Raw genomic sequence first — 57,671 nt, 5'->3', positions numbered from 1 at the left:
ATCAGCCAAGTTTGAAGTACCAAGATTATTCCCTGACTCAAATTGTCTATGACCGCGAAGAGCGCAGCCAGATGGCAGTGACGCAAGGCAAATTTACGGAAGATGAGTTCATTAAACCGTATCAGGCTATTCTTGATGAGTGGGTGGCAAACTATGTTGTGACAAGTGAAACTGTGCAAAAAGAAGCGGTAAAAAGACGCGCGGCTTAATAGATCTTTATCAACCGACATATAAAAAACTAAAAGACCAAAATATAAAAGAGTAACCAATATGGAATTATTATTACCAACCTCAACCGCGGGCAGCTTACCGAAACCTTCTTGGTTGGCAGAACCTGAGAAAATTTGGTCTCCTTGGGCACTTGAAGGGGAGCAATTGAGTGAAGCCAAACGTGACGCGCTACGTTTAACCTTGCAAGAACAAAGACATGCAGGAATTGATATTGTCAGCGATGGTGAGCAGACCCGCCAGCATTTTGTGACTACCTTTATTGAACATCTTGACGGTGTAGATTTTGAGAATCGTAAAACCGTCAAAATTCGTGATCGCTATGAGGCGAGTGTGCCATCAGTCGTGGGTGCGGTGAGCCGTCAAAAGCCAGTATTTGTGGACGATGCTAAGTTCTTACGTCAGCAAACCGATCAGCCAATTAAATGGGCTTTGCCCGGTCCGATGACGATGATTGATACGCTGTATGACGGTCATTATAAGAGCCGTGAGAAATTAGCTTGGGAATTTGCCAAAATTCTCAATTTCGAGGCCAAAGAGTTAGAGGCAGCTGGGGTGGATATTATCCAATTCGATGAGCCTGCGTTTAACGTGTTCTTTGATGACGTCAATGACTGGGGTATTGCCACTTTAGAACGTGCTATTGAAGGTCTAAAGTGTGAAACGGCGGTGCATATTTGCTACGGCTATGGTATCAAAGCCAATAATGATTGGAAAAAAACACTGGGTTCCGAGTGGCGTCAATACGAGCAAACGTTTCCTAAATTGCAGCAGTCGAATATCGATATTGTCTCATTAGAGTGTCAAAACTCACATGTGCCGATGGATTTAATTGAATTGATTCGCGGCAAAAAAGTGATGATCGGTGCCATTGATGTGGCAACCAATACTATTGAAACCCCAGAAGAGGTGGCAGATACACTACGTAAAGCTCTGCAATTCGTCGATGCTGATAAGCTCTATCCTTCGACCAACTGCGGCATGGCACCTTTGTCGCGTTTCGTTGCGCAAGGTAAGCTGCAAGCGTTAAGTGCAGGCGCGGCAATCGTACGAAAAGAGCTGACAACTTAGCTTATTTTTGATTCTTCAAATATTAGCTTTTGTATGTTGAATGAGAACTTAGTTTTGTAGGCTGGATTTTTAATCCAGCATTGCAAAGTTGTAATATATAGAAGCCGAATGAACTCTTAGCCTATAACCGCTTGTTTAATCTTGTGAGTGCCTTCATTTATCAAGGCACTTAAAGCGTTAAAATTTAGGATTCCAGCAATGGTTGAGAATATGATTGAAGTCACCGATTTTAGAAATGCCATGTCGTTGCTCACGGCGGCGGTCAATGTAATCACTACCAATGGTGCCTCTGGTGCTCATGGATTTACCGCATCTGCGGTATGTAGTGTCACTGATACCCCACCAACTTTGTTGGTGTGTATGAATCAGGCAGCGCGCTCACATGCTCATTTTATTGACAATAAAATATTGAGTGTTAATGTGTTAGGCGCGCAGCATGAGGCCATATCCAATGCTTTTGCCTCCAAATTGAGCGCAGAAGAACGATTTAAATATGGTTCTTGGACCCAGCTAGCAACAGGTGCACCTATTTTACAAGATGCGCTAGTCAGTTTCGACTGCGTCATTGAGGATATCCAACAAGTGGGTACCCATAGTGTTTTTATGTGTCGGGTGGTCGCTATTGGACACGCCGAACCACAAGTCGAGGTCAATGAAAGCTTGGTTTACTTTAACCGCTCTTACCATTACGTTGGTCAAGTACAAGTCGCTTAAGCTGGCTATCTAACTGTCGCCCGATTAAAATAACTATTAGCCTAACCATCAAACTCATTATTTAACTAAGAAGTAACGATCCTGTGGAATTAATCACTTTTTTAATCATTGGCGCTCTAGCAGGATTTGCGGCAGGGCTGTTTGGCGTGGGCGGTGGCACCATTATCGTACCGCTATTATTTATTGTCTTTACGCAAATGAACTACAGTCCTGACAATATCATGCATCTGGCCTTAGGGACGTCTCTTGCGACCATTATCGTCACCTCTATCAGCTCGCTCATGGCGCATAATAAAAAGGGCGCAGTCATGTGGCCTGTCTTTAAAAATCTGGCGCCAGGCTTAGCGATTGGTTGCTTTTTGGGCGCGGGAATAGCAGGACAGATATCTGGGCTATATCTTCAGCTCATTGTTGGGGTGTTTCTGCTTTGGGTCGCTTATAAGATGTTTTTCGGTGTTAAGAAGAAGGTCGCTAGTCAGACTAACCATATTGACGGCCTCAACTACGCTCAGACTGAATTACCGTCAAAACCTAAGCAACTCGTGGCAGGCGGCGTCATCGGTATCGCTTCTGCCATTTTCGGTATTGGCGGCGGTAGCTTAACGGTGCCTTATCTCACTCGATATAATGTGGTTATGCAAAAAGCAGTGGGCACGTCAGCAGCGTGCGGTCTGCCGATTGCCATTGCTGGTGCGCTAGGGTATATGGTATTTGGGACGCAGGCGCAAATAAACGTACCCAATACGATTGGCTTTGTGCACATTTATGCGTTCTTAGGTATTAGTATCATGAGCTTTTTCACCGCCAAAGTAGGCGCAAAAGTCGCGCATATCTTATCGCCAGAGATTTTGAAAAAGTGTTTTTCGGTATTGTTGTTTGTAGTCGGGATTTATTTTCTTTATAAGGGTTTGGTTTAGGAAGCAACTAGGCGTTTTAAATTGCTATTTGAAAAATAGCTTAGATAACTATACTATATAGACTATAATCTATGTTGCGGTTGTAATATGTGGATTGTCATCACAACAGAGCTGTTTAACGAATGGCTGGAACAGCAAGAAGACGCCATGCAAGAAAAAGTGCTAGCAGCTTTAGTGGTTCTAGAGCAACAAGGACCGAGTCTAGGTCGTCCTTTAGTTGATACTGTGTATGACTCAAAATTTACTAATATGAAAGAACTACGGGTTCAGTATCGAGGCAAACCACTCCGAGCTTTTTTTGCATTTGATCCATTACGTCAGGCTATCGTACTTTGTATAGGTCATAAAGGCGGTAAAAAGCGATTTTATAAAGAGATGCTTGCGCTTGCAGACGAGCAGTATGAGCTTCATCTCGCAACATTAGGAGAATCATCTAATGACTAAAACTCTGCAAGAATTATTAGCTAAGCGCTCTCCAGAAAGCCAAGCTCGCATTCAAGAAATGGCTGATAGTCTACTTTTAGAGAGTCAGCTTTACCGTATTCGTGAAGAATTGAATATTTCGCAAAAAGAGCTTGCCGAAACCCTTGGCATTAAACAACCGTCGCTCTCAGCAATAGAAAATCGGGGTAGTGATCTGAAGATTTCGACAATGAAAAAATACGTTGAAGGAATGGGTGGTAAGCTGCGTATCGATGTTGAGCTGCCGACAGGAAAGCATATAGGGTTTAAGGTTTAAATTGCTTAGGTAGTAACTCTTAATTTTAAAGGATGATTATATTTTTAACTCATCATTGGTATATTCTTGTTTTATTGCGCCCGTAAAACATAAACGTCTAGTAAAAAGAAAGTAGTTAGCGACAATGCTAATGAACGCTTGTTTTCAAAGTCTAAGTAACTCGGGTATACCTCAAAAGCCCTCATTCAGAAATTCATTATATTTAGAGGAGAATCTATGCAAATCATTCTTCAATTTTTCATCTAAAGTATCATATAAGTCATTTTTCAAAACGTTATAAGCACTTACAAAAGCACTTTTATTTTTTTGAGTATATTCTTGCATCATATCTACGAAAGAAAATGAATTAAGTATGTTGAATAGAATATATATATTGTTAGGGTCATATTCCAAAGCCTTTTGGAAGTAAATCAATGGAGAGTAGTTTTGTTGATCTTCTGCAAGATATGGAGCAATATCTACAGTTACTCCTTTCAAAGTCAAAGCCTCAGCTATCTCATCGTCTGTTGAAAGACTATCAAAAATCACTTCGTTTAAAATATTTATAGCTAGCTCTGGCTCATTTTTTTTGCAAAAATTTTCTGCTTGAGCAAGTTTCTTTTGTATAATAGACATTAATTTATTTGCCCTTTTATTTTAAGTTATATCGTCAACAGCTCGACTCCTGTATAACGAACTGACCAAGAATATAATGTGTACAGTAAATATTCTATAACTATCAAATGAATTATAGCGCTAACAATAATAGACTATAACCAAAGTTTCAAGTCCTCACTAGAGACTTGAAACCTCAGCACTCTCCACCCAATCAAACGCCTCTAATACATTCATCCATTGCTCATCCAACCCTGCTTCTAAAAGTAAGGGTTTACCAGTAACCGGATGACTAAGCGCTAAACTCTGCGCATGCAGTAGCATACGCTCGCAGCTATATTGACTCCGAAAAAATCGATTATGCCGTCCGTCGCCGTGACTGGTATCACCTACTATATGATGAAAGATGTGTCTCATGTGCCGACGCAGCTGATGCTTACGTCCCGTCTCAGGGGTTAAGCGCACGAGGCTATAGCGAGTGGTATCATGCTTTTTTGATACCGCAAAGGTTAGCTCAATTTGTGCCAAAGATTGCCAATGGGTGACTGCTTCTTGCGCGGGTTTGTCCAAGTCCGCAAACTTATCGGCAATAGCGTCAGGCTTAAAGCTTAACGCATAGTCAACCACTCCTTGCTCGGGCATAAACCCGCGCACTACGGCTAAATATTGCTTAGTAACCTTGTGCTCAGTAAAAGCCTCGGTCAGGCTGCGTGCAACGTTTGGGCTTTTGGCAAAGAGCAACACGCCTGATGTTGGTTTGTCTAACCTATGCACGGGAAAGACGTGGCAACCTACCGCATCACGAGTGAGCTGCATAGCAAAGCGTGTCTCGCCTTTATCCAGCCAACTGCGATGCACGAGTAGACCCGCTTCTTTATTTATCGCTACAATAAATTCATCTTCGTAGATGATTTCTATTTGATCGGTGGTGTCATTTTCTATATTCATGCTTTCAGTGCTTATAATCTTAGCAGAGGTTGCCATAATAGTTTGCCTACTTCATATCAAATACTAAGCAAGTGGTCGTGGCATGAGCATAAAGTTTGCCATCAGGTCCGACAATTCGGCCTTCAGCGGTCGCTGTCTGCCGACCAACGTGGATAGTATTGGCTTCAGCACGTACTAACGGGATATCTTTAGTCAAGGCACGAATCATATTTACCTTGATCTCAAGTGTGGTATAGCCTTTGCCAGCAGGTAAGGTTGAGTGAATAGCGCAGGCAACAGCAGAATCAAGAATGGTACAGAACCAACCGCCATGTACGCTGCCTAGTGGATTGTAATGTTGTTGACTAGGTCGACCTTGAAAGATGGCACTACCATCCTTTATCTGAATAGGAATAAAATCAAGCGTCTCTCCTATTGGTGGTGAAGGTAAGTGACCAGCAAACATAGCATTAAAAAATGCTTTACCATTGATACTGACCATTTTATCAGGTGTTATTACTCCTGCAGAACCTAACGTAGCCCGTACTTGCAACTCGTCAGCTTCCCAAGTGGCTGTCACATCGGTAGCGTCTATTTTTATATCATCCATTTTACTATCCTTTTTTATCATGTTTATATTTATATCAGTGGTTATTACGGATTCAAAAACTTGCTCACATACTATTTAATCTAAACTATCTTGTAGGAATAGATGCGATTTCCTATACAAGCATCATCCTGTACGCTTTTTTACTAATACTATAGCGATATTAAATAAGTATTTATTGCTCTGCTATATTTGCTGTCTTTCTGATAGGTTCTTATAAATATAACTGGCTTAGTTTTCTAATATAAATGGTTTTATAATAATGGTCTGTTTTGAGTAGTCTAAATTTATTCAAGCCGAATCTGGAGTAAGCTATTAAAATGAGAATTTTTGATTCACACTTTCATATTATCGATTTTGATTTTCCAGTCATTGAGAATCAGGGATACTTACCATCAAATTATGTTGTAGAAGACTATCAAAATGAAACTGTTAATTTAAATATTTTGGGTGGAGCAATTGTATCGGGGTCTTTTCAAGGATTTGATCAAGGGTATCTATTAAAAGCACTTAGCAAAATGGGCTCAACCTATTGCGGCGTAACACAATTACCATTTACGGTTACAGATGAGGAGATTATAAAACTTAATGAAAATGGAGTAAAAGCATTACGCTTTAATATCAAACGAGGAGGGTCAGAGGGTTTATCAAAATTAGCTTACTTTGCTAGAAGAGTTCATGAGCTAGTTGGATGGCACAGTGAGCTTTATATAGATGCAAAAGAACTAGCCAAAATTTCATCAACTATTGGAAGCTTACCTGCTATATCCGTTGATCATCTCGGGTTATCTGAAGAAGGGCTGCCACATTTATTAAAACTGGTTGATAAAGGCGTTCGAGTCAAGGCTACTGGCTTTGGTCGTGTAGAATTGAACGTAGAAAACGCTTTGAAAGCAATTAATGACGCTAATCCTAATGCGCTTATGTTCGGAACAGATTTACCCTCTACAAGAGCAAAAAGACCTTTTGATGTTTTAGACATCAAACTAATACAGCAACTATTTGATGAACAAGCTACTAATAAAATTCTCTACAAAAACGCCCATCAATGGTATTTCGGATGATTTTTTTAATGGTTACTCATAATAGACATTAAATTAAATAAACTTAGAAAGCTATTATTTTAGTCGTTTTAGATATTCTCATCATCTTAATAGAGCAATATACTGGGATAGTCTCAGATTATTAAACCCTTTCTATTTTTCCTATCCAAAAAAATCCTCCGCCATCTCATTAATATAGGATAGCGAAGGATTCAAGATAATAAGTACTTACTTAATAATAATTACTCATCTAAAAATTAAAAACCTACTCAACCGTAACACTCTTAGCCAAGTTACGCGGCTGATCGACGTCCGTACCGCGCATAACCGCTACGTGATATGACAACAATTGGATGGGCACACTATAAATGATTGGCGCTAGTATCTCGCAGACATCCGGTACATAGACCACATGTAAGCGATCCTCCGCTACCATTTGGCTGGCTTCACTAGCAAACACAAACAGCTCACCGTGACGCGCGTGCACCTCTTGCATATTGGCTTTGAGCTTATCAAACATACTATCTTTTGGTGCTAGCACTACGATAGGCATGTCTTTATCAACTAATGCTAGAGGACCGTGCTTAAGCTCACCTGCCGCATAGCCTTCGGCATGAATGTATGAGATCTCTTTAAGCTTAAGCGCGCCTTCTAAAGCAATCGGAAACTGTAGTCCACGACCTAAGAACAGACAGCTTTTCTTATCTTCAAAGCTTTCACTCATCGCTTGGATAGGCCCATCTAGCTTGAGGCTAGCATGCAGCTGACCTTGTAGTTTATGCAGATCTTCTAGTAAAGACGTCAACTGCCCATCTTCCATACGCTGCTGCACCGCGCCGACTTTTAGTAGGAGTAGCATAAGTGCGGCTAGCTGAGTAGTGAAAGCTTTGGTAGAGGCCACTCCGATCTCAGGGCCGGCCAGGGTTGGTAAAAAGATATCGGTTTCGCGTACCAATGAAGAGGTCGGTACGTTACATAGCGCTAAGCTGACCAGACCTGCTGGTTCATGCTTTTGGATCTCACGCAGCGCCGATAAAGTATCAGCAGTTTCGCCAGATTGTGAAATACAAATCACTAGCGAGTCATCAACGACTACTGGATTGCGGTAGCGAAACTCACTGGCAATCTCGACCGAGCAAGGCAAGCGCGTTAGGTTTTCAAACCAGTATTTGGCAACCATACCAGCATGATAACTGGTACCACAAGCCAAAATTTGGACGTGGCGCACACCAGATAACTGAGTCTCATGACGCTGCAAGAAGTCATCACGTAGCTTGTACGATTTAGAGCTTTTATCGTTATCGACTGCCATCTCGATAGTGCGCGCGACCGCATCTGGCTGCTCGTAGATCTCTTTGAGCATATAGTGCTTAAATTCGCCCTTGTCAGCGTTGTGCTGTTTGGCATCAATCTCATTAATCTTGCGATTAACCTCTTTACCGTCAGCATAAACCTGAATATCGTCGCGAGTAATTTTAGCGATATCGCCTTCTTCTAAATACATAAAACGGTTAGTCACAGGCAATAGCGCCAACTGATCGGAGGCGATAAAGTTCTCGCCGATACCGACACCGATGACGAGCGGCGAGCCTAGACGGACAGCGATTAGCTCGTCTGGACTATCCACATGGACGATACCAAGAGCAAAAGCGCCATGCAATAATGGTGTGACTTTACGCACGGCTTGCATCAAGTCAGAAGTTTGTTTATAAGCGTCATTAATCAAATGAGCGACAACCTCAGTATCGGTTTGCGAGGTAAACTCATAACCTTTATCAAGCAAATCTTCTTTAAGCTCAGCATAGTTCTCAACGATACCGTTATGGACGACGGCAATTTTACCTGAGACGTGCGGATGCGCATTACGCTGTGCCGGTTCGCCATGGGTTGCCCAGCGCGTATGTGCAATACCGATATGACCATAAAAGTTCTGCGGATCATTGGCGACCGCATCTACCAAAGCTTGCACTTTACCCACTTGACGCTCGCGATGCAGCTCATTATTACGGATAACGGTTAGGCCAGCAGAGTCATAGCCTCGGTATTCCAAACGTTTTAAGCCTTCGATCAAGATATTAGAGATATTGCGCTCAGCGACGGCGCCTACGATTCCGCACATAGCTATTCCTTAAATTATGTATAATTATCTAGGATAAAAATAAGAGGGTTAATGATAAATAGGGTTAAAGCAATACTGCAAAGATTACAATATTGCTTAGGTGTTCTTGTTTACGGGTATTCTTGTTCACAATTAACTATTTTGATTTTTTGGTAGGGCGCTCAAAGTCAGGTTTTTGTACTTGACGGGCGCGGCCCAAAGCTAGCGCTTTATTTTCAACATTCTCAGTAATTACTGAGCCTGCCGCGACCACTGCGCTTTCACCAATAGTAACTGGCGCTACTAAACTAGAGTTTGAGCCAATAAAGGCTTTGTCTTTAATAATGGTTTGCGACTTATTGACCCCATCATAATTGCAAGTGATAGTGCCTGCGCCAATATTAGCATCCGTACCGACAGTAGCGTCGCCAACGTAGCTTAAATGATTGACCTTGCTGCCTTGACCGATAACTGATTTTTTAATCTCTACAAAATTGCCTACTTTACTGTTGTCAGACAATACTGTGTCAGGACGCAGATTGGCAAAAGGACCAATGTCAACGCCTGAACCCACTTCGGTACGATCAATTACGCAATAAGGTTTGATATGGCAAGCATTACCAATGTTTGCATTTTTAATGACGCAGCCGGCTTCGATATAAACGTTATCACCTAAAGTGCAATCGCCCTCAAATACCACACCGACATCGACAAAGACATCTTGTCCCGCGCTTAGCGTGCCACGGATATCTACGCGCGCTGGATCAGCAAACTGTATTCCCGCCTCTTGCAGATCAGCGACAAGTTTGCCCTGCCATGTTCGCTCAAGACTAGCTAATTGCTGGCGGTTATTGACGCCTTCAATCTCAAAGGTGTGTTCAGGTTCGATCGCGGCAATAGCGATGCCATCAGCGACGGCCATTTTGACGATATCGGTCAAATAGTATTCACTTTGAGCATTGTCATTTGACAACTTAGGCAGGTATTTATGTAGTAGTGCATTATCAACGCAATAAATACCGCTGTTGATCTCTTTGATTTTCTGTTCGGTAGCGCTGGCATCTTTTTGCTCAACGATCGCTTCAATATTGCCCGAGGCATCGCGCTTAATACGGCCAAGGCCAAATGGATTATCTACCGTTAGTGTCAGCATCGACATGCCATCGGTGTTAGCTGCTTGTAGATCAGTCAAGGTCTGGCAACTTACTAGCGGCACATCACCGTACAAAATAAGACTTTGTCCCTCTTTTGGTAGCTCATCGAGGGTAACTTTAACCGCATGACCGGTTCCTAACTGTTCAGTCTGCGCGACCCAAGTAATGGGCAGATGCGCGTACCGAGTATCCATCGCTGACTGCACTTGGTCGCCGCCAAAACCGTACACCACAATGGTTTTAGCTACCGTTAAGTCATTACAAGTATCTAATACGTGTCCAAGTAAAGGTTTACCTGCTAATGTTTGTAGAACTTTGGGCTTAGCAGACTGCATACGTGTGCCTTTTCCGGCAGCCAGGATAATCACAGAAAGGGAGTTTGTCATAATTACTCTATAATAGATTCAATAAGATATCGCTCGATTATAACGCAAATGTCGAGAAAAAAACATATCCATTTAAACGAATGTTTTTAGTGTGGGTATCATTTATATATTATTGGGTTAGTAAGACATAGCTTAGTATTCTAAACTTGTACGTTTTACGTTTATAGTAATCTAATACTACAAACGATCTAGTATTTATAGCAGCATACCCATCATCACTATGATCCAGACCGCCGCTGCCATAAACCCTGCAATGATATCGTCGAGCATAATACCCAGGCCACCTGCGACTTTTTTATCCGCCCAGCCAATAGGTGGTGGTTTGATGATATCGAAAAACCTAAACAGTATAAAGGCGATGATTAGAGCAATAATAGACAGACTTTGTGAGATATCTTGCCAAAAGTTTGCTACCGTCACCCCCATGTAAGAAAAAGGCAGTAGGGTAATCCAAATACCCGCCCATTCATCCCAGACAATGTGCGGATCATCATGGACTTGCATCAATTCAGAGGTGCGGCCGCATATCCATATGCCTACAATACAGGACAATAGGGTAATGATTAAAAAAGGTACAAAGCCCAAGCTCATCAGCGGTATGGCGACAATAATTCCGCCAACTGTACCCCAAGTACCGGGTGCACGGCGAGGTAGGCCGCTACCCAAACCAATACCCAACCAGTAAACGATACCATCGAGGGTACTGGCATCGCTTGGAAGCGGCGGACAGTTATTAGCTTTACTGATATCTGGTTTATGATTGTGTTCGGCGTCGTCAGTCATAGGTTAACCTGCAAAATGTTGGTAACCGGTCAATGGAGGTAGGCTAGTAAAGGGGTGAGGTTGAGCGTCAGTCACGGCCTGTTCTTTGTAAAACAATTGCGGGCGCAAAGCTACCGTTGTATTTTGATCGTCAGCAAACGCAATGACTTCGCCAATACAGGTCACCTGGGTATTGCTATTGTTATTAACGGGCGGCTCTATATCGGCAGGTAAAGTAAAGGCCAACTCGTAATCATCGCCGCCAGTCAGTTGGCATAATAAACGCTCAGCCAAACTAACAGTTAATAAAGGCGAGCTAGTAGGTAATTGCTCAAGATTGAGACGCATACTTACGCCGCTTTGCTGGCAGATATGCCCTAGGTCTTGATAGAGACCGTCCGATATATCGATCATCGCTGTAGCGCCCATTTTCGCCAGCGCTGGGCCTAGCTCAATACGCGGCGTCGGCATGTGCAGCCGATGCGCAAGCTCTTGCCCGACTTCATGTTCAGGATGCTTTAAAGTGTAAGCGGCGTCCCCTAAGGTTCCTGAGACATAGATCTTGTCGCCTACTTGCGCGCCAGAGCGGTAAACGGCTGGCGTGTCTGCAGCTAGCAAGCCTTGGGCGCTGACGCTTAATACCAAGTTTTCGCTACGCGTAGTATCTCCGCCAATTAAAGTCATTCCAAACACTTTGCAAGCATGGAATAAACCTTGTGCAAATGTAGTGAGCCAAGCCTCAGTAGCTAAACGCTCAGGTAGTGCTAGTGCCAATAAAATACTGTGCGGCGCAGCTCCCATAGCCGCGATATCTGAGACGTTGACCGCTACCGCTTTATAGCCAATCTGAAAAGCCAGCTTTTCTACCTCATCCCAATCAGCGCCAAAGTGTCGCCCTTGTACTAGGGTGTCGATACAGCTGACTAAGCGTGCCCCTGTTGGTACAGCCATAACAGCGGCATCATCGCCAATAGCTTTTTCTATACCAGCAGCTTCCATGTCTTTATATGGCAGTTGCTCAGTTTGTATTTTTGAGAATACTTTCTCAATCAGCTCAAACTCGTTCATGACTCATCTTTAGCTTCAGAGCTGTTATCTTTATTGCCGTGGTCTTTAGATTCTTCAGAAACCTTATCTTTAGAACCAAGCAAATTAGAGTTTTCTAAACCGATATCTGCATCATCAGTAGTGTCTAGAAATTCGTCTTCTTCTACCGCCTCTACTGCGCTATTTTCTTTTGAAGGTAATTCCACCGCGGTATTTGGTACGCTAATAGGATTATCTTCACTATCAATATTGGCGATATCATCAGCCATTTTTACCTCTTTTTGATCGGTAGCAGTGCCAGCGTTGGTTTGACCAACATGAGTTTGATTGGAACGACTGCGCTTGATACCGGTTTTGTTAGCGCTAATACGGGGTTTGGTCGACGCGGTTGACTCGCTATCGATATCAGCTGCCGTAGCGTCCTCATTTCGCTGAGTTTGTTCAGTATCAGCTAGCTTGGCGGCGGCTTTTTGGGAGCTGCGCAAATTAGCTTTGCTGTCCGCTTGCACTTCAATAGCGCGTAGATCAATAGCCATTCTATCGAGGACCGCGTTGATCAGTTTGTGCGCGTCAGTTGCTCCAAAATGATTGTTTAGCTTCATGGCTTCATCAAGGACGACTTTATAGGGAATCTCAAGGCGGTTTTGCAGCTCATAAGCGCCGATTAATAAGATAGCGTGCTCGACGGTATCGAGCTTATCGATATCACGATCCAGATGCTGACTGATCAGCGCATCTAGCGCATCAATCTGCTCGGGGATATCGCGCATCATTTCATGATAGTAGCCAATATGTACCGTATGCATGGCGTTGGTAGCTCGCGTCCGTGCAGCGATATCGTGCGGCGCGTTGTCTTTCCAGCTGCGCTTGTCGGTCTGCTCAAAACGGCGATCAGTCACTAGCCACTCATATAACCCTTGCATGGCAAAGCGCCGCGCTTTACGGACGGCAGTGTGACTGGTTTTATAAGTAGACTCGCTCATGTCGAAATGTTGATTATCCGACTTGCCACTCGCGGCATCGGTAGCGTCGGTCTGTGCAGTTTGCGCAGCACTAATGGCGCGTTTGAGTTGGTCAGTCATAGGGAGTAATACCTAAATTTTAAAATAATATTAAGATCAAAAATAAGCTTAACCTATCAAAGCAGCGGTTACGCTAATTTTGAAAATGCTATAAATACAAAGTGTTAAATAGTAGTCGGCAGGCAAGCTATAGGTGACCGCCGGATTTTAGTGCTTAGATTCTAGTGCTTAGGCGCTATCGCTATTCATACAAAACCATAGCGCCCAATTAGGTAATTAAATAATATCGCATCAAATAAAGCAAAGAAGCAGGTTAAAGAGTGAGTCTAAGTCCCAAGTGCTATTAGTCATCATCGCTATCATCGATGTCTAACTGCGATAAGACAGCTAGCATCTCAAGCACTACCATAGCGGCCTCTGAGCCTTTATTACCAGCTTTGGTGCCCGCACGTTCAATCGCCTGCTCAATGCTATCGGTAGTTAATACGCCGTTAGCGACTGGGATATTGTAGTCGGTGGCAACACTGCTCAAACCTTTGGCAGACTCGCTCGCTACAAAATCAAAGTGCGGCGTACTACCACGGATAATAGCGCCTAGCGCAATAATGGCATCGAAGCGATCAGACTCAGCGGCGCGCTGGGCAACCAATGGCAATTCAAACGCACCGGGTACACGGACGACGGTGATATTGCTGCCCAATACGCCATGACGCAGGAGCGCATCGATGGCGCCATCAACTAATGATTCGACCACAAAACCGTTGAAACGACCAACGACGATACCAATACGAGCGTCTTGGTTTTGATGCAGATTGCCATCGATATGGGTCACGTCATTGCGCTGCTGTTGTAGATTTGACATAAAAATATCCTTTAGTTGTATGAGTTTAAGTGATTGGCGCTATGATAGCATTTTTTGCCGCTAGGGTTATGTATTACAAGCGCATCTGTATGCCTTGTGCTGCCATATATTCTTTGGCCTGCTGCACGGTATACTCGCCAAAGTGAAAAATACTGGCTGCCAGCACCGCATCGACGCCGCCATGGGTCACACCGTCTGCTAAATGTTGTAAATTACCCACGCCGCCTGAGGCAATGACAGGTACATTGACTTGACTGGTAATCTGCTGCATAAGCGCTAAATCATAGCCTTGTTTGGTGCCATCACCATCCATGGAGGTCACCAGCAGCTCGCCTGCGCCCAGCTCCGCCATTTTAATTGCCCAAGCAACGGCATCAATGCCGGTAGGTTTACGCCCGCCATGGGTGAAAATCTCCCAACGTGGCACCTTTATGCCGTCAATATCAATGTCTGCCACGCGCTTGGCATCGATCGCCACCACGATGCATTGATTACCAAATTTCTGCGCGGCCTCCCCAACGAATTCAGGGGTAAAAACGGCGGCTGAATTAATCGCCACTTTATCTGCTCCTGCATTGAGTAGGTTACGAATATCGGCGACTTTGCGTACGCCGCCGCCAACGGTTAACGGCACAAATACCGTCTCTGCCATACGCTCGACCGTATGATAAGTGGTATCGCGCGCGTCACTGGTAGCGGTAATGTCCAAAAAAGTAATCTCATCTGCGCCTTGCTCATTATAGCGTTTGGCAACTTCGACAGGGTCACCTGCGTCCCTAATATCGACGAATTGCACGCCTTTGACCACGCGGCCATTATCGACATCCAAGCAAGGAATGATACGCTTTGCTAACATAGGGTCTTTCGCCTTATAATCAATTCAATCATAGGCGCTAGTCTAGCAAAATCAATGCTATATCAGGCAGATTTTTGCAATATTAATGTCCTCTTGACCGAAGTTTTCTCCTACAATAGGCGATTAACCGAAAAACCCTTTTACCACCTTTTATTTATTCGTTAGAAGTGAGATGTCATGTCTGTTTATACCCAGTTGAGCCAAGACCAGTTTACTGCCTTTTGCCAAAGCTTTGGCGTCTCTTTTGCGCGCGCCGTGCCCATCACCCAAGGCATTAAAAACTCCAACTGGTTTATTCAGACAACAGCCGATGCCGAGGGTGACTACTCTTATGTGTTTACTTTATATGAAGAGCGTCCACCTGCTGATATTGAAAAAATGGCGATTATTCTCAATCAATTAGAAGGTAAATTGCCTGTCGCCGCGCCGCTGGCTATCATTGATCCCGATGATTCAGATACCAAAACGGATAAACGCTACGTGATTCATTATGAAGATAAAGGTATCACTTTAGTGCCGTGTCTGGCAGGCGCGCATCCCAAACAAACCACGCAAGCGATGTGCTACGAGATTGGCGCAGCCCTAGCTATGCTGCACGAAACTTTGCAAGCATTGCAGCCTGCTCAGAATTATGGCGTGCCTTTATATCCTTGGAGCGAGGTGCGCGACCGTGAAATACAGTTTATGCCAAGCGATGAAGCCAAACTGATGCGCGATATTTGGCAGTCCTATGATGATCTGCCACTTAATGATTTACCAAAGGGTTTATGCCATTTAGATATGTTTGCTGACAATACCTTGTGGGATCTAGAAAAAGGCCGCGAGGCGCTCACAGGACTCTTGGACTTTACTGAGGTCAGCGTTGAGCATTACGTGATGGATATCGCCATCACTATCAATGATTTTTGTACGACGTGGGGCGATGCTGAACAAGGCGAGAGTGTTAGTTTTGATCGGCAGAAAATGGCCGCGTTCTTGCAAGGGTATGAGTCTAAAAAAGCACTTAATGCTGACGAAAAAGATGCTTTGCCCGTCATGCTTGCCAAGGCCGCAGTAATATTTTGGCTATTGCGTCTTAACGTTATCCATTATAACCGTACTGAAGGCCGTACTGGCGATAATATTATGGTCAAAAACCCTGACCTGATGAAACGCCTTGCTGCTTATCACTGGTCCCATGTAGAAAAAGCACGAGATACGGTGTTTGTGCTGGGACATACTCGTTATAAAGACGACAACAGAGACAATGAGGTAGAAGGTTTTAAATTAATCGGCGTATTTAACAGTGAAGAGCAAGCACAAGCAGCACTTGACCAATTAAAAAGCCAGCTAGGATTTAAAGACTATCCGAATGGTTTCTATATTGATGCTTATCCGCTAGGTCAAATCAACTGGTCATCAGGGTTTGGCAACGATTAAGAAATCAGGAACTACGAATCGCAAACGTATGCTAATAGTAATATAGATAACCTGTTGATTGGTAAAGAATATACACTATCAATGAGTATCACTTTATCATTAAGGCGTATTGACATTGACTCTACTTGTTATTAAAACCTTGGTGACTCTCTCGTTTTTGAATTCTGCTGCAAACCGGACAGTCGCTAATCGTGTATTACCTGATACTTTTACCTCCAAGGAGGATTCTATGAGCAACCAAGTCGATAATTGGCATAAACTGGCTCGCTATGACACCAACATGCAAGGCGAGCTCAATGCTAATTTACTGCGCAATAACGGTATTATGGTGTCCTTGCAACCGCTTAGCGCGATACCGGGGATGAATTCAGGGATCGTGTTATGGGTCGAAAAAGGTGATTTGGCGCAGGCTGAGCGTATCTTAAATAGCGTAAATGCTGATATCGATGGTGAGGCACTGCTCAATAGTATGAGCGATGCCGAGCTTGGTATCGTAGCTGATACGCCGATAAACCGTACAACATCAGACAATAAAGGCGGTAATGTTTAAATGTGTCAACTCTTAGGAATGAACTGTAATACCCCAACCGATATTGGCTTTAGCTTTGCAGGCTTTCGCAAACGCGGCGGCATGACCGATAGTCACGAAGACGGCTTTGGGATTGCCTTTTTTGAGCGTAGTACTTGCACTACTAATAGTGCGGGTGACAGTACCACTAACAATGATTCGACTGGTCTGCGTCTATTCCACGACAATCATCCTAGTCATTTGTCACCAGTCGCTGATTTGGTCAATAATTATCCGATCAAAGCGATGAATGTCATCGCCCATATCCGTAAAGCCACGCAAGGTCAAAACTGTCTTGCTAACGCCCATCCCTTTGTACGTGAAGTCTGGGGCGAGCAGTGGGTATTTGCCCACAACGGTCAGATGAATAGCGAGTTTATTAAACGCTGTCAGCGCCTGCAAGATAATGGTAACGCCTCGCATTGCCAGCCGGTAGGAAATACCGATTCAGAAGTGGCGTTTTGTTACCTTATTAATCGGCTAAAAAGTACCTTCAAATCGCGTCCCGATGATAAGACACTATTTAACTTTTTAACCACGCAGTGCCGTTATTTATCTGCCAATGGTCTGTTTAATTGTCTTATGTCTAATGGTCGTTGGCAGTTGGCTTACGCAGGTAGCCTGCTGTTTTATCTGACGCGTCAAGCGCCATTTGGCGAGGCTAAGCTGGCGGACGATGATTTGATAATTGATTTTAGTGATGTAACCACTGATACCGATAAAGTCACTATCTTGGTGACCGTGCCTTTGACTGAAAATGAGAAATGGCAACAGCTGGCAGTCAATGAATGCCTGATCTTCTCTGAGGGCGAGGTTATCTTTAAAGACAGCCCGAGCCAGCGCAAGTTTTTGACCATTGAGGAAGGGATTGCTATTGCAAGATCGGTTGGGGCGAGTGTTTAGGGATAAGTCCCACAACACCGCTTAAACTTCTCTCCAGACCCGCAAATACACGGCTGCTTTTGCGTCACGCTCATCTTCACTGTTGGGTCTAAAAAGTACCAGCGTTCAGAGTTAGCCTTATCTTTTACTTTCACAAAAGTAGACAACTCATGATGCGCTGGCAAACCTTCGACTGTATGCTTAGAGTCATTAAAAAAAGCCTTAAATTCAACCTGCGCGTGACGCTTGCCCAACTTTGGCGTGTGCTTAACAATTTCTAAACCTGCCCAATCCGTCTCTCTTGCCCAAGTCTCAATCGCTTGAATATTAAGCAAGTTTTGCTGCGCGGGCAGGGTGGTTTTGACGATGTAATCAGGCAAAACCTGCACAAAAGCACTATAGCGAGTACGCATTAATCGCTCCGCATTTTCGGCCTTTATACCGTCCGCTTTATCAATATCATTGTGATAAGGTTGGCAGCAGTCGCTATAAGATAGTGACGTTTGGGTAGCAGCTGAAGGGTTGATTTGACACGGGCAGAGTTGGGTTGAGGTGTGCATAATTTGTTCTAACTCTCATCTATTTTAGTACAACATATTTTCTAGCATGGTTGGCAGCATACCAACTTTAAGCTGCGCCCAAGGCGTAGGACTGCTTATCTGCTGCCAAAAAGGCTCAAAAGGCGGCGCAAAATACACGAGTAGCGCCAGCAACACATATAACGATAAATACCACCATTTATCCTTATGCTGATAAAACTTCATCGCCGTACCTGAAGAGCGTTTCATTTTCATATTTGATAAATTCACACTATACAGCTCATCGAGCAGCAAATGCACCATTGCTCCGCTAAATAGAAATAATCCATAAAACCAGCTGGCGGTTAACGGCGCTTGCAGCAGGTAGTAGCTCAAACATGTCAGCCCTAGACCCAATATCGCCATATAGGGGACGGAATGGATAACCCCGCGGTGCACGGTCATAGTGGTAAACACGTAGAACACGACATAGCGCATAAACCCGTAGCCTGCCAGCCATAGAGTCATCAAAGCCAATAAACTCAGCTCACTGCGCCAATGCATAACCAGACCAAAGGCGAAGACAAAAGAGATGATATTAAAGCCAAGCTTAATCGGCGTTGAATTATCTGAGTCCAAATCGGGCAACAGGCCGCCCATGGTGCCGAGCACCACGCACATTAAAAACCCAGAATCGTCGATCAGTCCTGCTTTATAAACGGTTAAGCTTGCTACTCCACTTGCCATAAAAGCGACATTTAAGTGGGTATTAAAATTTGCCATAGAAACTCAATGTAGATGGGATCAAAAGGGCGTTAACCCGTCTGCCTAGCGGCAAAAAAGCGCTCTATGATACCATAGCTACGCTGCAAAAAAGCTGAACATAATCCACACGTTTGATAAAGATACTAGCTATGAGCATTTCTGGTTTACGTAACAATAGACAACATAAAGAGTCATCTGTTATTGACAAAGCACTCGATGATAGTTTTGCTAATATTGACTGGCAAGCACCTTGGTTGGTTCATTTAAATCAGCTAAATTATTTAAGTAAAGCCATACAGCGGCTGAGTAATACAAATCAGCAAATAGATACCTCAACTAATGATAACCAACAAGTAGATATTATCGCTGGGGTGTTAAATAAAGGGTTTTTAAACACTGCGTTGAAGCAGCCCAGTCAGAATCTGCAAACTTCGTTACCGACCACCAAGCCAACTCCAGAAAACCAAGCGCATACTCTAACCTTCGTCTCCCAAAGTGCACTCCCAGAGGGCAAGGCGTATGAGTACTTTATCGCCGCTACTGGCAATATCCCGACCCGTGATAATCTACATGATTTATTCAACGGTAGCATTTGGCTGACCTTTCCTAAGACTAAAGCGCTGCTCAATTACTATCATATGCTAGAGATTGCTAAACAGGATATCGGTGATGGCCGGGGACGTGTGCGCGACACCATTACGGTGTTTGATGAGAACGGCGCTATATTAGTCACCTCAAACCCTAACATTGGTAAAGCGTTAATTGATTTTGATTGGCAAGAAAGCTTGGTTGCGCCGCGAGAGAATTGGGACGATCCAAAGTCGCCTAGCGCAGACGCAAGCGCTGCCGTCTATGTTTTTGGACATGCGCTGCTTGAGCAATTAGTGACTCCGCGTAAGCCGTTGTGCGCCCATAGCGTGGTCATCAACGTGAGCCAAGATTTCTTTGCCTTGTCACTGCCTAAGCGTATAGCGTTTTTAGACGATAAACTGGCCAACTATATGGACGGGTTACTATCACAAGATAACATTACACCGCGTCACTTATCGCCACTACCTATCTTAGGCGTACCGCATTTCTGGGCTGAGAACGCTAATACTGACTTTTACGAGGACGCTTTTGTATTTCGTAGTGGCCGCCGGAGGGGTGGAGTAAATATCTAGGAAATTGGTTATCAAGCTATTGTGCAGTTACGATTCTGCCACCATTTGACTACGCCCAGTCGTTAACAAAGTCGCACTTATTTGTTATGGTAATAGCACGTTACTGTTAATGACTAGCGTTTCACTTATAGTTTTTGTTAACAAAACTGTATAAACCTATAGCTAGTCTATTTAGAGCATAGCGATTGTATAGCCACCCGTTATAATAATAATTTTATAACCTCTTATAAATGAATGAGATAAGGAAGCTACCCATGAGTGATATTTTTAATGTAAAAGACAAACTCTCTGTCGATGGCAAGGAACATGCTTACTATAGCCTACCTAAATTGGCCGAGACTTACGATAACATCAACACATTACCGTATTGCATGAAAGTGGTTCTTGAGAATCTACTGCGCAACGAAGATGATGGTCAATCTGTTGGCAAAAATCACATCGAAGCGGTTGCCAATTGGGATGCCAAGGCTGAAGCCTCAAAAGAGATCGCTTTTATGCCAGCGCGCGTGGTGTTGCAAGATTTTACAGGTGTGCCGTCAGTCGTTGATCTTGCAGCAATGCGTGATGCGGTAGTCGAGCTTGGCGGAAAGGCTGAGCAAATTAACCCGTTCATTCCCAGTGAGTTAGTAGTTGACCACTCAGTACAGGTGGATGCTTATGGCCGCGAAGATGCACTTGATTTGAATGAGAAGATTGAATTTAAACGTAATAATGAGCGTTACGAGTTTTTGCATTGGGGCAGAAACGCTTTTGAAAACTTCGTCGTCGTACCACCAGCGACTGGTATTGTGCATCAGGTGAACCTTGAATATTTAGCACGCGTGGTTATGGCCGCAGATGTGAATGGTGAGCTGACCGCTTATCCTGATACGGTGTTTGGTACCGATAGCCACACGACAATGATCAATGGTATTGGCGTCCTAGGTTGGGGCGTAGGTGGTATTGAAGCCGAAGCGGCGATGCTAGGTCAGCCTTCATCAATGCTCATCCCGCAAGTGGTCGGGTTTGAGATGACCGGTAAGCTCAACGAAGGCGTTACTGCGACGGATTTAGTATTACGTGTCGTCAAAATGCTACGCGAGCATGGTGTAGTGGGTAAATTCGTTGAATTTTATGGCGAAGGGTTACACCAGATGCCACTAGCGGATCGTGCAACTATTGCTAATATGTCACCAGAATACGGTGCGACTTGCGGTATCTTCCCAATTGATCAGATGGCGATTGATTACTTGCGTCTCTCAGGCCGTGAAGAGAGCCAAATCAAGCTAGTTGAAGAGTACGCCAAAGCTCAAGGCATGTGGCATGATGAGAATACACCCGCAGCCACTTATTCAAGCAACCTGCATTTAGACTTATCGTCAGTTAAGCCTGCGCTTGCCGGTCCTAATCTGCCGCAGCAACTTATCAATTTGTCTGATATGCATAAAAAGTTTGGCGAGACACTAGATAGAATGACCAAAGATCGCAAATCAGAAAGAGACGGCAAAGTACGCTTTGACCAAGAAGGCGGTGAGCAAGAGCAAGCGGATAGACTTTATGCCAAACCTAATGTCTTCTCAGATGTCAACATCAACGATAAAAGTCATAAACTGCGTGATGGCTCAGTTGTCATTGCAGCGATTACTTCTTGTACTAATACCTCAAACCCTGCGGTAATGATTGGTGCTGGACTTGTTGCCAAAAAAGCGGCAGCTAAAGGTCTAACCGCCAAACCTTGGGTCAAAACCTCATTAGCCCCTGGTTCTAAAGTCGTCACCGATTATCTTGAGAAAACCAAGCTGATGGACGAGCTGGAAAAAACAGGCTTCTATCTAGTCGGTTATGGCTGTACGACTTGTATCGGTAACTCAGGGCCACTGCTTGAATCTATCGAAAAGGGTATTGAAGAAAAAGATCTAGTCGCCGCAGCGGTACTCTCTGGTAACCGTAACTTTGAAGGTCGTATTCACTCACACGTGAAAGCAAGCTATTTGGCTTCACCACCATTGGTAGTCGCTTATGCGCTGGCAGGTACGGTTGACATTGACTTAACCACACAGCCACTAGGTCAAGACCAAGATGGTAATGATGTCTTCTTAAAAGATATCTGGCCGACGTCAGAGGAGATCAACGAGCTGATCGCCAATAATATCGACGCTGATATGTTCCGTAAAAACTACGGCGAAGTATTTGACGGTAGTAAAGCATGGAACGCTATTAGCTCAGCGGACAGCCAGTTGTATCCATGGGATGAAGGCTCTACTTATATCAAAAACCCACCGTTCTTTGATGGTATGACCATGGAGCCAGAAGGCATTCCCGATATCGAAGGCGCGCGTATTTTAGGTCTATTTGGTGATTCAATTACCACTGACCATATCTCGCCTGCTGGTAATATCGATCCTGACTCTCCTGCGGGCAGATACTTGCAAAACCGCGGTGTGATGGAAGAAGACTTCAACAGCTATGGCTCGCGTCGCGGTAATGACGCAGTTATGTCACGCGGTACTTTCGCCAATATCCGTATCAAAAACCAGATGATGGATGGTAAAGAGGGCGGCTATACGTATTACTTCAAGGGCGATAATGCCACATTAAAAGACGGCGAAGAAATGGCTATCTATGATGCGGCGATGAAGTATAAAGAAGACAAGCGTCCGCTAGTAGTCCTTGGCGGTGCTGAATATGGTTCAGGCTCAAGCCGTGACTGGGCTGCCAAAGGTACCATCTTGCTTGGTGTAAAAGCGGTATTGACGACTTCGTTTGAACGTATTCACCGTTCAAACCTAGTGGGTATGGGCGTACTGCCATTGACCTTTAAAGAAGGCGAAGACGCAAACACCTATAACCTCGACGGTTCAGAAGTGATTAGTATTAGCGGTCTTAACAATGGCGAGAGCAAAACTGCTCAAGTTACTGCTACTCGCGCTGACGGCTCGACAGAAAACTTCGAAGTCAACGTTGGCTTGCAGACGCCAAAAGAGCGCGAATACGTTCGTCATGGCGGGGTACTGCACTATGTATTACGTCAATTAGCGGCTGAGAGCAAAGACGCTGCGTAATGGTTTAACGTAGTTAGAATAATATAAAGCTCAGTCTCCTTAAGTAGGGGACTGGGCTTTTTTTGTGGGTGTAGGTTTTTTAGGATAGCGGAGCTTATCCTGCTTTTTGCTTGTATCTGCCAGTCTAGGCGAGGCGGGCATTATGGTTTGAGCCGTTCCTGTTGCCTCGATACCGCCTCCAGCCACAGTCTGCAACGCGCCTAACCTGTCAGGATATTCGCTATAATCAAGGCTAGCGGTAATATCATGCTTTTATTGATATTTGTCGTGTTTGAATCAGGTTTATTTTGGGAAAACTATCTATATTAGATTAGGTAGAGAGCAGTAATAAATCTATCCATATTACGATTAAATATATTAATGTAAAAAAAAGTAAAAAATGTAATTAAAATGTACTAAGATGCGATATACAGTTTAATAAAATTACTACTCAAAAAGAGGCACTATATGCTGGATAAAAAAATAGAATACTTGGATATTGTTACTCAAACACTCATGGACGAGGAGTTATTAGGTAATACTGTTTTAAGACAGTGGCAAGTAATTACTGATCTAATAAAAGAGACTAGAAACCTCAATCTTGATAAAACTATACTTATGAATGCCACTGAAAATGAAATGAGCAAAGTCACACCTTCTAACTTTCGTAAACGTATCAGTATGCTCAATCAGGAATTTGAAGAAAATGATTTAGGTATAAACATTGAAAATGATAAAAACAATGTAATTATCGTCATCGTTCAAGAAAAACTTAGCGCAAATATCAATCAAAAGACTGCTGATTTTATAAAACAAAGCAATGTTCACAATGAGCTGAACAACGATAAGTTTGTAGCACCAAAAGCTAGTCCAAAGCTCAACGAAACCAAAAGACAGGTATTATTCAGTTATTCATGGGAGTCAGATAAAGACGAGCTTACCATTCAGCGAAAATTTGCAGATATGCTAGAAATTGGACTTAATAACCCACCTGCTAAATATAAAGACAGTCATAGAGTGTCTTTATTTATTGACTATAAAGGTTTTGAATTGGGTGAAAATCAAACGGAACAGCAAGATACTATGTGTCAAATTACACCTGTTGCTGTTGTCTGCTACACTCAGAAGTATCTTTATTCTAAAGCTTGTCAACGTGAGATAGACTACTATTTATCAGAAGAAGGTCGAAATATTGTTAATCGTCGTGCTATTGTCGTGCCATTTGATTGTTCATACGGTGATATGGATAGTAGGTTTCAGCAGAATCTTGCACTCTCACCTCCTAATACGTTCACTAACGGTCTAGATTTTTTTGATAGCGCATCACTTGCTGACAAGAAGGTCTTCATCAATCAATTGGTCGAAAATATATATGATTGGTTTGATAAAAATCCAGATCCACCAAAGTTTGATAAACATTACGATGTTAAGAAAACTCTACGTGATACGGGAAACAGTGTAGACCTATCATCTGAAAAGCCAGAGTTTTTGAAAGGTAATACTCAACAGCATCAATATGAGGGAGCAATTGATATTGTTGACTATATGTATGGGTGGGCAACTGGTATAACTGGTAAAGAAACTCGGTTATTTTATTTACTTGGTGACTTCGGTTCGGGTAAATCGACAAGCTGTCAGATGTTAACTAAAAAATTGATGAGCAACTATAATCAGCAAAAGCCTGAAAATCGTCCTGTTCTTCCGATCTACCTAGACTTAAAAAAGTTGCTCAACGCATTTGGCAAACAAGAAGATATTGTTACTCAATCTGTGAATAATTTGCTTGAAACTATGCTGAGTATAAGTGGAGTCAATAACAATGTATCAGGCGATACTATTATTCAGTTTATTAAAGAATACCCTTGTCTTTTAATATTCGATGGCTTCGATGAAGTGGGTCAAAAGCTTAATGCGAAGCAACAAACAGGTTTGCTTAATAAGTTGATAGAAATATTTCCTAAAAGTGTCTATCAACAAGATCTCGAACGTCTTCAAGTAGATGGTAGTCTACAGGAGCAAACTACGGTACCTATCAATTCACGTATTCTAATAAGCTGTCGTACACACTTTTTCAAGAGCTATGCAGAACAAGAAGCTTTTCATCAGCTTTATTACCGCAATGAGACTAGTATTAGCGCTGGCGAAACTAAGAATTATCAAATCTACTATTTGCTTCCTTTCACTAAAGAGCAAATTCAAGGCTATCTTGTAAACTGGCTTGGTAAAGAAGATGCAGAAAAAGCAATGACATTCATCAATAACGTTCATGATTTATCAGGGTTATCTGAACGTCCCCTGATGTTAAACCTTATTCGAGATTTGTTACCAGAACTACAAGAAGAGTTCAAAACTAACCCCCATATAAATGCTTCAACACTCTATAAACTATTATTCGATAAAGTCGGATATCGTGACAACGAAAAACATCTCATTCCTCTAGATGAAAAGCGTAAATTGCTAGGGCGTTTTGCCTTATATCTTTGGCAACAAGGTGTTACTACCTTGTATGTAGAAGATTTAGACAATTGGATTCTAGAGCATCGAGACGATTATCCACAATTAAACATCAAACTCAACTCAGGTCAATATGATCCAGAACTGATACTACAAGACTTACATAATGCTAGTTTATTAGTCAGAGATAATGATGATGAGTATCGTTTTGCACATACATCATTTTTAGAGTTCTTTGTAGCTGTAGGTATATTCGATAATGTTATTAGTTCAGATAACTTAGAAAAAGGTTTTGACTCTATATTCACTCGGGAAAACCTTAGTTATGAGATTGCTCAGTTCTTAATAGATTGGCGATTGGCTAGTCGAGAAGTTGAACAAATTAAATTCGATCAAAATTGGCAATTGCTCCAAAAAGCTGAGAGTAGTGTTTCCGCTCGGCAAATAGCATTCGATATCTGGTACTTTACTTATTATAAAAGTCAGAATTTTACTACTCTAGAAAGTCCTAATTGGCAGTACCTGACATTTTATAAACTCGAATTTAATTTGCACTTAGAAAGCAATCCTTTGGATCTAAAAGAAATAAACTTACTGGGAGCTAATATTAAAGAATGTGATTTTAGCTTCGTCAACTTTTCAAATATAAATTTAAAAAACGCGTATTTAGGACAAAATAAGTTTGAACGTTGTATAGCCGAAAATGTTTCATGTAATCAAGCTAGCTCTTATGAAAATAGATTCTATCATTGCAAGATATTAAAAGAATTGCAGAATAAAATCATAGTATCATCAAATATGATAATTCCATCTTCAAACATTAGTTTAAGCGAGCCTCTACCTAAATATCAACAACTAATAAACGAAACAATAGATGCTAGCGCGTTTAGTTTACATCCAAATGGTAATCAGCTTTTAATAGGAGGAAGTACTGGTGCTAGTATTTGGGAAATTGGCAAAAGTAGTATAGTTTGTACTCATCAATTTGCTAATGGAAGAAATATCAAGAGCTGTGAATTTCGCTCTGATGGTTCTCAAATAATTATAATGGACTATGAAGAAGTTCTGGTGTATGAGCTAAATGAAGAAAAAATTAAAATTCTATATACTTTTCGTCCTGAAACTCTTGTAGAGAAGTGTCGATTTAGTACCGATTACTCTAGAATATTGTTGGATGGAAGATACGGTGCTTATATTTGCGAAGTAAAGGAAGAGTTTACATGTGTATATAAACATGATGATATTGAAAATGTTACGAATTACGAATTTAGTCCTGATGGCTCTCAAATAATGCTGTTGAATTATGAAGGATTTAGTATAGAAGATACAGAAGAAGATGGTAATACTTATTTTCAACGTTTTGATAAAAGACATCGCGTGTATGAATGTAAATTTAGTCCTGATGGCACTCAAATATTATTAGGTGGTGTAAATGGTGCTAGTATATGGATGATAAAAGATAAAAGCTTAGTTTGTACTTATCAATTTCCTGACAAAAAAGTTGTTCGAAGTGTACAGTTTAGTCCTGATAGCAATTTAGTATTATTAGGAGGTATTAACGAGACTAGTCTTTGGGAAATGAAAAATAATAAATTTATTTGCATTCATAAGTTTGCTAAAAATCAAAATATTACAAGCTGCCAGTTTAGTTGCGATGCTACTCAAATAGTTTTAAAGAGTCAATTTAACGAAGTTAGTGTATGGAAAATAAATAAAGAAAGAATTGATTGTACTCATCAGTTTAATAGAAAAACACATATACAAAACTGTCAGTTTAGTCCAAATGGAAAAAATCTATTAACTGGAGATTATAATGGGCTTAGCATTTGGAAAGTGCAAAGAAACGAACTTATTCGTTTTAAGTATCTTGAAAACCTTCCTTTTATTCGAAATTGTCAATTTAGTCCGGATAGTTTAAAGTTAGTTATAATAGACATTATTGGTAAAGCTAGCCTCTGGAAGATTGATGGAGAAAATGTTGAATGTATTAAAGAAATTACAACTGATAAAGAGGTTCAAAGCTGTGAGTTTAGTCCAGATGGTTCACGACTACTATTGAGTAGTACAAATGGAGCTAGTCTTTGGAACATAGAGGATGAAGCTATGGTCAGTTTAGATAGCTTTGCTGATGTTCAAGATATTGAACATGCTAATTTCAATTCTGATGGTTCTCAAATATTACTAATTGGTAGCATTGGTGCCAGTATTTGGAACGTAAGTGAAGATGTTGTTAACTGCATTCATCGATTTGATAATAAACATTTTGACAAAAGTTCTCAATTTAGTCCCAATAGAAACCATTTACTAATGGTTGGTATTAGGGGGGCTAGTTTATGGGAGCTAAATTCAGAAAAAATTACTCTCCTTCATCAGTTTGCAGCTGAACAAAACATTAGAAGTTGTCATTTTAATAGGGATGGTACCAAACTATTTTCAGGAGGAAGTGAAGGAGTTAGTATCTGGTCAGTGAGGAAGAAAGCAATTAATTTTGTAGATCGCTTTGCTAAAAATCTAAACGTCTCAATTATAGATTATAGTCCAGATCTCAGTCTCATTGCTGTTGTAAGTTCAGATCATACTTACGTTTATCACTTAAATAATGATAGTGTGGAACTGAAAAACATAATTCAGTTATTTGATGATAGTGTCATAAATTATACAGACAGTAGTTTTACAAGTATTGATTCGATACAAGGTAAAGCTTGGAAGTACTTGTATAATAAAGTTACTTGTATAGACGGTAGCATTGAAATATTGCCACCAGATACTCATCCAGATTGGGATAGAGCTTATAAAGGATAGATACGATCAATAAGTATACAACGGTTTATAAATTTATAGAGCAATAATAAGCTAAATCAGAAAGCTTATACCACTCAATGATATAAATTAAATTAACTATCAGTGCGCTGGGCGCACCCTACGACTTATACAACTAGAATTGGTTAAAATCTACTTCTGGTTAGCATTTTGTATCTCATTTTTCGCTATTTTTGAGAGACAAAGCATGAATTTGAAGAAGGCACTGGCAGAACCTCTACACTTTATTCCTTTGAGCCATTGATGGAGTTGGTTAAAGTTTGAGCAAGCGCAATCTACTGATTTTTTACCTGCCATTCAATTAACTATATCTTGTCATCTTTTAAGAATAAACTAAGGCTATAGACTAAGTTGTTTAAGCTAGTTTATACAAGCTACAGAAAGAGGATATCTTTATGACTAATCTAACGCCAGTAGAGACTAAATCAATCAACATTCATGAAGCAAAAACACACTTATCACGTATCATTGAAGATGTGAAGCTACTAGGTCAACCCGTTATCATTGCCAAAGCAGGTGTGCCACAAGTAAAGCTCGTACCTCTAGATACGCAGGTAACTAAACGTAAAATGGGAACTTTAAAAAATAGTATCAGTATTCCCGACAATTTTGATCAGGCATTTGATAGCGAAATTGCAGAGATGTTCAATGGGAGCCATCTGTAATGTACTTGCTAGATACTTATAATTCATAAAGACCCTTTTGACAGACTGCTACTTGTGCAAGTAAAACTTGAAAAATTAATATTATTGACCGCCGATACTTTTATCCTATATTTTTTATTTTCTTAAATCTACTGTCACTAGCCCTTAGTAAATAGTCATGAGAAAACAATAATCCTGCCATCGACACATAGATTCACCATATAAAAACCTAAATTAATCCTTGTATGAGCATTAAACTTTATATAGAATACGAATCGTTCTCATTAACGTTATCTTTTCTATTGTTTTATTTGCCGCATATGCCAATACTTAAGGGATTCACTCATGCCAAAAAGCCGTAATCACACTGGACAGCCTGTTACTACTGCCGCCTGTACGTCCATCACTACCACGCGCAAATCATCATTATCTACGCTATTGATGATGGCATCAGCAGTCCCTTTGTCTTCACTATCAAATATGGCCAGTGCAGCTTCGGTAGACAGTGTAGCTGGGATATCGACGCCTCCCTCCAATTATAGCAGCGCTAATGCCACTGCTGATGAGGCATTGCCCAGCACTACCTTAGAGGCGATCACAGTAACCGCTGAGCCTGATGCTGATTTTAAAGAGGACTATTTAGCCAATACTAAATATATTCAGCCTTTGGTCGATACGCCGCAAACGATAACGGTAATTACTGATGAGCTGATTGAAGAGCAAAAAGCAAACAGTTTAATCGATGCACTACGTAATACCCCAGGGATTACTATGCAGATGGGTGAGAATGCCAATAGTAACGAAGGCGATGCCATTAGTATGCGCGGGTTCTCTGGCAATAGCTTGTTTTTGGTAGATGGCGTACGTAACGTAGCACCGGTGAGCCGTGATACTTTTAACGTCGAATCTATTGAGGTCACCAAAGGCTTAGCGGGTGCTGAGCTTGGACGCGGCGCGGTAGGCGGCGCTATCAACATCGTGACCAAAAAACCCAAACCTTATACTGAATATGAAACTGAGGTCAGTGTCGATACTGAGGCCAAAACTCGGGTAACCGCGGACTTGAATCAGCCGCTAAATGAGAATTTTGATGGTCGTTTAAACCTCATGTTTGAAAAAGGCGACGCGGTTGATCGTGATGAGGTCGATGTCGAAAAATACGGGATTGCGCCTAGTATCACTTGGGGTGCAGATACGCCAACTCGAGTCACAGCCAGCGCTCAGTTGCTACGAGCGCGTGATACTCCTGAGAGCGGTATCCCAACGATAGGGATGGATGGTTATTTTCGTGGTCCGACCAATTATACGGTTGATGACTTTGACTTCTCCCAGCTTGATTATTCTTTGATCGATGCCTCAACGCCACAAGAAGCTGTTGACCTTTTAAACAGAAGTAACGCAATACTAAATGCTGCCCCCAAAGTAGATGATGAGAACTATTACGGCAATAAAGATGATTATGACGATGTCGATAGCGACGTTTATAGCGTATTTGTAGAACACGATATCGATGACAATACCTATCTAACTAACACCACTCGTTATGCTAGAACCACTATGGATCGTCGGACTTCCTCACCTTATTTAACTTACAATACGCCGCTCAATATTCGTAGAGGCGGCAATATCTTAGAAGCTTACGAGAATTTAGCAAACGCCAATATAGATATTGATAACCGAGATACATGGCGCATTGGCGCTATTCGCCAAGGGGTAGATCGAAAAAATGAAACCTTTGCCAACTTGACCAATATCAATATCTTGGATGTGAAGACTGGTTCGCTAAGTCACGACATCACAACTGGCGTGGAGTTTTTAAAAGAGCAACAAGAGAATAATGTATTAACCTATTCTTCATTGGGTGATAACTTCCCTAATCTATACAACCCTGATCCAAGCATGCCGCAAACTGATTTGGTTCGAACGGGAGCCACTACCAAGGGTGAGACCAAAACCATGGCCGCTTACCTCTTTGATACGGTAGCGCTAAATGAGCAGTGGGATGTGATGCTCGGGGGCCGTGTAGATAACTACGACACTGATTTTGAAGAGAATTTGGCCGACGGTAGTTCTCGTGATTTAAGTGATGGTGGTACGCTGTTTAGTTACAAAGGCGCGGTGGTATACAAACCTACCATAAACTCAAGCGTCTATGCCAACTACGGACGAGCTGAAACCCCGCCAGGTAGCGAAAACTTTACCTTTGGTACTACAGGGCGTGACGAAACTAATCCCAATGCGAATCCTGTTTTTGATCCACAAAAAACCAATAGTTGGGAGATTGGTACTAAATGGAATGTGTTAGACGAGCGCTTATTACTTGGCTTGTCGTATTATCATACCAAACATAAAGATGAGCTGGCTGAGGCCGATGACAATGGTAACTATATCCAGTTTGGTGAGCGCGAAGTTAAAGGCGTAGAGTTCTCGGCGCAAGGGGAGATTACGCCAGATTGGCGTGTCAATTTAGGTATTCAAACCATGGATACTGAAATTACAGATGGCGGTGCTAATAGTAGCCGTTACGGTATTGGCTCCTCTGCCCGCTGGTCGCCAGATCTCACTGGTACTTTATGGACCAGTTACGATTATAGTGAGAAATTTACCTTTGGCGGCGGCGTGCGTTATGTTGATGAACAAAAACGTTTGACCGATCCGAATGTAGATGCAAGCGAAACGCCTATGCCCGTAATTCCAGATTATTGGACGGTAGATGCTTTTGCCTCTTATCGTATCAACGATGCCTTATCAGCGGACTTAAACGTCTATAATTTATTCGATGAGGATTACATTGATAGCTTAAACATTCAGGGCGTGCGTGCTGTCAAAGGCGAGCCTTTAAATGCTATGGTTACCTTAAGATATTTATTCTAACTTTGCCTGAAAATCTATTATAGACTCTATAAAACCTAATAGTTTTATAGAGTCTGCTTGTTTAGAGTATTTTAGAACATATACTTTAACTACCCAAATAGGCTGTGGCTTTAGCCCAGCATTTTGCATTTATAAAGGTTTAAGCTGAGTCAAAACTATTATTTTTAACTAAAAGGTATTTACGGTGCTACAAATCCTCGAAAAAGTGCTCGATGATAATCAGCGACAGCAGATTATCGATGCATTGACTCAAGACAACGACCACTGGCAAGACGGCAAGCTGACCGCTGGGGCAAGCGCAAAAGAGAAGAAAAACAACTGGCAGCTTAGCCGCGATCATCCAGCTTATGCAGCGCTTGCTAATATAAGTATGGCTGCCCTTAAAGCCCATCCGGTTTTTATGTCCGCAGCTTTGCCAAAGACGTTTATGCCGCCGCTATTTAGTCAGTATGGAGTAGGGCAAGAGTATGGCTTGCACGTCGATAATGCCCTGCAAACCCATCCTGATACCCAGCAGTGGCTGCGTACAGATTTATCGTTGACTTTGTTTTTAAATGCTCCTGAGGATTACGTAGGCGGGGAGCTGGTCATAGCTGATGACTACGGCGAGCACGCTGTAAAGCTGGCGGCAGGTGATGCGGTACTCTATCCCTCTACCAGTTTGCACCGGGTCAATAGCGTACAATCTGGTCAACGTCTAGCGATGGTCACTTGGGTACAAAGCCTCGTTCGTAGCGATGAGCAGCGCCAGATATTACATGACTTAGATATTAGCCATATCTTGCTACGTCAAAAGCTACAACAGCTTAATCATCAAGCGATCGATAATGGACTGGTTGCAAAAGAGCTGGATAACCTTAATAAAAGCTATCATAATTTATTACGACTATGGGCAGAGTGTTAAAAAGGGGTGTGGAATGTCAACCAAACCAACAAATTCTAACCCACCGTCTATGACTGAACGTTGGCAACCTGTTTGGGCGCAGATTCCCAGTCACATTGTTACTCTAAGCGATTATGAACAAGCAGCGCGCCTGCATCTGCCGACTGCGATGCAGGCCATATTGTTTGAAAACAACTTAGCGCCCAACAATTCTTACAGCAACGCTAGTGCTTTAGATAATAAACGCTGGCTGCCGCGGATGCTTGATCCCAAACTTATTGATCTAAGCTGTCATTTGTACAACCCGCACAGCGCTGTCGCCTTAGATATTAGATTACCGCATCCGCTTTGGTTATCACCGGTTGCCCATCAAGGTCTGTATCATCCGCAAGCGGAAAAAGCCACCTTTGAAGCGGCTAACCTGCTAAATACTCCTTGTATCTTTAGCTCGCAAGGCAATACTCTATTTACTGAGTTACTGCCAAACACTACTGTTGCCAATGCCGTGCAGTGGTACTGGCAGTCGCTTCCTCAACAACCCACTCAGCCATCCAGCCTACAATCAAGTCAGACAAACAATAAGCAAGCTCGTCGTGACTATAATTTGCAGTTGATTGAAAAATTGGCTGCGCAAGGTATGCAATTATTAGTGATTACTGTCGATGCGCCGCATAGCGGGGTACGAGCGGTGAGTCGGCGCGCGCAGGTGATACTGCCAAGCTATTGTCAGGCTATCAATTTGCCGCAGAGCAACCATATAAATGGCGCCCATGCGGCTCAAGGCATCAATGACTTATTGGCGCAAGCGCCAGATTGGGCGGATATAGAATGGCTACTGACGCGTTGCCCAGTGCCGGTATTATTAAAAGGTATATTACATCCAAGTGACGCTAAAAGAGCGCGAGATATAGGCTGCGCGGGTATTGTTGCCTCTAATCATGGACAGCGGGTATTGGCCGATGCTATTGCTGTGGCTGACATATTGCCTGAGCTGCGTCAAAGTGTGGGCAATGATATGGTTATTATCGCTGATGGCGGCGTGCGCTCGGGTAGCGATATGGCCAAGCTGATCGCTTTGGGCGCTGATGCGGTCGGTATTGGTCGAGGTTATATTTATGGTTTGGCATTGGCAGGCGCGCTTGGCGTCGCTCACGTCAATAAGCTGTTGCTTGAGGAGCTACAAGTGACGATGGCGACGCTTGGTGCGGCGAATATGCAAGCTTTAAGAGAGTCGATGCTGCGTTAGGATACTTTGCATACTCAAAGGCTTGATTGATCGAATATTGAGTCTTACTATCTTTTCTTCCTATATTTTATTAATCCTCTCTTTTCAATCAATCATCCCTTCTCAGTCAGCAATTTAATACCCAAGCCAATAAATACCACTCCGCTTATTTTATTCAAGATAGACTCAACAGCTGGATTTTCTCTCAGACTTTTACTAAACTTCGATGCCAACAGCGCCAAACACAAGCACCATAGCAGACCAGTTACGGCAAAGGTCAATCCTAAAATTAAAAACGACAACGTACTGTAAGCATAATTGGGATCAATAAACTGCGGGAAGAAAGCTAAGAAAAACAAAGCAACTTTTGGGTTAAAAGTATTGGTCAAGACACCTTGTTTGTAGATTTGCTTATAGTCTAAAGAGTTGTGGCTACTTTTTTCTGTTAATTTGCTATTATCTAAAGCATTAGTGATTAGTGGCTTTGCTGTAGTAATGAGCATCTTAACGCCTAAGTAACATAAATAGGCAGCACCAATATATTTTACTAACATAAAGGCTAGGGGTGAATTGGCTAATATGATAGATAGCCCCAGCGCTGCCAACAGCGTATGCACTAAGATGCCGGAGACGATACCCAATACCGAGTAAAGTCCCGCTGTTTGTCCTTGCGCTACACTACGCGTGATAATGTATAAGCTATCGGTGCCGGGGGTTAGATTTAACAACATGCCAGCGAGTATAAATCCTAGATAGTTGTCGATACCAAACATCGCTACTAGCCTTTTAATTACTATTAATAAGTGTTGTCAAAACTTTGGCAAAGCTAGATGCAATATCTAGCTTATGTCGCCTCAATTAAACCGCTTTACAAATCATCTTGAAGAGCAGCGTTGGCTTTGCTAGCAGCAGCAGCTTCTAACGTTTCTTTGCGTTGTCTTGAAGTAGGTCTTTCGATTAAAATATAGAGCACGATACCGATAGCAATAGCATAAACGGTTGATTGCGCCGCTGGCATGGCTAAAGTTACTGCTACGATTCCTGCCACTCCACGCTCAGCAGAGGTTTTTAGCTGCTCTATTCCCACCATGATACAGATATAAGCAGTTAGTAATAAAGTAAGAGATAAGGCAATGGGTAGCACTGGTCTAAAGAGCGTGACCAGCGGTAATATAAATATAGCAGCAAGCCCGGTCCACCAAAAGGTGCCGCCGCCGCTATAGATGGAGTCCATGGCTTTGCGCCCAAGCGCATAGCGCTCGGCAAGGGTGGCGTGAGCTGCAGTCCAGATAGGTCCGGCAAGTCCCGGCCACGGTGCAAAGAAAGCCAGTACCCCATTACGAATACCTGTGACTATATGAATACGCGTAATGTTGGTTTCAATTTTCTCATCAGGACGGATTTCATCGACCCGCTCACTGAGCGCTTGACCGACTAAAATATCACCAAAGGCAATGACATAAGCGATCATCGCAGTCGGGAAGGCGAGTAAGAAAACACTGATATCAGGCATACCGACATTAAAAATCAAAAAATCCGTCATCGCGCTAAAGTTAGGCTGGGTGATACCCCACTCAATATCAGGTAGCGGATATTCTCCAATAACCCAGCCAATAATCATCGCCACGAACATGCCTGAGATCATACCAAGGTTGGCAATCATTTTGGCGAAGCGATTATGTTGAATAGTATGTTTAAAAGATACGGAAAACAGCACGTAACCGGATATAATAGCGCCAATAATTAACGAGATGGGTGTCGCTTCAACACGGCCGCCGGTTTGTATCTCGCCCATCAAGGCGGCGATACCAGCCCCAATGATGACGCCGGCTTTTAAAGAATTGGGGATAAAACCCACTATACGATTGCTAAGGCCAGTCAGACCAAAAAATATAAATATTAAAAACACTTCTAATTGCAAGACAAACATGGCTTGTACAGCAGCCGGACCAGGCTCAAACGCCTGCAAATATAACAGCACAATCGGAATGGCAGGAGTAATCCAGCCGGGTACTAGCGGTACGCCAAGTAGTGAGGGCAGCAGGTACATGAGGCCGGCAATCACACAAAACGCTAGGGCAGCATCATAAGGCATACCCAAATACTGCTCCAGCAGTGGGATCATGGCAAGGCTGACCATAAACATGAATAATCCCTGAAGCATCTCAGGGATCTCCCAGCGGTAGTGTATAAAGGGCAGGCGTATTTTAAAGGGACCAGCAGCCCAATAAGGCTGCTCTTCACCGTACTTACGATCTATAGCCATACTTAAGTCCTTTTAAGTGAGTTCTTTTATGCGAAAGACGAGGTTTATCCAACTCTCTACACAAGATAAAAACGTACTCATTATCGTTAATTATTAGAACAATAAAAACTGTTAAGTAAAATTAATAATAAAGTTGTCTTTGTCAAATTTTATTAGAAAAACATGATACGTGGTAAAAATAACTAAAGCAATGAGGGTTATGCATGAAAAAAAAGCAAAATGGAGGTAAATATAATATTACTAAACTTTATTCTATGAAAATTCAAAATCACATTAAGGGCGGCTTAGAGAATCAGTTTAAACACATAAAAACATCCCACCTAAGCGGATTAAAAAGTTATCATCACCATGTTTTTCTCACGAGCTTGACTGACGCAGTTAAGCTTACCCGCTAAAGAGCCCACGATACCATGACCAGACGCGATCTTATCACCTTTTTTACTCTATCCTTTATGTGGTCACTGTCCTTTATCTTCTATCGAGTCGGCGTGCCTGAGTTTGGATCAATAGCCTTTGCTAGCTTGCGGGTGCTATTTGCAGGCGCAACTATGCTAGTTTTTGTGTTATTAAATCCAAAAAATCGGCAAGGCATCCGTACAAAATGGAAGCTGCTTACAGTTGTTGGTCTATTCTCCACTGCTATTCCTTTTGTCTTGTTTTCCTTTTCAGCACAGTCTGTAAATGCGGGGGTTTTGGCTGTGCTCAATGCCTCTGTACCCATGATGAGCGGCTTTATTGCCAGTACCTTTTTTAACGATAAGCTGGCCAAAAAACAGATTCTTGGTTTGGTCATTGGGGTCATTGGGGTTATTATTTTGATGAGTGAAAACTTAGTTGGTGAAGGCGTCTCAGGATCAGGGTTGCTGCCTTTAGGCTATGCTTTATTAGGCTGTGTTGGTTATGCTACTGGAGCCAATATCACCAGAAACTATCTACAAGACCTATCGCCCATTCCTATCACCGCCGGGTCGATAATCATTGCTAGTATAGTCATGCTACCGATTGGTCTCTATGAGTTTCCTTATGGCAAAAGTATTAGCCTGCAAGCTTGGGTGTCGGTAATTTGTATCGGCGTATTTTCAACTGCGATTGCGCTTGTGTTTATGAATCAACTCATCAAAAATATCGGTCCGACGCGCGCGACCAGTATTACCCTAGTCATTCCCATTTTTGCGATATTTTTTGGTTATATACTGCTTAATGAAGCGTTAGATATCTTTGCTATCGTGGGCTCAGTGGTGATATTGTTTGGTACTTATCTATCTTTAAATTTGTCTATAAAGGGGTTGATTAGATCATAAAGTTTTCTGACTAGCTTGCTGGTACAACTGTGTTCCATCGGTCTCTCACTTCTAAGTATCTTAATTTTCAAATACTAAAGCGTTTAATACATGGTCTTGCCACTCACCATTAATTTTTAGGTAAGACTTAGCATACCCTTCTCTTACAAAACCAAGTTTAGCTAGTAATTGCTCGCTCTTAACATTGTTAGGTAGATGGTTTGCCATAATCCGATGCAATCCATATTGTTCACGCATATGACTGATTGCCCTTTGCAAGGTGATATGCATAATACCTTGACCTTCAAAATCTTTATCTATTGAAAAGCCTAAATAGCAGGCCTGAAATACCCCAAAGGTAAGACCTGTAAAGTTAATAATACCAATAATTCTATTAGAGTTTTTTACTGTAATAATCAATGAAAGAGCTCTTTTTTGAGTTTGATCATCTATTGCAGTAATAATACGTTGATGAATACTATCCAATTCATAATACTCTGAAGAGCGCGAGGGTTCAAAAGGGATCAATCTTTCTTTATTATTGAGTAAATACTCTTGTAGCGGTTTAGCCATATCAAAGCTCATAAAAAGGACATCAGCTTTAGAAGTACTAAATACTTTATCTTGGTTAATATACATAGGTTTTATACTTTTATAGTGTTTTGAGATTATGATGTTTTAAAATTATGATGTTTTAAAATTATAGTATTCTACGATTTTATAGCTAAACAGATATGGTCAGGTAGAAACAGTAAACAAGGCTAAGATTCTAAATTGTAATTCATCTAAATATAATAAAAAATAAATCAATAAAAAAGCCCAAACATTAATTGAACTGCCCCCCATAAGTTGGACACAATTTATGGGGGTTATTTTATGCGTTACGATCTAGACTTTAAGATCAAAGTCATAGCATACTACAAGCAAGGACATAGCGGACATGCTACCAGTGAGAAGTTTTCTGTAAATCCGCGGTTTGTCAGCAAATGGGTCGAGCAATATCAACATGGTGGCATAGACGCTATCAAGCCTAAGGTCGATAGGACTAAATACAGTAGCGACTTTAAGTATAAAGTGCTCGCTGTGATGTTATCAGAAGGACTAAGTCAGTCTGAAACTGCCCTTAGGTTTACTATCAGCTCACCTGCGCTTATTAGCCACTGGCACAACGCTTATCGACACTACGGTATGTCTGGACTCACCTCTAAATATAAAGGTAGTAATCCTATGACCTCTCCTATCACAGACAAACCTGATGAGGACAAGACCCTAGCAGAGCTCAAACGTGAGAACGAGTATCTACGAGCGGAGAATGCGTATTTAAAAAAGCTCGATGCCTTGCTCAGAGCGGAGGAACAAGCAGACAAAAAGCAAGGCTCATCGAAGGACTAAGACAACAGCACGTGTTATCTGACTTACTCACCATAGCAAAGCTTGCAAGGAGTAGTTTCTACTATCATAGAGCGAGTCTTTGGGATAAAGACAAATACGCTCCCTTGAAACAGCGCATCCGTGATATCTACCACCAGCATAAAGGTCGATATGGTTATCGTCGAATCACTCAGACACTTAAGAATGAAGGACTAAAGGTCAACCATAAGCGGGTTGCAAGGCTTATGGGACAGCTTAAGCTGACTGCCAGAATCAGACGACAAAGGTATCGATCCTACAAAGGACAGTGCGGCGTTATAGCTAAGAACAGGGTCAAGCGTAAGTTCAGAGCAGGTGCGCCTAATCGCAGATGGTTTACTGACATTACTGAATTTAAGGTTGGTAGTGATAAGTTGTATCTATCACCCATACTCGATGGCTACAACAATGAGATCATCAGCTACGAGCTTTCAAGACGACCCGTCTATAACTTAGTCAAACAGATGCTTGAGCGTGCCGTTAAAAACATACCTGCAAAGCGCAAAGAGGAGCTCACCCTGCATTCAGATCAAGGCTGGCACTATCAAATGAAACCGTTTGCAAGTACGCTTAGAGCGAATCATATTAACCAAAGTATGAGCCGTAAGGGTAATTGCTTAGACAATGCATTGATGGAAGGGTTCTTTGGTACGCTCAAATGTGAGACGATTTATATTGAGAAACCGAATACCATTGAGGATTTAGAGCAACAGATTCATGAGTATATCCACTACTATAATCATGAGAGAATTCAACTTAAACTAAAAGGACTGAGTCCTGTAAAGTACAGAACTCAGTCCTTGATGTAAACTTAAACTGTCCAAGTTTAGGGGGTCAGTTCAAATGAGTGGGCTTTTTATTGTTTAAAACGACTATTTAATTAAATAGCTTAGCGTACATTCTAACGCACATTATCACCTAGGGTAATGATGGGCTTGTCTAAACGATAATTAGTGGCTGCACTTCTAGCGCCCATAGTAGCCGCAATAAAGGTTAGGATAGCGCTAATTAACCAAAATAAACCAGTATATAAAGCTGCTTTACGAGCAATGTCTTCAGCTTGTTGTACCGCTTGATCTACAGATTGCTGTGCTTGCGCGATATATTGTTCTGTCTGCGCTTTATACTCGTTGAACGACTGCATTACTTCTTGACGTACTTGAACGGCTTGATCTTCAGTAAGGCCTTGTTGTTGTAGACGATTAATCAGCTCAGGACCTTGCAGGGTTTGCTCAATTGATGCCATACGCTGTTTAGCATAGTCATCAATGTTGCGCCACGTATCGATACTAGTGAAATCCATGTTAGCCATATCACTTTTAGTATCGTTGATCATCTCTTCTAATACACTAGTGGTCGCAGCAATTTGCTCTTCGCTTAGATTCTGCGTGTTTTTGGCAACCATGGCGCGTACATCTTCGCGGCTAATATTGCCAGATACCGTTTGATAAACTTCCTGTGCTCTTTGCTGCATCTGCTGCATAGTGCTATCAGGTATTACAGCTGCACCGCCTGCTGCTGCTGTACCTACTGCTGAGGTACCTGCTGCTGCAACGCCGCCTGCTGTCTTAGCAACGGTACTTACGGTGCTACCAAGAGCATTACCCGCTGAAGCTAAAATGCCAGTGGCACTACTAAGGGTAAAGAACGTTGTAAAAAGCACGATTAATGCTGCAGTTAGCATACCCGTCAAAGTAGCGTCCTTTTGATCAATCTCGGTACCATCACCAAATAATGCCTCTGGTGCTGAGAACTTAATAGCAAAATAACCAGCAACAAAGGCACTAACTAGGGCAGTAATAGCGGCATAGATACCACCAGCTATACTGGTGCCTTTTAAATCAAAAGGTATAAATGAGCTTAATACTAAAGCGAGAGCAATCATAGCCATCACTACTATCAGTCCCATGACAAGACCTGCTAACACACCACGCCATGAAGGGCGACGCTGAGGCGAATAGATAGGTGTCATAATCATTCCTTAATATAAATTGTTTCAAGCAAAGTTTTATATGTTATTTGGCATTGTTGATCATTATAAACACAGCTCATATTTGCTCTGTATTCTTAAATGACTAACAATAATGTATACAATGAACATAGTGCCAGCATAAGGAAAACCATGAACTATTCATAATACTATTAAGTAGAAAAAAGCAAGTATCCTGTATATAAATGTTAAGGTATGTCACCAGATAGAGCGTATGTAAGACTGTGTAAATTTTTAAAAATATCTGTTAAGCTATTTATATCAATGAGAGCAATTAAGTTTATGGCTTCATCCTACACTAATAAAAGGATGAGGAGTTTAGTTCAGACATAAAAAAAGCTCAGTTCTAGTCGTAATGACTAGAACTGAGCTTTTGGATGGTGCAATAATTAGTCTTAAGTTTCATCGAAAAAGTGCTAATTACTGACGCCGAATAGTGGCGTCCCCAGGGGGATTCGAACCCCCGTTACCGCCGTGAAAGGGCGGTGTCCTAGGCCTCTAGACGATGGGGACGCATAGAGTGTTGTATTTAATGCAATTAAGCATCGATACAACGGTCAATCACAATATCAGAGTGCTTAACTATTAATAAGTAATTAAATAACAAGCCTTGCCTAGGTGCTGATACTGTCCTATTAGCAAATTTTATATCAAAACGGTAAGTTTATTATAAAAAGTATGGTGGAGCTAAACGGAGTCGAACCGTTGACCCCTTGCATGCCATGCAAGTGCTCTACCAACTGAGCTATAGCCCCTCGCTAAGAGTGATGCGTATTTTAGGGAATAGCGGAGAGGTTGTCAACAATTATTTCTGCAAATAGTAATAAATAGAAAAAATTGTCTTATAGCCACAAAGCTCATATCAAACCAGCAAACCGAATAAGCGCCTAAAACGTTATCCGGTTTTATAATTGCTATAAAATTATTCTGATGCCAAAAAGTCTGGCAAATTCTGAGCGGTTTTCTCAAGCTTTTTCAGCTTTTTCTTACCGAGGCCGCCTAGTACATCAACCGCATGACGCAAGCGTATTAGCGTCATATCTGCGCCAATAATCCACATCGAATTCATAACGGGCGTTGACGACGAGCTACCAGCGATGGCAATAAAGAAAGGAGCGATAAAATCGCGCATTTTAATATCGAGCGCCGCCGATAAGCCTTTCATTGTGGCGTAAATATTGTCTTCCGACCATTTAGGCAAAGCTTCCAATTGCCAGATGGCCAGCTGTAAGATCTCCATAATCTGTTCCGCTGACAGCGTTTTATGATTAAAATCCTCCGCTGTAATCTTCGGTACATTCTGAAAATAAAATCCGCCCCAATTGACTGCGTCAGACAATAGCTCGATACGTGGCTGGATAGCGGCGGCCATGGCCGTTAATTTATCACTATTGTTAGCCCAGTCTAGAATTCTATTCTTTAGCTCCTCAGGTGTTAGCTCACGCAGCCATTCGGCGTTTAACCAATTGAGCTTTTCGATATCGAAGATAGGACCGCCCAAGGAAACACGCTGAATATCGAAGCTCTCAATCATCTCATCCAAAGTGAACTTTTCGGCATCGTTAGGTAGGGAGTAACCCATACGGCCTAGATAGTTGAGCAGCGCTTCAGGCAACACACCAGCATCACGGTAATAAGTGATGGAGGTTGGGTTTTTGCGTTTGGATAACTTAGATTTATCGGGGTTACGCAGTAGCGGCATGTGACACAGAACCGGCATCTCCCAACCAAAATAATCATAGAGCAGTTGGTGCTTGGGCGCTGAATTGAGCCATTCCTCGCCGCGCATCACATGACTGATCTGCATCAAATGATCATCGACGACGTTGGCTAGATGATAAGTGGGCAGACCGTCCGTTTTGAGCAGTACTTGCATGTCGACTTGTTCCCACGGAATCTCAACCGTACCGCGCAGCATGTCTTCAACTTTGCAAACGCCGTCTTTAGGGACACGCATACGAATCACAAAGGGTTTGCCATCACCTGCCATCTGGTCCGATTCTGCGCGCGGCAGATCAGCGTAGCGGCCATCATAGCGCGGCGTCTCACCACGTGCCATTTGCTCTGCACGCATAGCATCTAGCTCCTCGGCAGTACAAAAACAGCGAAAGGCGTGATCATCATTCAAGAGCTGCTCGGCGTACTTTTTATAGATATCCGCGCGCTCGCTTTGACGATAAGGCGCATGTGGTCCGCCAACATCCGGACCCTCTGCCCAATCAAGTCCGACCCAGCGTAGCGCGTCCAAAATCATTTGCTCGGATTGCTCAGTTGAGCGCGTTTGGTCGGTATCTTCAATACGTAAGATAAATTCGCCGCCATGGGCTTTAGCAAAGGCCAAATTAAACAGCGCGATATAAGCGGTACCGACGTGCGGAAAGCCAGTAGGGGAGGGCGCAATACGGGTACGGACAGGACGGCTAGTATTAACACTAGTATGAGTGGTTTGAGTCGACGTTTGCATCATAAAAGCCTTAGAGAATAGTTATTAATCAAAAGTTAGAATAAATAAAATAAAGAATATAGGGTAAAGCATATGAATTAAAGCAGTAGATAGCGTAAAATAAAGCGCTAGTATAACAGGGATGCACAATATTTTTAATGAAAAGGCCAGTTGGTGCTTGACTACAGATGTATCCTTGCGATAATGAGGCTAAATAAGATGTAACTTGTTTATTTTTATCTGATTATTGGCCTAATAGGTCGCCATCTATCGAGTTGTTTGTGTCATTATCACCGTCTAAACCAAATAATAAAGTTTTATCCACCTATGCTGGCAAGGACTCTGCTATGTCCGATACTTTTGCACAAGCGTCGAAGTCTGAAGAGCCTAATGAGAGGGACTTTGCACACGATGCCGTCCTACTACAAGAAACGGTCGCCGCAGTGCTGGGCGTAAAGGCTTTGCCCAGTATAAATGCGGATCGCAGTAAAAGCCTGCAAGCTTCAGGTGTTTATGTCGATGCAACCTTTGGTCGCGGCGGGCATAGTCGTCTGTTGTTAAGCCAGCTAGCTGATGACGCACGCTTAATTGTGTTTGATAAAGATCCGACGGCTATTGCAGTGGCTCATAATCTTGCTCGTGAAGATAGCCGCGTTCAGGTAGTCCACGATAGTTTTGCAACTTTGACAGAGCGTTTGGCTGCGCTTGAGATCAATCAAGTCGACGGACTTATGGCGGATTTGGGGATATCATCACCGCAAATCGATGATGGCAGCCGCGGCTTTAGCTTTATGCGTGACGGTGCGGTCGATATGCGTATGGATACCAGCCGTGGCCAGTCCGTTGGGCAGTGGCTTGAGAGCGTCGACGCTGATACTTTAGCCGATGTACTCTACGAGTTTGGCGAAGAGCGTCACAGTCGCCGTATTGCGCGCGCAATTAAACAGATGGATAGTTATGAGTCGACCCTTAAGCTTGCGGAGGCGATCAAAGTGGCGCATCCCAATTGGCAAAAAGGCAAACATCCGGCAACGCAAAGCTTTCAGGCGATGCGCATCTTTATTAACAATGAGCTTGGTGATATCGATCACTTTTTAGAACAAAGCATTCCTATCTTAAAGTCAGGTGGTCAGTTGGCAGTTATTAGCTTTCACTCGCTTGAAGATCGGCGTATCAAGCAGTTTTTGCAGCGCCACAGTAAAGGTCAGTATCCTGAAGATGAGCAATTACCGATGCCGCCTATGCGCCCGCGTTATTTTAGTAAGCCTAAACGTATCGGCCCAAGTAAAAACGAGATTGCAAACAACCCGCGCGCCCGTAGCGCTTGGCTACGAGTAGCGACTCGAACAGACATTGACTATCAGTCAATAGCGTCTCTTTGATTTTACTGCTCCTATGACTGCTATTGGGATGAGTCAGTACGCTGCTGTTAAAAAGCTGTAAATATTATCTGCTAGGCTCAGCAGTTGTTTTTTATTTGGCTCTTTATTTTTAATGGACTGCTTATCCGTGTTTGAGCACTTGCCGGTGTTGTTTTTTTAACGTTGTACTTTTTATTGATATTATTTATTAGTACTACCCTTATTGTTACTACATTGTTACTACCACTTTGTTACTACCGCTATTTTTTTATATTGAAGTTCACTTTTTTGAGATCGTCATGGCAATATCTGACAAACCTGCAAACCGCCGTACCGCCCTACCTGATAGCACTGATATCGGTGAGATGTTTGCACGCCGTTTTAATGTAGTAAGTATTTATGTCGTCGTGTTGTTGATGCTAGCAGGCGCTATTATATGGAGCGGTATCAGAACGGCTGAGGACGTCCAGCAATATCATCAGGATTATAAAACTTTGCAAGACATGAAAAAACAAGAACGCAAACTTCAAATTGAACACCAACGTCTGCTAATAGAGCAACAAACCTTTAGTGCCACGCCGCAAATTGCAAGCCGCGCGGTCGCTGAGCTGGGTATGTATTCGCCGACGCTACAGGACAAGCTTATCATTCAGCCCAGTGCCCCTGCGGCTACAGACGCAGTAGCGACAACTTCTACAGCATCTCCTGAGACCGAGGAGGCTGGACAATGAGTGATAAAAAATCGGTAGATAAGGATAAAGACGCCGCGAAAAACAGTAAAAAAACCGCTAGCGGCAAAGTAATCAAGCCACTGCGTTCTGCTAGCACTGCTAAATCTACTAAAAAGTCTGCAACGTCTAAAACTTCGAAATCTAATGCAGATAAACGCGCAACTAAATTGCATGGTCGCCTAAGAAAAAACGAAACTCAAGGCGCTTATACTAGTGTCAAAAACCGTAAAAAAGCGATTTTTAACAAAGCTTCTGGTGCTTCATCTCGCGGCGGTTTTGAGTATGACAAAAACCGCTTTCGTACGGTTTGGGGTATTGCTCTTGTGATATTGGGTCTGCTGATAGGCCGGGCTTATTATTTACAAGTGGCTAACGCGCAGTTTTATCAAGATAAAGGCGATGAGCTGATTACCGGCGTACGCACGCAACCCTCTTATCGCGGTATGATCACCGATCGTAATGATCTACCGCTTGCGATCAGTGCCCCTTTGGCAACCGTGTCTTTTAGTCCGCATGATTATGCACAAGAATACTATGAGCTCAAACGCATTCAGATTGAAAACCCGGATCAGCCCAAACTGCAAGCGCGAGTACAAGAGCGCTTAGATAATATGGATCTCACTACTTTAGCTGTCGCAGCAAATATACCGGTGGCTGAGCTACAAAAGGCGGCGGGTATTGATGACAGCGTCGATGTTACTGATGAAGAAGCAGTAAAAGCGGCTCTGCCCTCAGGAGCTGGCTCGCATTATTTGCCGCTACTGAACAAAGTTACGCCCGAGATTGCCCAGAGCGTAAGTGCGCTTGATTTCCCAGGCGTCTATGAGAGAAACTTTTTTCAGCGCTACTATCCGCAGCCGCAGCCCAACTCGCAGTTGCTAGGGTTTATGGGACAAAACGCCAATGATCCTGATGGCGGTTATGAAGGTCGGGCGGGTATTGAGAAGCAGTTTGAAACAGCGCTAGCCGGTGACGATGGTAAGGTGCTGGTATTAAAGGATGCCAAGCAAAATAGCCTGCGCGAGATCAAACAATTGGAGCCTGAGATACCGGGCAAAGATGTGGCACTGACTATCGACTCAAGATTGCAGTACCTGCTGTATAAAGAGCTTGAGAAAGCTGGACGCTTGCAGCAAGCACGCTGGTCAACAGGGATGATCGTTGATGTGCAGACCGGTGAGGTTATGGCGCTCTCAACGTGGCCGTCTTTTAATTCCAATAACCTTAATGAGATGACTGGCGAAAACCAGCGCAACCGTGCTTTATTGGACGTCTTTGAACCCGGCTCGGTCATGAAGCCTTTTACCGTGGCTGCTGCTTTGGACTCCGGTAAATATACGGCCAACTCGTTAATCGATACCAATCCTGGCTCTATTCGCGTGCAAGGCTATACCATTCGCGACCATAACAATTTAGGCGTCATTAATTTTGCTACTTTATTACAAAAATCAAGTAACGTAGCTTCAACCAAGATAGCACTATCACTACCGCCTGATGCGATTACCAATATGCAAAAACAATTTGGCTTTGGGGCCAAGACACCGCTACAATTCCCAGGGGAAGGCGCAGGTCTGGTCAGCACACCAAAAGAAAAAGAGTATTCACGGCGCGCGACAGTCAGCTACGGTTATGGTCTACAAGTCACCCTTGCGCAAGTTGCGCAGGCTTACGCTGCGTTAGGGGCAGGCGGAGTTATGCATCCATTGACCCTGATCAAGACCGAGAAGCCACTAGCCAGCAAGCGGGTTATGGAGCATGAGCAAGCGATGGCTATTGTAAAAATGTTAGAGGCGGTCACTTTGCCCGGCGGTACGGCGAAAGCCGCTGACATCGACGGTTACCGCGTAGCTGGCAAAACGGGTACCTCGCGCCGGATCAACCCCGATGGTGGGTATTATACTGATCAGTATCGTAACGTCTTTGCTGGTATGGCTCCTGCCTCTAATCCAAAGTTTGTTAGCGTCATCTTGTTAGAAGATCCGCGCGGGCTGCACTATGCTGGTCTGACTGCTGCGCCAGTATTTCATAACGTGATGAAAGAGGCGCTGCGTCTATATAATGTGCCATTAGATAAACCCCTACAAACTGAAGAACTCAGCCAATAATTACGCTCTTAAATAGCAGCTGTCTGTTTATTTTTAAAGACTTGTTATGTTTTTAAATACTGATTTACAACAGCTGCTCTAAAAACTATTTTAATGTTTAATATTTTCTTACTATCTTCGTCTAGGATTTATATGACTACCTCAGCCCGGCACACGACAACGCTGCAACAGCTTATAGACAGCAGTAATAATAAGAGGTTTAGTCAATATTTATCTAAGATAATAAACGCCAGTCATCCTGCCGAATCGATAGCAACGATTCCCTTTGCAGCACTGCGTTTGGACAGTCGCCAAGTGGCACATGGTGAGGTGTTTATACTGCTCAACAGCCAGCGACCAAACTGCCAAAAAAGCCGAGACTATCTTTATCAAGCCGCAAAACATGCGGCCTTTATCTTATCTGAGATTGATCCTGCATCGTTATTGATCGCAGGCAATGTGCCGCCTCATAGTAATATACAACTGCAAGAAAACTCAGCATCAACCGAGTCCCAATCTACTGCTCAGCATGCTTTAGAAGCATTGTCTTGTCCTGTGCTTCATACACCTGACATCCGCAGCTTTTTGGGCGATTTGGTGCAAGCGCACCTGCAATATCAGCAGCCTGTGACCTTGCCAACTGTTGTTGCCGTTACTGGTACCAATGGCAAAACCACGATTAGTCAGCTGGTCGCTCAATTAACGCAGTTGGCCACTATGAGTAGTGCGGTAATGGGAACGGCGGGCAATGGACGGCTTGGCGCGCTCACTCAGGCTAGTCATACTACCGGCGACGTGATAGCTGTGCAGAAGTTTTTATATCAAATGGGAGCAGAGCAAGCTGATATTCTGGCGCTTGAGGCCAGCTCGCACGGTCTTGATCAGCAGCGCTTGCAGGGCACGCCAATCAAAGTCGCTATTTATACCAATCTAAGCCGTGATCATCTGGATTATCATGCCGATATGAGCGAGTATGTGGCAGCCAAAGCCAAACTGTTCGATAAAGCGCAGTTCCCGGCGCTAACTCACGCCATCATCAACGCTGATGATGAGTATGCCAAGGTCATGCTAAAAGCGGCACGGGACAGCGGTTTGATCGTATGGACCTATAGCTTGCAGGCAGACAGCAAGGCTACCCTTACAGCTACCGATATCAGCCCAAGTCTTGAAGGGGTCAAAATCACCTTACGTAGCCAAGTCAAAGACAAGCTGCGTCAAGATATCGATATTATCAGTCCTTTACTGGGCCGCTTTAACGTTGCCAACTTACTTGCCGCTATTGGTGCGGCACTAGCTCTCGGCATCGATATAGAGCAGCTCAAAGCTTTAGTGCCGCAGCTGCAAGGCGCTATCGGACGTATGCAGCGCGTACCGTCGAGTGAAGGCTGTTTTATCGTAGATTATGCGCACACGCCCGATGCCTTGAGCCAAGTGCTTGGTAGCCTCAAAGCCCACTGCCAAGGACAATTGTGGGCGGTATTTGGCTGCGGCGGCGATCGTGATGCTGGCAAGCGGCCTTTAATGGCGCAAGCGGGGCTGGCTGGTGCTGACCAAGTGATACTGACCGCTGATAATCCGCGCAGCGAAGATCCCATTCGTATTTTGGAGGATATGCAAGCTGGCATGAGCCCCGAGCAATATCAGCGTACCCATATCGAGCCTGCTCGTCAAAAAGCCATCGATTATGCCGTCAGTCACGCCGGTCTAGATGATATCGTCGTCATCGCAGGCAAAGGTCACGAGACTTATCAAGAGATCAATGGCGTGCGTTTCGATTTTGATGATAGCGTGGTCTTGCAGCAGGCACTACAGCAAGCTGGCCGATTATAGGATCTGTACTATAATTTTCGCCCTATAAAACTTTTCGCCCTATAAAACAAGGTAGCGCAATACTAAGCTACTAACTATACAACTATCACCTATAAAACAAAAAATTAAATAAGCAGCCACCCTACAAGGTAATCACTATGACAGCTGACAACGATAATACCATTCAGTCGCAAGGACTTTATGTCTGGCAAGCGGATAATTTATTAGCAGCAATGGCAGCGCTTGATGGTCGCTGGCAGGCGGCGCAAGTAGAGTCAGCAAAGCAGACAGCAAACCAGATTGGGGTGACCAGTAACCGTATCACTACTGATACCCGTACTATAAAGACTGGCGATATCTTTTTGGCATTAACTGGTGACAATTTCGATGGTCATGATTATATTAATGTCGCTGCCGCTCAAGGCGCTATTGCTGCTATTGTAGCGCGCCCGATCTCTACCAGTATTCCGCAACTGGTAGTCAGTGACACCCGTCTGGCTTTGGGACAGCTCGCAGCTTATCGCCGTCAGCAGCATCAAGATGTCACTATCATTGCGATCACCGGCTCTAGTGGCAAGACCACTTGTAAAGAGATGCTTGGTAGTATCTTTGGTAGACTTGCACCTACTTTGATCACGCGCGGTAATTTAAATAACGACTTGGGCGTACCAATGATGCTCCTTGAGCTCTCCGATCACCACCGCTATGCCATTATTGAGCTGGGTGCCAACCATATCGGCGAGATCGCTTACACTACCGAGATTGTTCGTCCTGATGTGGCCTGTATTTTAAATATTGGTACCGCGCATTTGGGCGAATTTGGTAGCCGCGAAGGTATTTGTCAGACCAAAGCTGAGATTTATCACACTCTAAACGATGATCAATATGCGATTGTTCCTGATAAAGATGACTTTACCAATCAGTTGCGCCGCATTGCTGAGCAGCATACTTCTCATGTGATAGGTTTTGGTAATACCGATGTTAGTGCCAGCCATTTAGAGGTAGAGCCTGAGCGTAGTGAGTTTAAGCTACATATCGGTACGAATATTCATGATATCAAGCTGCCACTGGCAGGCGAGCACAATGTCAACAATGCTTTAGCCGCTGCCGCCTGTGCCTACGCGCTAAATATCAGTGTCGACGATATCGTTATCGGTCTTGAAAATGCGCTGCCTGCTAAAGGACGTCTGAACAGTCAACTACTCGGTATGCATCGCCTCATCGATGATACTTATAATGCCAACCCGCATTCAGTACGCGCCGCCGCCAAAGTGCTGGCAGCACAAACCGGTACTCAAGTAATGGTATTAGGCGATATTGCAGAGCTTGGAGATGCGGCCGTGAGTGAACATCAAAGCTTGGGTCGTACCATTGCCGCTACTGGCATCGATATGCTCCTTTGTGTAGGGGAGTTTGCCAAGTACAGTGTGGCGGGCGCTGAGGAAGTTGGTGCCATTGAAGCGCACGCTTTTGAAGATAAAGATAGTTTATTGCAATACTTGCAAACATTTTTGCAAGCTCAGCAGGCACAGCCTTGTACCGTGCTGTTCAAGGGTTCGCGTACTATGGCGATGGAAACCCTTATTGATGCACTAGTTGAGGAGTAGGCTGTGTTAGTTTGGTTGTTTGAATGGCTGGGTCAGTACTACACGCCATTTTTTGCTGTATCCTCGCTCACTCTACGCGCGCTACTTGCGGTGATTACAGCGCTGGCATTTAGTCTGTTTTTTGGTGGACGTGTGATCAAGCATCTGCGTACTTTGAAGTATGGGCAAGCGGTACGCGATGATGGGCCGCAGTCACACTTGATTAAAACCGGTACCCCCACTATGGGCGGGGTGCTTATTTTGACATCTATTGGCGTGGCAACCCTGCTATGGGCGCGGCTAAGTAATCCCTATGTTTGGATCTTACTGGTGGTCATGGTGATCTTTGGAGCAGTAGGCTGGACAGATGATTGGCTAAAGATTAAGTATAAAAATCCGAAGGGATTAATCGCCCGCAAAAAGTATTTTTGGTTGTCTATGGGCGCACTGTTTGTAGGCGTATCACTGTATTATATTGCCTCTATACAGCCCAGTATGGCAACGACGCGCGAGATGCAAGATGTATTAATTCCAGTTTTTAAAAATCTAATCATTCCCTTCTCCGTTATTCCGTTCGGTATCGGCTTTATTATTTTCACCTATTTTGTGATTAATGGTGCCTCCAATGCGGTCAACTTAACCGATGGTCTAGACGGTCTGGCGATATTACCCGTGGTGCTAGTTGCTGCAGGTTTGGGAGCGATGGCTTATGTATCGGGCGATATTAGATTCTCAGAGTATCTACATGTCCCTTATATCACTTACAACTCCGAGGTCATTATCGTTTGCGGGGCGATGATTGGCGCAGGACTTGGGTTTTTATGGTTTAACGCTCACCCCGCTCAGGTATTTATGGGTGATGTGGGCGCGCTGGCATTAGGGGCGATGCTAGGTACGATTGCGGTAATGACCCGTCAAGAGATTGCTTTTGCCATTATGGGTGGATTGTTTGTCGCTGAAGCTCTATCGGTGATGCTACAAGTCGGTTCTTATAAGATGCGCAAAAAACGTATCTTTCGTATGGCGCCCCTGCATCATCATTTTGAAGAGATTGGCTGGAAAGAGACCCAAGTTGTGGTGAGGTTTTGGATCATTGCTATCGTACTTGTGGTGTTGGGTTTGATGACGCTAAAACTGCGTTAGTTTCATATTTACATATAGTCAGTACAAAAAATCGATACGTCAATGTCATCGTACTGCTGGTATAAATTTTCCTTGCGTGCTGCGCCTTTGCAGACAGAGACTGCGCAAAATTTATACCAGCAGCACAGTATCTTTTTAGAATAAATCAACTATAACACTGAGATGGTTTGTGTCCTTATTTATCTGTCCGCTTTGTCAATCCCCCCTCATACCTGCGCCAGATACATGGCGCTGTGATGGTAGTCTTAATGCCAAGCATACCGCACACTCATTTGATGTGGCGCGTCAAGGCTATATCAATCTATTGCCAGTACAACAAAAAAAGTCCAAAGCGCCAGGAGATAGTCCAGAGTCTGTAGCGGCGCGGCAGCGTTTTTTAAAGGCGGGCTATTATCAGCCATTACAGACTCTTATCTGTCAGCAAATACAAAAGCTACTAGATAAAAAAAATAAACAGCCAATCAGTTGGCTAGATATTGGCTGCGGCGAAGGCTATTACACTGAGGCGATGGCGCAGACCGGCATAGATACTTTGCTAGCGGCTGATATTAGTAAACCTGCTGTACTAGAACTTGCTAAGACCAGCAAAGCGGCAAATCGACTTTGGTATCAGCGCTATCAGCAGGACATACAGGAGGAAGAGGACGCAAATAAAACGGCTGCTATTTATCCGCTGGTAACTAGTGCCGCCCATTTGCCACTACGGGCGCAAAGTATGACGGGTATCAGCAGTATTTTTAGTCCGATTCTGCCAGCAGCTTTTGCTCACGTCTTACAAAAAGACGGTTATTTGATTATTGCCAAACCCGATGTAGGACATCTAGCTAGTATACGTGAGGCGTTATTTGATGAGGTTCGAGAGCATGATTCAGATAAGTTTTTAGACGAGCTTGCGCCTTATTTTAAACTGTTAGATACCCACTGTATAACCGCTAACATGCGCTTATCGACAGAGGCACTAGCTGATTTATTGACCATGACGCCGTATAGCTATCGGGCGCGTGCTGACAAACGTCAAGCTCTACTGGCTGCTACTGACCATAAACCATGTGTCAGCGAGGCCAAATTTGTCATTTATGTTTTGCAAAAAAGCCTTTAACGATAGCTAAAGTACCGGTCCCATCGTCGCCACGACATTATTCCAAATTCTATAAATCAGCGGCCAGTTTTTAACCTCTGTAAGGCTGATGCTTTTAGAATCAGCGATATACTGATATTGCCGCTCCACAATATCAGCGGCTAAGGCTTTATCGCTAAAGACCACGTTGTTTTCATAATTCAAGTCAAAGCTGCGCAGGTCTAAATTGGTGGAGCCAATAAGACCAATCTCCCCATCAACGGTTAAAGTCTTGGCGTGCAGCAGGCCAGGCTTATATTCATAAATCTTTACCCCAGCTTCAAGCAGTTGTAGATAGTAACTGTGACTGGTCGCCGCCACAATGAACGAGTCGTTCTTTTTGGGGAAAATCATCGTTACCTCTACGCCGCGATAAGCTGTCGCACAGAGCACACTGACAAGCGAGTAGTCGGGCACAAAATAGGGTGTGGAGATAATCAGCGTATGCTCGGCTTGACTAATCAGCGCACCTAAAAACTGCGGCGTTGTGCCTTGGCGCTGCGTGGGGCCATCGGCAAAGACTTGTGCGGCAAGGCCAGCTGACTCACTGTCGCTATCAGTAGACTCTCCATCTTCTGCCGTAGCTTTATCTTTATCAAAGCGTTTAGGTATAGTCGTTAATGGCTCGGTAAAATAAGGAAAGCTATCAAGCGGTGTCTCTGGGTTTTTCATCAGCCAGTCACTGGCAAACAGCATCTGATTCTGCGCGACTATTGGCCCTTCAATACGCATCATGATATCTACCCACGGCGCATATTTGGGCTTGACGCGAAATTCAGGATCAGCGCAGTTGCGACTGCCCGAGTAGCCAACTTTGCCATCAATCACCGTAATTTTGCGGTGATTACGCAAATCAATACGGCTAAATAGTAGCACTTTTATAAGGTTACGAAACGGTAGGGCAACACTAACTTGTACACCTGCCTCCTGCATCTCGCGCCATATTTTTGAGCGCACCATTTTACGTGATCCCATCCCATCAACCATCGCGCGGCAAGTTACCCCGCGCTTCGCCGCGCGTATCAGCGCTTGCGCGGTATCAATTCCCATGCCATCGATAAGCCAAATATAGTACAGCACATGGATATGATCAGTCGCTGCATCAAAATCGGCAATCATACGTCTACTGGTTTCTGCTGCATCGGCCATTAATTCGGCGCGGTTGCCAAGGGTAGTGCGAAATCCGGTCACATTGGCAGAGTAAGCAAACGCTGCTCGATATTCAGGCTTGATAGCTTCTATAGCAGTAGCACTACCGAGCACTTCAGGATTGTTCTGGTGTAGCTTATTGATAACTTGCTTATAATTGCGCTCAAAATTGCGTCCTAGATGTACCTCACCGAACAACCAATACACCACTACGCCAACATAAGGCAATATAAAGAGTATAACCAGCCAAGCTAGGCGGGCAGGAGCGGTCAAATTATCACGGGCAAGCACGCGCAGAGATATCAATAGCAGCAATATAAAGTGCAGGGTTAAAAAGATATCCATTAACATAAGCGTTGTCCGTCATTGATCTTGTTTTGATTGATAGTCAGTATTGCTGATGAATTATAACCTACTCAGTCACATTATGTTTCTCCTCATAAGTTGGCATATACATCTAACTAACAATTAGCAATGAGGGGTCACTAATGGGCGAGGGGCTGCTATACTGAATTAAGACAGGATCAATGTCATCAAGGCCAGTCAATAGCAAGTTTCAACACTAAGGGTTTGAAGACCAAGGATTGAATCAGGGCGTCTCAAAGGAGAGAGTCATGAATAAACAGGGAATAACGGCAACCATAATCAGCGCTGTATTATTGGTTGGTTGTAATCAGGTCTCGCAAGATCCCAACGTGATGCTGTCAGAAGAGCAGCAAGATCCCATCGCAGAGCTTGAGATAACATCAGCAGTTGATCGTAGCCAGTTCGGCTATAGTCAAACTTTCTATGTACCCATTTATTCAGATATTTATATCAACAGAGAAAACCGTAAGGTTTTGCTCTCTGCCACTCTCAGTGTACGCAATACTACTCTTGATAAATCGTTATATATTAATAAAATTGATTACTATGACACCGATGGCACTTTTGTAAAACCCTATGTGGACAGCCCTATTGAACTACCAGCTATGGGCACGCTCAACTATATCGTCGAAAAAGAAGAGGACAAAGGCGGCTCGGGTGCTAACTTTATCATTGAAGTTGAAGGGGTAGATGAGACGGTAAAACCTGTGATTGAAGCCATTATGATTGGTGATTTTAGTAATAAAGCCTTCGCGTTTACCACTGAGGGTACGCCTGTTGACCATTAACTGTTGTATATCAATAATAAAGTACAAACAGCAAAAAGCGCATCAGGATTAGCTGATACGCTTGGTTAAAACTATAGAAATTAAAATAGTTCTGCTAAATTATAAAGGTCTATTTATCTACAAAATAGTAGCGTTACTGGCTCATATCCATACGCCCACCTTGATTTATCTGCCCATTTTGACCCTGATTCATCATATGACCTTGTGGCATCATACCCTTGTGGTGCATGCCGCCTTGATTCATCATATGCCCACCTTGCTGCATGTGCTGAGAGCGCATTTGCATCATTTTTTGACGCTGTTCAGGGGTGAGCACTTGCATCATCGCATTACGCTTCTGTGTATAATCGCCCTGATTGCTTTGCATAATCGCGCGCATCTGGTTTTGTTGCTCTCCAGTCAAGTTTAGCTGCGACATCATACCTTGCTCGCTCATACCCATCTGCCCTTGTTGCTGCATCATATTATGCTGCGGCATATTATTGTGATGAGGCATAGCATTTACCGAAGGATTGGTAGCGCCAGTTTGAGCGCAAGCGGCTACTGCAAATAAACTAGAAACAGCAACGATTGAACTCATTAACAACTTTTTCATAGTACTTTCCTTATTTGGATTTGCATAAATTATAGGCTTTGTTATTTTTTTACGCCCCTAATATTTATACATTCATCATAGGGTATTTATAAGTTACTAGTGTTGAGGAGTCATTGGAAAAGGTAACAGTTACGACGCAATTGTATATTGTTAAGCTTTCTAGTAAGTCCTTGTTACAAAAAAGGTTTTCAATGTTTTATATATGATTAACATTACGAAAATGCTTATTTTGAAAGGCTAAGACGGAGCATTACCAAGGTTGCATTTTCTCAATTGTTTCAAAGTCTCAATTGTTTTAAATCGAAGTATCTAACTATTACGCTCAATACCAAGCTACCTGACAATGCCAGTATTGATAGCCGGTGCCCAGTTTTCACAATCGTCATCACAGCGTGTACAAATCTCATTGGGATCAAAGAGATGAGTAACGTGCCCGCAGTACATACAAGCATAAAGTTGCTCCGGCTCTACCTTCTCAATCGCTTGATATTGTTTGGGAAAAATGGGCATACCATAGCGGGTGTCATCAGGCGAAAACAACAATAAGCTAAAGTTACCATCGGTCTCAAGTAGGCCGACACGTACTTGCCCCAAATGCTCAACCCCTTGCGTCCGCATCTCAGCAAAGAACTCATCATGCGACATTTTACCTTTTTTTATCTTATCAAGTACTAACAGACCATCTTCGACAATGTAAACGGCGCGACCTTCTAATAGATTCTCAAAGGGCTGATATTTCATCATAAACCACGTGCACAAGCGGTACAGGCCAATGACCACGCTCATAATGATAATCGCTTGAATGATAGGCAGATCCTCGGTGAACATAGGGTCGCCTGCGATAGAGCCTAGTGATAAAATAATAGTCAGCTCAAATATGGAGAGTTGGCGCACGCCGCGCTTGCCAGTAAAGCGCAAGAAAATGATAATCATACTGAACATAATAGCGGTACGCAGAATTATCTCAGCGACAAAGCTCCATGTTGTGTCATAAATAAGGATGCTTACCAAATCCATATCGGGTTTTCCTGACCTTTTGATTGTTTTGAATTAAGTTTTTATAACTATCAACACAAGATAGCAAGACCTAAGGATTTAATAGTTTTTAGTATTGATCCAAAAGCCAATCATAATGACTGTATTTGCTATAAAGAGCCAATTAGGACAAACAAAACCCACCTAATAGATAGATGGGTTTGTTAAGAGGTTAAAAACTATCTACTCACAAAATTTACTGTTTTCACGCCACTTTTTGTCGGGTAGGAGATACTGGTTTTACTGGCTAATATAT

General features: G+C 43.1%; 49 protein-coding genes, 2 tRNA genes and 1 pseudogene (2 of these 52 only partly in view). 28 read left to right on the top strand and 24 right to left on the bottom strand.

From position 1 onward, the window contains the following. The 6 genes from ACR63N_RS14550 to ACR63N_RS14525 all read left to right on the top strand — a co-directional run. Positions 1 to 209, top strand: partial view of a DUF1852 domain-containing protein gene (locus ACR63N_RS14550; protein WP_472782242.1) — the 3' portion only. Its footprint begins 814 nt before the window's first position; only the last 209 of its 1,023 coding nucleotides appear in the window; the start codon falls outside the window, past its left edge; it ends in the stop codon at positions 207 to 209. 61 nt (positions 210 to 270) lie between these two features. Then, complete coding sequence (locus ACR63N_RS14545; RefSeq protein ID WP_472782241.1) at positions 271 to 1,299, top strand: methionine synthase; 1,029 nt, start codon at positions 271 to 273, stop codon at positions 1,297 to 1,299. A 210-nt stretch (positions 1,300 to 1,509) separates the two neighbouring features. Beyond that, entirely contained in the window at positions 1,510 to 2,013 is a 504-nt protein-coding gene (locus ACR63N_RS14540) for a flavin reductase (protein ID WP_367107523.1), read from the top strand. Between the two features lie 83 nt (positions 2,014 to 2,096). Then, positions 2,097 to 2,930 carry a sulfite exporter TauE/SafE family protein gene (locus ACR63N_RS14535; protein WP_472782240.1) on the top strand — a complete coding sequence of 278 codons (834 nt, stop codon included), beginning with the start codon at positions 2,097 to 2,099 and terminating at the stop codon, positions 2,928 to 2,930. A gap of 87 nt (positions 2,931 to 3,017) precedes the next feature. Beyond that, positions 3,018 to 3,374 carry a type II toxin-antitoxin system RelE/ParE family toxin gene (locus ACR63N_RS14530; protein WP_367107505.1) on the top strand — a complete coding sequence of 119 codons (357 nt, stop codon included), beginning with the start codon at positions 3,018 to 3,020 and terminating at the stop codon, positions 3,372 to 3,374. After that, positions 3,367 to 3,669: a helix-turn-helix domain-containing protein gene (locus ACR63N_RS14525; protein ID WP_472782239.1), complete on the top strand. Its 303-nt coding sequence runs from the start codon at positions 3,367 to 3,369 to the stop codon at positions 3,667 to 3,669. Before ACR63N_RS14530 ends, ACR63N_RS14525 begins: the two co-directional genes overlap by 8 nt. Positions 3,670 to 3,840: 171 nt before the next feature. Here the strand turns inward: ACR63N_RS14525 and ACR63N_RS14520 are convergent, their stop codons facing one another. From ACR63N_RS14520 to ACR63N_RS14510, 3 genes are all read right to left on the bottom strand, one after another. Next, on the bottom strand, positions 3,841 to 4,284 hold the full coding sequence (locus ACR63N_RS14520; protein ID WP_367105389.1) for a hypothetical protein: 444 nt from the start codon (positions 4,282 to 4,284) through the stop codon (positions 3,841 to 3,843). 159 nt (positions 4,285 to 4,443) lie between these two features. Next, positions 4,444 to 5,247 carry a tRNA pseudouridine(65) synthase TruC gene (gene truC, locus ACR63N_RS14515; protein ID WP_472782238.1) on the bottom strand — a complete coding sequence of 268 codons (804 nt, stop codon included), beginning with the start codon at positions 5,245 to 5,247 and terminating at the stop codon, positions 4,444 to 4,446. Positions 5,248 to 5,257: 10 nt separating this feature from the next. Beyond that, positions 5,258 to 5,800: a PaaI family thioesterase gene (locus ACR63N_RS14510; protein WP_472782237.1), complete on the bottom strand. Its 543-nt coding sequence runs from the start codon at positions 5,798 to 5,800 to the stop codon at positions 5,258 to 5,260. Positions 5,801 to 6,117: 317 nt separating this feature from the next. Between ACR63N_RS14510 and ACR63N_RS14505 the strand changes: the two genes are divergently transcribed. Then, positions 6,118 to 6,861, top strand: a complete 744-nt coding sequence (locus ACR63N_RS14505; protein WP_472782236.1) for an amidohydrolase family protein — start codon at positions 6,118 to 6,120, stop codon at positions 6,859 to 6,861. A gap of 244 nt (positions 6,862 to 7,105) precedes the next feature. Here ACR63N_RS14505 and glmS read toward each other — a convergent pair whose 3' ends face one another. From glmS to hisF, 7 genes are all read right to left on the bottom strand, one after another. Then, on the bottom strand, positions 7,106 to 8,959 hold the full coding sequence (gene glmS, locus ACR63N_RS14500) for a glutamine--fructose-6-phosphate transaminase (isomerizing) (protein ID WP_472782235.1): 1,854 nt from the start codon (positions 8,957 to 8,959) through the stop codon (positions 7,106 to 7,108). 136 nt (positions 8,960 to 9,095) lie between these two features. Further along, positions 9,096 to 10,478 (bottom strand): bifunctional UDP-N-acetylglucosamine diphosphorylase/glucosamine-1-phosphate N-acetyltransferase GlmU, encoded by a 1,383-nt coding sequence (glmU, locus tag ACR63N_RS14495; protein ID WP_367105394.1) that lies wholly within the window; start codon positions 10,476 to 10,478, stop codon positions 9,096 to 9,098. A gap of 195 nt (positions 10,479 to 10,673) precedes the next feature. Then, a complete protein-coding gene (locus ACR63N_RS14490) occupies positions 10,674 to 11,261 on the bottom strand; it encodes a phosphatidylglycerophosphatase A family protein (protein ID WP_472782234.1) in 588 nt (195 codons plus the stop codon). A 3-nt stretch (positions 11,262 to 11,264) separates the two neighbouring features. Further along, on the bottom strand, positions 11,265 to 12,308 hold the full coding sequence (gene thiL / locus ACR63N_RS14485) for a thiamine-phosphate kinase (RefSeq protein WP_472782233.1): 1,044 nt from the start codon (positions 12,306 to 12,308) through the stop codon (positions 11,265 to 11,267). Continuing rightward, on the bottom strand, positions 12,305 to 13,369 hold the full coding sequence (gene nusB, locus ACR63N_RS14480; RefSeq protein WP_472782232.1) for a transcription antitermination factor NusB: 1,065 nt from the start codon (positions 13,367 to 13,369) through the stop codon (positions 12,305 to 12,307). Before nusB ends, thiL begins: the two co-directional genes overlap by 4 nt. A 283-nt stretch (positions 13,370 to 13,652) precedes the next feature. After that, positions 13,653 to 14,171: a 6,7-dimethyl-8-ribityllumazine synthase gene (ribH, locus tag ACR63N_RS14475; RefSeq protein WP_367105398.1), complete on the bottom strand. Its 519-nt coding sequence runs from the start codon at positions 14,169 to 14,171 to the stop codon at positions 13,653 to 13,655. A 73-nt stretch (positions 14,172 to 14,244) separates the two neighbouring features. Beyond that, the gene (hisF, locus tag ACR63N_RS14470; RefSeq protein ID WP_472782231.1) at positions 14,245 to 15,027 is read right to left on the bottom strand and encodes an imidazole glycerol phosphate synthase subunit HisF; all 783 of its coding nucleotides are present in this window, start codon (positions 15,025 to 15,027) and stop codon (positions 14,245 to 14,247) included. A 177-nt stretch (positions 15,028 to 15,204) separates the two neighbouring features. Between hisF and ACR63N_RS14465 the strand changes: the two genes are divergently transcribed. From ACR63N_RS14465 to ACR63N_RS14455, 3 genes are all read left to right on the top strand, one after another. Then, on the top strand, positions 15,205 to 16,446 hold the full coding sequence (locus ACR63N_RS14465; RefSeq protein WP_367107499.1) for a homoserine kinase: 1,242 nt from the start codon (positions 15,205 to 15,207) through the stop codon (positions 16,444 to 16,446). Positions 16,447 to 16,675: 229 nt separating this feature from the next. Next, a complete protein-coding gene (locus ACR63N_RS14460) occupies positions 16,676 to 16,996 on the top strand; it encodes a hypothetical protein (RefSeq protein ID WP_367105401.1) in 321 nt (106 codons plus the stop codon). Next, positions 16,997 to 17,917: a class II glutamine amidotransferase gene (locus tag ACR63N_RS14455; protein ID WP_367105402.1), complete on the top strand. Its 921-nt coding sequence runs from the start codon at positions 16,997 to 16,999 to the stop codon at positions 17,915 to 17,917. It begins immediately after the preceding gene. Here ACR63N_RS14455 and ACR63N_RS14450 read toward each other — a convergent pair. Then, entirely contained in the window at positions 17,914 to 18,456 is a 543-nt protein-coding gene (locus ACR63N_RS14450; protein WP_472782230.1) for a YchJ family protein, read from the bottom strand. The genes ACR63N_RS14455 and ACR63N_RS14450 overlap by 4 nt on opposite strands. Positions 18,457 to 18,480: 24 nt before the next feature. Next, positions 18,481 to 19,197, bottom strand: coding sequence for a metal-dependent hydrolase (locus ACR63N_RS14445; protein WP_472782229.1), 717 nt, complete (start codon positions 19,195 to 19,197; stop codon positions 18,481 to 18,483). Between the two features lie 131 nt (positions 19,198 to 19,328). Here ACR63N_RS14445 and ACR63N_RS14440 point away from each other — a divergent pair, with 131 nt between their 5' ends. After that, positions 19,329 to 20,342 (top strand): DUF3025 domain-containing protein, encoded by a 1,014-nt coding sequence (locus tag ACR63N_RS14440; RefSeq protein ID WP_472782228.1) that lies wholly within the window; start codon positions 19,329 to 19,331, stop codon positions 20,340 to 20,342. Positions 20,343 to 20,596: 254 nt separating this feature from the next. Continuing rightward, positions 20,597 to 23,383, top strand: coding sequence for an aconitate hydratase AcnA (gene acnA, locus ACR63N_RS14435; RefSeq protein WP_472782227.1), 2,787 nt, complete (start codon positions 20,597 to 20,599; stop codon positions 23,381 to 23,383). 39 nt (positions 23,384 to 23,422) lie between these two features. Here acnA and ACR63N_RS14430 read toward each other — a convergent pair whose 3' ends face one another. Then, positions 23,423 to 23,578, bottom strand: a complete 156-nt coding sequence (locus tag ACR63N_RS14430; protein ID WP_367105407.1) for a hypothetical protein — start codon at positions 23,576 to 23,578, stop codon at positions 23,423 to 23,425. Between the two features lie 252 nt (positions 23,579 to 23,830). Between ACR63N_RS14430 and ACR63N_RS14425 the strand changes: the two genes are divergently transcribed. The 5 genes from ACR63N_RS14425 (at position 23,831) to ACR63N_RS14405 (ending at position 34,283) form a co-directional block, all read left to right on the top strand. Beyond that, on the top strand, positions 23,831 to 28,618 hold the full coding sequence (locus tag ACR63N_RS14425; protein ID WP_367105408.1) for an NACHT and WD40 repeat domain-containing protein: 4,788 nt from the start codon (positions 23,831 to 23,833) through the stop codon (positions 28,616 to 28,618). Between the two features lie 413 nt (positions 28,619 to 29,031). Continuing rightward, positions 29,032 to 29,301 (top strand): type II toxin-antitoxin system Phd/YefM family antitoxin, encoded by a 270-nt coding sequence (locus ACR63N_RS14420; protein WP_472782226.1) that lies wholly within the window; start codon positions 29,032 to 29,034, stop codon positions 29,299 to 29,301. Between the two features lie 324 nt (positions 29,302 to 29,625). After that, on the top strand, positions 29,626 to 32,154 hold the full coding sequence (locus tag ACR63N_RS14415) for a TonB-dependent siderophore receptor (RefSeq protein ID WP_472782225.1): 2,529 nt from the start codon (positions 29,626 to 29,628) through the stop codon (positions 32,152 to 32,154). Between the two features lie 184 nt (positions 32,155 to 32,338). After that, positions 32,339 to 33,058 carry a Fe2+-dependent dioxygenase gene (locus ACR63N_RS14410; protein ID WP_472782224.1) on the top strand — a complete coding sequence of 240 codons (720 nt, stop codon included), beginning with the start codon at positions 32,339 to 32,341 and terminating at the stop codon, positions 33,056 to 33,058. Positions 33,059 to 33,071: 13 nt separating this feature from the next. Further along, positions 33,072 to 34,283 carry an alpha-hydroxy acid oxidase gene (locus ACR63N_RS14405; RefSeq protein WP_367107493.1) on the top strand — a complete coding sequence of 404 codons (1,212 nt, stop codon included), beginning with the start codon at positions 33,072 to 33,074 and terminating at the stop codon, positions 34,281 to 34,283. Positions 34,284 to 34,375: 92 nt separating this feature from the next. Here ACR63N_RS14405 and ACR63N_RS14400 read toward each other — a convergent pair whose 3' ends face one another. After that, complete coding sequence (locus ACR63N_RS14400; RefSeq protein ID WP_367107492.1) at positions 34,376 to 35,035, bottom strand: LysE family translocator; 660 nt, start codon at positions 35,033 to 35,035, stop codon at positions 34,376 to 34,378. A 95-nt stretch (positions 35,036 to 35,130) separates the two neighbouring features. Next, on the bottom strand, positions 35,131 to 36,528 hold the full coding sequence (locus ACR63N_RS14395; protein ID WP_367107491.1) for a permease family protein: 1,398 nt from the start codon (positions 36,526 to 36,528) through the stop codon (positions 35,131 to 35,133). Between the two features lie 410 nt (positions 36,529 to 36,938). Between ACR63N_RS14395 and ACR63N_RS14390 the strand changes: the two genes are divergently transcribed. Next, positions 36,939 to 37,829 carry a DMT family transporter gene (locus ACR63N_RS14390; RefSeq protein WP_367110910.1) on the top strand — a complete coding sequence of 297 codons (891 nt, stop codon included), beginning with the start codon at positions 36,939 to 36,941 and terminating at the stop codon, positions 37,827 to 37,829. A gap of 60 nt (positions 37,830 to 37,889) precedes the next feature. Here the strand turns inward: ACR63N_RS14390 and ACR63N_RS14385 are convergent, their stop codons facing one another. Further along, a complete protein-coding gene (locus ACR63N_RS14385) occupies positions 37,890 to 38,447 on the bottom strand; it encodes a GNAT family N-acetyltransferase (protein WP_472782223.1) in 558 nt (185 codons plus the stop codon). A gap of 237 nt (positions 38,448 to 38,684) precedes the next feature. On the opposite strand from ACR63N_RS14385, the gene ACR63N_RS14380 reads away from it, so the two are divergent. Both ACR63N_RS14380 and ACR63N_RS14375 read left to right on the top strand, forming a co-directional pair. Next, positions 38,685 to 39,200 (top strand): transposase, encoded by a 516-nt coding sequence (locus ACR63N_RS14380; protein WP_367105913.1) that lies wholly within the window; start codon positions 38,685 to 38,687, stop codon positions 39,198 to 39,200. Beyond that, positions 39,185 to 40,027, top strand: a pseudogene (locus ACR63N_RS14375) (IS3 family transposase); the annotation flags it as partial. The gene ACR63N_RS14380 and the pseudogene ACR63N_RS14375, both read left to right, overlap by 16 nt. A gap of 92 nt (positions 40,028 to 40,119) precedes the next feature. On the opposite strand, the gene ACR63N_RS14370 reads toward ACR63N_RS14375, so the two are convergent. The 4 genes from ACR63N_RS14370 to gltX all read right to left on the bottom strand — a co-directional run bounded on the left by ACR63N_RS14370 (position 40,120) and on the right by gltX (position 43,675). Further along, positions 40,120 to 41,190, bottom strand: coding sequence for a hypothetical protein (locus tag ACR63N_RS14370; RefSeq protein WP_367105417.1), 1,071 nt, complete (start codon positions 41,188 to 41,190; stop codon positions 40,120 to 40,122). A gap of 455 nt (positions 41,191 to 41,645) precedes the next feature. After that, positions 41,646 to 41,721, bottom strand: a tRNA-Glu gene (locus ACR63N_RS14365). A 166-nt stretch (positions 41,722 to 41,887) separates the two neighbouring features. Next, a tRNA-Ala gene (locus ACR63N_RS14360) sits at positions 41,888 to 41,963 on the bottom strand. A 167-nt stretch (positions 41,964 to 42,130) separates the two neighbouring features. Next, positions 42,131 to 43,675 carry a glutamate--tRNA ligase gene (gene gltX / locus ACR63N_RS14355; protein WP_367107331.1) on the bottom strand — a complete coding sequence of 515 codons (1,545 nt, stop codon included), beginning with the start codon at positions 43,673 to 43,675 and terminating at the stop codon, positions 42,131 to 42,133. Positions 43,676 to 43,998: 323 nt separating this feature from the next. On the opposite strand from gltX, the gene rsmH reads away from it, so the two are divergent. From rsmH to ACR63N_RS14320, 7 genes are all read left to right on the top strand, one after another. Next, positions 43,999 to 45,033: a 16S rRNA (cytosine(1402)-N(4))-methyltransferase RsmH gene (gene rsmH / locus ACR63N_RS14350; RefSeq protein WP_367109258.1), complete on the top strand. Its 1,035-nt coding sequence runs from the start codon at positions 43,999 to 44,001 to the stop codon at positions 45,031 to 45,033. Between the two features lie 278 nt (positions 45,034 to 45,311). Continuing rightward, positions 45,312 to 45,743: a cell division protein FtsL gene (gene ftsL, locus ACR63N_RS14345; RefSeq protein WP_367105420.1), complete on the top strand. Its 432-nt coding sequence runs from the start codon at positions 45,312 to 45,314 to the stop codon at positions 45,741 to 45,743. Then, entirely contained in the window at positions 45,740 to 47,848 is a 2,109-nt protein-coding gene (locus ACR63N_RS14340; RefSeq protein ID WP_472782222.1) for a peptidoglycan D,D-transpeptidase FtsI family protein, read from the top strand. The genes ftsL and ACR63N_RS14340 overlap by 4 nt, the downstream gene beginning before the upstream one ends. 132 nt (positions 47,849 to 47,980) lie before the next feature. Beyond that, positions 47,981 to 49,657, top strand: a complete 1,677-nt coding sequence (locus ACR63N_RS14335) for a UDP-N-acetylmuramoyl-L-alanyl-D-glutamate--2,6-diaminopimelate ligase (RefSeq protein WP_472782221.1) — start codon at positions 47,981 to 47,983, stop codon at positions 49,655 to 49,657. A gap of 212 nt (positions 49,658 to 49,869) precedes the next feature. Further along, positions 49,870 to 51,243 (top strand): UDP-N-acetylmuramoyl-tripeptide--D-alanyl-D-alanine ligase, encoded by a 1,374-nt coding sequence (locus ACR63N_RS14330; RefSeq protein WP_472782758.1) that lies wholly within the window; start codon positions 49,870 to 49,872, stop codon positions 51,241 to 51,243. Positions 51,244 to 51,246: 3 nt separating this feature from the next. Further along, positions 51,247 to 52,365, top strand: coding sequence for a phospho-N-acetylmuramoyl-pentapeptide-transferase (mraY, locus tag ACR63N_RS14325; protein ID WP_367105424.1), 1,119 nt, complete (start codon positions 51,247 to 51,249; stop codon positions 52,363 to 52,365). A 169-nt stretch (positions 52,366 to 52,534) separates the two neighbouring features. Then, positions 52,535 to 53,464 carry a putative RNA methyltransferase gene (locus tag ACR63N_RS14320; protein WP_367105425.1) on the top strand — a complete coding sequence of 310 codons (930 nt, stop codon included), beginning with the start codon at positions 52,535 to 52,537 and terminating at the stop codon, positions 53,462 to 53,464. Between the two features lie 6 nt (positions 53,465 to 53,470). On the opposite strand, the gene cls is transcribed toward ACR63N_RS14320, so the two are convergent. Then, positions 53,471 to 54,982 (bottom strand): cardiolipin synthase, encoded by a 1,512-nt coding sequence (cls, locus tag ACR63N_RS14315; protein WP_367105426.1) that lies wholly within the window; start codon positions 54,980 to 54,982, stop codon positions 53,471 to 53,473. A gap of 263 nt (positions 54,983 to 55,245) precedes the next feature. Here cls and ACR63N_RS14310 point away from each other — a divergent pair, with 263 nt between their 5' ends. After that, complete coding sequence (locus tag ACR63N_RS14310; RefSeq protein WP_367105427.1) at positions 55,246 to 55,785, top strand: DUF3124 domain-containing protein; 540 nt, start codon at positions 55,246 to 55,248, stop codon at positions 55,783 to 55,785. Between the two features lie 133 nt (positions 55,786 to 55,918). Here ACR63N_RS14310 and ACR63N_RS14305 read toward each other — a convergent pair whose 3' ends face one another. The 3 genes from ACR63N_RS14305 to ACR63N_RS14295 form a co-directional block, all read right to left on the bottom strand. After that, positions 55,919 to 56,380 (bottom strand): hypothetical protein, encoded by a 462-nt coding sequence (locus ACR63N_RS14305; RefSeq protein ID WP_472782220.1) that lies wholly within the window; start codon positions 56,378 to 56,380, stop codon positions 55,919 to 55,921. A 333-nt stretch (positions 56,381 to 56,713) separates the two neighbouring features. Then, positions 56,714 to 57,397 (bottom strand): DUF421 domain-containing protein, encoded by a 684-nt coding sequence (locus ACR63N_RS14300; RefSeq protein ID WP_367107325.1) that lies wholly within the window; start codon positions 57,395 to 57,397, stop codon positions 56,714 to 56,716. 197 nt (positions 57,398 to 57,594) lie between these two features. Continuing rightward, positions 57,595 to 57,671, bottom strand: the 3' end of a protein-coding gene (locus ACR63N_RS14295; RefSeq protein WP_472782219.1) for a hypothetical protein. It continues 625 nt past the right edge of the window; the window shows 77 of its 702 coding nt (coding positions 626-702); its start codon lies beyond the right edge, outside the window; the stop codon is at positions 57,595 to 57,597.

The sequence above is a fragment of the Psychrobacter sp. M4 genome (assembly GCF_055699795.1).
Note: the sequence above shows the minus strand (reverse complement) of the source record. Positions and strands in the feature narration are given on the sequence as shown.

What these genes read in the sequence shown, in the direction of transcription:
- ACR63N_RS14545 (WP_472782241.1), top strand. Translation starts at nt 271, where the DNA reads ATGGAATTATTATTACCAACCTCAACCGCGGGCAGCTTACCGAAACCT.
- ACR63N_RS14540 (WP_367107523.1), top strand. Translation starts at nt 1,510, where the DNA reads ATGATTGAAGTCACCGATTTTAGAAATGCCATGTCGTTGCTCACGGCG.
- ACR63N_RS14530 (WP_367107505.1), top strand. Translation starts at nt 3,018, where the DNA reads ATGTGGATTGTCATCACAACAGAGCTGTTTAACGAATGGCTGGAACAG.
- ACR63N_RS14525 (WP_472782239.1), top strand. Translation starts at nt 3,367, where the DNA reads ATGACTAAAACTCTGCAAGAATTATTAGCTAAGCGCTCTCCAGAAAGC.
- ACR63N_RS14520 (WP_367105389.1), bottom strand. Translation starts at nt 4,284, where the DNA reads ATGTCTATTATACAAAAGAAACTTGCTCAAGCAGAAAATTTTTGCAAA.
- truC (WP_472782238.1), bottom strand. Translation starts at nt 5,247, where the DNA reads ATGGCAACCTCTGCTAAGATTATAAGCACTGAAAGCATGAATATAGAA.
- ACR63N_RS14510 (WP_472782237.1), bottom strand. Translation starts at nt 5,800, where the DNA reads ATGGATGATATAAAAATAGACGCTACCGATGTGACAGCCACTTGGGAA.
- ACR63N_RS14505 (WP_472782236.1), top strand. Translation starts at nt 6,118, where the DNA reads ATGAGAATTTTTGATTCACACTTTCATATTATCGATTTTGATTTTCCA.
- glmS (WP_472782235.1), bottom strand. Translation starts at nt 8,959, where the DNA reads ATGTGCGGAATCGTAGGCGCCGTCGCTGAGCGCAATATCTCTAATATC.
- glmU (WP_367105394.1), bottom strand. Translation starts at nt 10,478, where the DNA reads ATGACAAACTCCCTTTCTGTGATTATCCTGGCTGCCGGAAAAGGCACA.
- ACR63N_RS14490 (WP_472782234.1), bottom strand. Translation starts at nt 11,261, where the DNA reads ATGACTGACGACGCCGAACACAATCATAAACCAGATATCAGTAAAGCT.
- thiL (WP_472782233.1), bottom strand. Translation starts at nt 12,308, where the DNA reads ATGAACGAGTTTGAGCTGATTGAGAAAGTATTCTCAAAAATACAAACT.
- nusB (WP_472782232.1), bottom strand. Translation starts at nt 13,369, where the DNA reads ATGACTGACCAACTCAAACGCGCCATTAGTGCTGCGCAAACTGCACAG.
- ribH (WP_367105398.1), bottom strand. Translation starts at nt 14,171, where the DNA reads ATGTCAAATCTACAACAGCAGCGCAATGACGTGACCCATATCGATGGC.
- hisF (WP_472782231.1), bottom strand. Translation starts at nt 15,027, where the DNA reads ATGTTAGCAAAGCGTATCATTCCTTGCTTGGATGTCGATAATGGCCGC.
- ACR63N_RS14465 (WP_367107499.1), top strand. Translation starts at nt 15,205, where the DNA reads ATGTCTGTTTATACCCAGTTGAGCCAAGACCAGTTTACTGCCTTTTGC.
- ACR63N_RS14460 (WP_367105401.1), top strand. Translation starts at nt 16,676, where the DNA reads ATGAGCAACCAAGTCGATAATTGGCATAAACTGGCTCGCTATGACACC.
- ACR63N_RS14455 (WP_367105402.1), top strand. Translation starts at nt 16,997, where the DNA reads ATGTGTCAACTCTTAGGAATGAACTGTAATACCCCAACCGATATTGGC.
- ACR63N_RS14450 (WP_472782230.1), bottom strand. Translation starts at nt 18,456, where the DNA reads ATGCACACCTCAACCCAACTCTGCCCGTGTCAAATCAACCCTTCAGCT.
- ACR63N_RS14445 (WP_472782229.1), bottom strand. Translation starts at nt 19,197, where the DNA reads ATGGCAAATTTTAATACCCACTTAAATGTCGCTTTTATGGCAAGTGGA.
- ACR63N_RS14440 (WP_472782228.1), top strand. Translation starts at nt 19,329, where the DNA reads ATGAGCATTTCTGGTTTACGTAACAATAGACAACATAAAGAGTCATCT.
- acnA (WP_472782227.1), top strand. Translation starts at nt 20,597, where the DNA reads ATGAGTGATATTTTTAATGTAAAAGACAAACTCTCTGTCGATGGCAAG.
- ACR63N_RS14425 (WP_367105408.1), top strand. Translation starts at nt 23,831, where the DNA reads ATGCTGGATAAAAAAATAGAATACTTGGATATTGTTACTCAAACACTC.
- ACR63N_RS14420 (WP_472782226.1), top strand. Translation starts at nt 29,032, where the DNA reads ATGACTAATCTAACGCCAGTAGAGACTAAATCAATCAACATTCATGAA.
- ACR63N_RS14415 (WP_472782225.1), top strand. Translation starts at nt 29,626, where the DNA reads ATGCCAAAAAGCCGTAATCACACTGGACAGCCTGTTACTACTGCCGCC.
- ACR63N_RS14405 (WP_367107493.1), top strand. Translation starts at nt 33,072, where the DNA reads ATGTCAACCAAACCAACAAATTCTAACCCACCGTCTATGACTGAACGT.
- ACR63N_RS14400 (WP_367107492.1), bottom strand. Translation starts at nt 35,035, where the DNA reads ATGTTTGGTATCGACAACTATCTAGGATTTATACTCGCTGGCATGTTG.
- ACR63N_RS14395 (WP_367107491.1), bottom strand. Translation starts at nt 36,528, where the DNA reads ATGGCTATAGATCGTAAGTACGGTGAAGAGCAGCCTTATTGGGCTGCT.
- ACR63N_RS14390 (WP_367110910.1), top strand. Translation starts at nt 36,939, where the DNA reads ATGACCAGACGCGATCTTATCACCTTTTTTACTCTATCCTTTATGTGG.
- ACR63N_RS14385 (WP_472782223.1), bottom strand. Translation starts at nt 38,447, where the DNA reads ATGTATATTAACCAAGATAAAGTATTTAGTACTTCTAAAGCTGATGTC.
- ACR63N_RS14380 (WP_367105913.1), top strand. Translation starts at nt 38,685, where the DNA reads ATGCGTTACGATCTAGACTTTAAGATCAAAGTCATAGCATACTACAAG.
- ACR63N_RS14370 (WP_367105417.1), bottom strand. Translation starts at nt 41,190, where the DNA reads ATGACACCTATCTATTCGCCTCAGCGTCGCCCTTCATGGCGTGGTGTG.
- gltX (WP_367107331.1), bottom strand. Translation starts at nt 43,675, where the DNA reads ATGATGCAAACGTCGACTCAAACCACTCATACTAGTGTTAATACTAGC.
- rsmH (WP_367109258.1), top strand. Translation starts at nt 43,999, where the DNA reads ATGTCCGATACTTTTGCACAAGCGTCGAAGTCTGAAGAGCCTAATGAG.
- ftsL (WP_367105420.1), top strand. Translation starts at nt 45,312, where the DNA reads ATGGCAATATCTGACAAACCTGCAAACCGCCGTACCGCCCTACCTGAT.
- ACR63N_RS14340 (WP_472782222.1), top strand. Translation starts at nt 45,740, where the DNA reads ATGAGTGATAAAAAATCGGTAGATAAGGATAAAGACGCCGCGAAAAAC.
- ACR63N_RS14335 (WP_472782221.1), top strand. Translation starts at nt 47,981, where the DNA reads ATGACTACCTCAGCCCGGCACACGACAACGCTGCAACAGCTTATAGAC.
- ACR63N_RS14330 (WP_472782758.1), top strand. Translation starts at nt 49,870, where the DNA reads ATGGCAGCGCTTGATGGTCGCTGGCAGGCGGCGCAAGTAGAGTCAGCA.
- cls (WP_367105426.1), bottom strand. Translation starts at nt 54,982, where the DNA reads ATGTTAATGGATATCTTTTTAACCCTGCACTTTATATTGCTGCTATTG.
- ACR63N_RS14310 (WP_367105427.1), top strand. Translation starts at nt 55,246, where the DNA reads ATGAATAAACAGGGAATAACGGCAACCATAATCAGCGCTGTATTATTG.
- ACR63N_RS14305 (WP_472782220.1), bottom strand. Translation starts at nt 56,380, where the DNA reads ATGAAAAAGTTGTTAATGAGTTCAATCGTTGCTGTTTCTAGTTTATTT.
- ACR63N_RS14300 (WP_367107325.1), bottom strand. Translation starts at nt 57,397, where the DNA reads ATGGATTTGGTAAGCATCCTTATTTATGACACAACATGGAGCTTTGTC.